General features: G+C 72.3%; 52 protein-coding genes, 1 tRNA gene and 3 pseudogenes (1 of these 56 cut by a window edge). 30 read left to right on the forward strand and 26 right to left on the reverse strand.

Translation table 11 applies throughout. The features are described 5' to 3' along the window. The first annotated feature begins 296 nt into the window (after positions 1-296). Both F5972_RS34205 and F5972_RS34210 read left to right on the forward strand, forming a co-directional pair. Entirely contained in the window at positions 297-1,091 is a 795-nt protein-coding gene (locus tag F5972_RS34205) for a hypothetical protein (protein WP_150939852.1), read from the forward strand. Beyond that, positions 1,088-2,164 carry a glycosyltransferase gene (locus F5972_RS34210; protein WP_150939854.1) on the forward strand — a complete coding sequence of 359 codons (1,077 nt, stop codon included), beginning with the start codon at positions 1,088-1,090 and terminating at the stop codon, positions 2,162-2,164. Before F5972_RS34205 ends, F5972_RS34210 begins: the two co-directional genes overlap by 4 nt. Before the next feature lie 24 nt (positions 2,165-2,188). Here F5972_RS34210 and F5972_RS34215 read toward each other — a convergent pair whose 3' ends face one another. Further along, on the reverse strand, positions 2,189-2,572 hold the full coding sequence (locus F5972_RS34215; protein WP_150939856.1) for an anti-sigma factor antagonist: 384 nt from the start codon (positions 2,570-2,572) through the stop codon (positions 2,189-2,191). Between the two features lie 171 nt (positions 2,573-2,743). Between F5972_RS34215 and F5972_RS34220 the strand changes: the two genes are divergently transcribed. After that, positions 2,744-3,025 carry a metal-sensitive transcriptional regulator gene (locus F5972_RS34220; protein ID WP_150939858.1) on the forward strand — a complete coding sequence of 94 codons (282 nt, stop codon included), beginning with the start codon at positions 2,744-2,746 and terminating at the stop codon, positions 3,023-3,025. Positions 3,026-3,113: 88 nt separating this feature from the next. On the opposite strand, the gene F5972_RS37645 is transcribed toward F5972_RS34220, so the two are convergent. After that, on the reverse strand, positions 3,114-3,275 hold the full coding sequence (locus tag F5972_RS37645) for a hypothetical protein (RefSeq protein ID WP_165900712.1): 162 nt from the start codon (positions 3,273-3,275) through the stop codon (positions 3,114-3,116). 175 nt (positions 3,276-3,450) lie between these two features. Then, on the reverse strand, positions 3,451-4,893 hold the full coding sequence (locus tag F5972_RS34225) for a hypothetical protein (RefSeq protein ID WP_191910456.1): 1,443 nt from the start codon (positions 4,891-4,893) through the stop codon (positions 3,451-3,453). Between the two features lie 183 nt (positions 4,894-5,076). Here F5972_RS34225 and F5972_RS34230 point away from each other — a divergent pair, with 183 nt between their 5' ends. Both F5972_RS34230 and F5972_RS34235 read left to right on the forward strand, forming a co-directional pair. Further along, positions 5,077-6,321, forward strand: a complete 1,245-nt coding sequence (locus F5972_RS34230) for a mannosyltransferase family protein (RefSeq protein WP_150939860.1) — start codon at positions 5,077-5,079, stop codon at positions 6,319-6,321. A gap of 68 nt (positions 6,322-6,389) precedes the next feature. Continuing rightward, positions 6,390-7,322 (forward strand): endonuclease/exonuclease/phosphatase family protein, encoded by a 933-nt coding sequence (locus F5972_RS34235; protein ID WP_191910457.1) that lies wholly within the window; start codon positions 6,390-6,392, stop codon positions 7,320-7,322. On the opposite strand, the gene F5972_RS34240 is transcribed toward F5972_RS34235, so the two are convergent. Then, positions 7,228-7,758, reverse strand: a complete 531-nt coding sequence (locus F5972_RS34240) for a gamma carbonic anhydrase family protein (RefSeq protein WP_150939864.1) — start codon at positions 7,756-7,758, stop codon at positions 7,228-7,230. The genes F5972_RS34235 and F5972_RS34240 overlap by 95 nt on opposite strands. Before the next feature lie 157 nt (positions 7,759-7,915). Here F5972_RS34240 and F5972_RS34245 point away from each other — a divergent pair, with 157 nt between their 5' ends. Continuing rightward, positions 7,916-9,010: a hypothetical protein gene (locus F5972_RS34245; protein ID WP_150939866.1), complete on the forward strand. Its 1,095-nt coding sequence runs from the start codon at positions 7,916-7,918 to the stop codon at positions 9,008-9,010. 74 nt (positions 9,011-9,084) lie between these two features. On the opposite strand, the gene F5972_RS34250 is transcribed toward F5972_RS34245, so the two are convergent. Both F5972_RS34250 and F5972_RS34255 read right to left on the reverse strand, forming a co-directional pair. Beyond that, positions 9,085-9,303, reverse strand: a complete 219-nt coding sequence (locus F5972_RS34250; protein WP_150939868.1) for a hypothetical protein — start codon at positions 9,301-9,303, stop codon at positions 9,085-9,087. Positions 9,304-9,430: 127 nt separating this feature from the next. Beyond that, a complete protein-coding gene (locus F5972_RS34255) occupies positions 9,431-10,168 on the reverse strand; it encodes a GntR family transcriptional regulator (RefSeq protein ID WP_225312153.1) in 738 nt (245 codons plus the stop codon). Between the two features lie 277 nt (positions 10,169-10,445). On the opposite strand from F5972_RS34255, the gene kynU reads away from it, so the two are divergent. After that, positions 10,446-11,684 (forward strand): kynureninase, encoded by a 1,239-nt coding sequence (gene kynU / locus F5972_RS34260; protein WP_150939872.1) that lies wholly within the window; start codon positions 10,446-10,448, stop codon positions 11,682-11,684. 64 nt (positions 11,685-11,748) lie between these two features. Here the strand turns inward: kynU and F5972_RS34265 are convergent, their stop codons facing one another. Beyond that, a complete protein-coding gene (locus tag F5972_RS34265; protein WP_150939873.1) occupies positions 11,749-12,153 on the reverse strand; it encodes a ClpX C4-type zinc finger protein in 405 nt (134 codons plus the stop codon). A gap of 76 nt (positions 12,154-12,229) precedes the next feature. Between F5972_RS34265 and F5972_RS34270 the strand changes: the two genes are divergently transcribed. After that, positions 12,230-12,667 (forward strand): TIGR03668 family PPOX class F420-dependent oxidoreductase, encoded by a 438-nt coding sequence (locus F5972_RS34270; protein WP_150939993.1) that lies wholly within the window; start codon positions 12,230-12,232, stop codon positions 12,665-12,667. 29 nt (positions 12,668-12,696) lie between these two features. Here F5972_RS34270 and F5972_RS34275 read toward each other — a convergent pair whose 3' ends face one another. Then, complete coding sequence (locus F5972_RS34275) at positions 12,697-13,509, reverse strand: isocitrate lyase/PEP mutase family protein (RefSeq protein ID WP_150939875.1); 813 nt, start codon at positions 13,507-13,509, stop codon at positions 12,697-12,699. Positions 13,510-13,710: 201 nt separating this feature from the next. On the opposite strand from F5972_RS34275, the gene F5972_RS34280 reads away from it, so the two are divergent. From F5972_RS34280 to F5972_RS34295, 4 genes are all read left to right on the forward strand, one after another. Continuing rightward, the gene (locus F5972_RS34280; RefSeq protein ID WP_150939877.1) at positions 13,711-14,346 is read left to right on the forward strand and encodes a mycothiol-dependent nitroreductase Rv2466c family protein; all 636 of its coding nucleotides are present in this window, start codon (positions 13,711-13,713) and stop codon (positions 14,344-14,346) included. A gap of 205 nt (positions 14,347-14,551) precedes the next feature. After that, entirely contained in the window at positions 14,552-15,736 is a 1,185-nt protein-coding gene (locus F5972_RS34285) for an ROK family protein (RefSeq protein ID WP_150939879.1), read from the forward strand. Positions 15,737-15,895: 159 nt separating this feature from the next. Then, positions 15,896-18,094, forward strand: coding sequence for a discoidin domain-containing protein (locus F5972_RS34290; protein ID WP_150939881.1), 2,199 nt, complete (start codon positions 15,896-15,898; stop codon positions 18,092-18,094). 153 nt (positions 18,095-18,247) lie between these two features. Beyond that, complete coding sequence (locus tag F5972_RS34295; RefSeq protein ID WP_150939884.1) at positions 18,248-18,970, forward strand: phosphatase PAP2 family protein; 723 nt, start codon at positions 18,248-18,250, stop codon at positions 18,968-18,970. Here the strand turns inward: F5972_RS34295 and F5972_RS34300 are convergent. The 5 genes and pseudogenes from F5972_RS34300 to F5972_RS34320 form a co-directional block, all read right to left on the reverse strand. Continuing rightward, the gene (locus F5972_RS34300; RefSeq protein ID WP_150939886.1) at positions 18,933-19,595 is read right to left on the reverse strand and encodes a response regulator transcription factor; all 663 of its coding nucleotides are present in this window, start codon (positions 19,593-19,595) and stop codon (positions 18,933-18,935) included. The two genes, F5972_RS34295 and F5972_RS34300, sit on opposite strands and share 38 nt — an antisense overlap. Positions 19,596-19,650: 55 nt before the next feature. Next, positions 19,651-21,234, reverse strand: a complete 1,584-nt coding sequence (locus tag F5972_RS34305; RefSeq protein WP_150939888.1) for a sensor histidine kinase — start codon at positions 21,232-21,234, stop codon at positions 19,651-19,653. 88 nt (positions 21,235-21,322) lie between these two features. Next, entirely contained in the window at positions 21,323-22,621 is a 1,299-nt protein-coding gene (locus F5972_RS39545; RefSeq protein WP_404803099.1) for a tyrosine-type recombinase/integrase, read from the reverse strand. Then, positions 22,598-23,887, reverse strand: a pseudogene (locus tag F5972_RS39550) (RNA polymerase sigma factor); the annotation flags it as partial. The pseudogene F5972_RS39550 and the gene F5972_RS39545, both read right to left, overlap by 24 nt. 45 nt (positions 23,888-23,932) lie before the next feature. Then, positions 23,933-24,271 carry a YciI family protein gene (locus F5972_RS34320; protein WP_150939890.1) on the reverse strand — a complete coding sequence of 113 codons (339 nt, stop codon included), beginning with the start codon at positions 24,269-24,271 and terminating at the stop codon, positions 23,933-23,935. Positions 24,272-24,590: 319 nt separating this feature from the next. Here F5972_RS34320 and F5972_RS34325 point away from each other — a divergent pair, with 319 nt between their 5' ends. Beyond that, positions 24,591-25,322: a DUF998 domain-containing protein gene (locus tag F5972_RS34325; RefSeq protein WP_150939892.1), complete on the forward strand. Its 732-nt coding sequence runs from the start codon at positions 24,591-24,593 to the stop codon at positions 25,320-25,322. 70 nt (positions 25,323-25,392) lie between these two features. On the opposite strand, the gene F5972_RS38590 is transcribed toward F5972_RS34325, so the two are convergent. Beyond that, positions 25,393-26,073 (reverse strand): hypothetical protein, encoded by a 681-nt coding sequence (locus F5972_RS38590; RefSeq protein ID WP_225312155.1) that lies wholly within the window; start codon positions 26,071-26,073, stop codon positions 25,393-25,395. Between the two features lie 61 nt (positions 26,074-26,134). After that, positions 26,135-26,362: pseudogene (locus F5972_RS39555) on the reverse strand (transposase); the annotation flags it as partial. Positions 26,363-26,365: 3 nt separating this feature from the next. Here F5972_RS39555 and F5972_RS34335 point away from each other — a divergent pair. Both F5972_RS34335 and F5972_RS34340 read left to right on the forward strand, forming a co-directional pair. Further along, complete coding sequence (locus F5972_RS34335; RefSeq protein ID WP_150939894.1) at positions 26,366-27,562, forward strand: RNA-guided endonuclease InsQ/TnpB family protein; 1,197 nt, start codon at positions 26,366-26,368, stop codon at positions 27,560-27,562. Positions 27,563-27,668: 106 nt separating this feature from the next. After that, positions 27,669-28,403, forward strand: a complete 735-nt coding sequence (locus F5972_RS34340; protein WP_150939896.1) for an alpha/beta fold hydrolase — start codon at positions 27,669-27,671, stop codon at positions 28,401-28,403. Positions 28,404-28,466: 63 nt separating this feature from the next. Here the strand turns inward: F5972_RS34340 and F5972_RS34345 are convergent, their stop codons facing one another. Next, the gene (locus F5972_RS34345; RefSeq protein WP_150939898.1) at positions 28,467-28,769 is read right to left on the reverse strand and encodes a hypothetical protein; all 303 of its coding nucleotides are present in this window, start codon (positions 28,767-28,769) and stop codon (positions 28,467-28,469) included. Between the two features lie 176 nt (positions 28,770-28,945). On the opposite strand from F5972_RS34345, the gene fdh reads away from it, so the two are divergent. The 3 genes from fdh to nrfD are packed head-to-tail and all read left to right on the forward strand — an operon-like array spanning position 28,946 to position 33,849. Next, positions 28,946-32,119, forward strand: a complete 3,174-nt coding sequence (fdh, locus tag F5972_RS34355; protein ID WP_225312156.1) for a formate dehydrogenase — start codon at positions 28,946-28,948, stop codon at positions 32,117-32,119. After that, the gene (locus tag F5972_RS34360; RefSeq protein WP_150939902.1) at positions 32,112-32,864 is read left to right on the forward strand and encodes a 4Fe-4S dicluster domain-containing protein; all 753 of its coding nucleotides are present in this window, start codon (positions 32,112-32,114) and stop codon (positions 32,862-32,864) included. Before fdh ends, F5972_RS34360 begins: the two co-directional genes overlap by 8 nt. Positions 32,865-32,913: 49 nt before the next feature. Further along, a complete protein-coding gene (nrfD, locus tag F5972_RS34365) occupies positions 32,914-33,849 on the forward strand; it encodes an NrfD/PsrC family molybdoenzyme membrane anchor subunit (RefSeq protein WP_191910458.1) in 936 nt (311 codons plus the stop codon). A gap of 165 nt (positions 33,850-34,014) precedes the next feature. Here nrfD and F5972_RS34370 read toward each other — a convergent pair whose 3' ends face one another. After that, positions 34,015-34,620 (reverse strand): hypothetical protein, encoded by a 606-nt coding sequence (locus tag F5972_RS34370; RefSeq protein ID WP_150939904.1) that lies wholly within the window; start codon positions 34,618-34,620, stop codon positions 34,015-34,017. Positions 34,621-34,729: 109 nt separating this feature from the next. On the opposite strand from F5972_RS34370, the gene F5972_RS34375 reads away from it, so the two are divergent. Both F5972_RS34375 and F5972_RS34380 read left to right on the forward strand, forming a co-directional pair. Beyond that, complete coding sequence (locus F5972_RS34375; protein WP_318527653.1) at positions 34,730-35,443, forward strand: response regulator transcription factor; 714 nt, start codon at positions 34,730-34,732, stop codon at positions 35,441-35,443. A gap of 1 nt (position 35,444) precedes the next feature. Next, positions 35,445-36,770 (forward strand): sensor histidine kinase, encoded by a 1,326-nt coding sequence (locus F5972_RS34380; RefSeq protein WP_150939906.1) that lies wholly within the window; start codon positions 35,445-35,447, stop codon positions 36,768-36,770. Positions 36,771-36,890: 120 nt separating this feature from the next. Here the strand turns inward: F5972_RS34380 and selD are convergent, their stop codons facing one another. After that, on the reverse strand, positions 36,891-37,904 hold the full coding sequence (gene selD / locus F5972_RS34385) for a selenide, water dikinase SelD (protein WP_150939908.1): 1,014 nt from the start codon (positions 37,902-37,904) through the stop codon (positions 36,891-36,893). Positions 37,905-37,997: 93 nt separating this feature from the next. On the opposite strand from selD, the gene F5972_RS34390 reads away from it, so the two are divergent. The 3 genes from F5972_RS34390 to F5972_RS38600 all read left to right on the forward strand — a co-directional run bounded on the left by F5972_RS34390 (position 37,998) and on the right by F5972_RS38600 (position 39,316). Beyond that, positions 37,998-38,091 (forward strand) — tRNA-Sec (locus tag F5972_RS34390). 320 nt (positions 38,092-38,411) lie between these two features. Continuing rightward, positions 38,412-39,170, forward strand: a complete 759-nt coding sequence (locus F5972_RS34395) for a hypothetical protein (protein WP_225312157.1) — start codon at positions 38,412-38,414, stop codon at positions 39,168-39,170. Continuing rightward, positions 39,164-39,316, forward strand: coding sequence for a hypothetical protein (locus tag F5972_RS38600; RefSeq protein WP_225312158.1), 153 nt, complete (start codon positions 39,164-39,166; stop codon positions 39,314-39,316). Before F5972_RS34395 ends, F5972_RS38600 begins: the two co-directional genes overlap by 7 nt. 52 nt (positions 39,317-39,368) lie before the next feature. On the opposite strand, the gene F5972_RS34400 is transcribed toward F5972_RS38600, so the two are convergent. Then, positions 39,369-41,945 (reverse strand): caspase family protein, encoded by a 2,577-nt coding sequence (locus F5972_RS34400; RefSeq protein ID WP_150939910.1) that lies wholly within the window; start codon positions 41,943-41,945, stop codon positions 39,369-39,371. A 165-nt stretch (positions 41,946-42,110) separates the two neighbouring features. Beyond that, entirely contained in the window at positions 42,111-42,890 is a 780-nt protein-coding gene (locus F5972_RS34405; protein WP_150939912.1) for an IclR family transcriptional regulator, read from the reverse strand. A gap of 146 nt (positions 42,891-43,036) precedes the next feature. Between F5972_RS34405 and selA the strand changes: the two genes are divergently transcribed. Both selA and F5972_RS34415 read left to right on the forward strand, forming a co-directional pair. Then, positions 43,037-44,320, forward strand: a complete 1,284-nt coding sequence (selA, locus tag F5972_RS34410) for an L-seryl-tRNA(Sec) selenium transferase (protein WP_225312159.1) — start codon at positions 43,037-43,039, stop codon at positions 44,318-44,320. 51 nt (positions 44,321-44,371) lie between these two features. Beyond that, positions 44,372-46,153 (forward strand): selenocysteine-specific translation elongation factor, encoded by a 1,782-nt coding sequence (locus F5972_RS34415; RefSeq protein ID WP_150939916.1) that lies wholly within the window; start codon positions 44,372-44,374, stop codon positions 46,151-46,153. Here the strand turns inward: F5972_RS34415 and F5972_RS34420 are convergent. Then, the gene (locus F5972_RS34420; RefSeq protein ID WP_150939918.1) at positions 46,145-46,552 is read right to left on the reverse strand and encodes a PPOX class F420-dependent oxidoreductase; all 408 of its coding nucleotides are present in this window, start codon (positions 46,550-46,552) and stop codon (positions 46,145-46,147) included. The two genes, F5972_RS34415 and F5972_RS34420, sit on opposite strands and share 9 nt — an antisense overlap. Before the next feature lie 68 nt (positions 46,553-46,620). On the opposite strand from F5972_RS34420, the gene F5972_RS34425 reads away from it, so the two are divergent. Beyond that, a complete protein-coding gene (locus tag F5972_RS34425) occupies positions 46,621-47,256 on the forward strand; it encodes a TetR/AcrR family transcriptional regulator (protein WP_225312160.1) in 636 nt (211 codons plus the stop codon). After that, a complete protein-coding gene (locus tag F5972_RS34430) occupies positions 47,253-48,167 on the forward strand; it encodes an NADP-dependent oxidoreductase (protein WP_150939922.1) in 915 nt (304 codons plus the stop codon). Before F5972_RS34425 ends, F5972_RS34430 begins: the two co-directional genes overlap by 4 nt. A gap of 4 nt (positions 48,168-48,171) precedes the next feature. Here the strand turns inward: F5972_RS34430 and F5972_RS34435 are convergent, their stop codons facing one another. The 5 genes and pseudogenes from F5972_RS34435 to F5972_RS39565 all read right to left on the reverse strand — a co-directional run. Next, positions 48,172-49,467, reverse strand: coding sequence for a cryptochrome/photolyase family protein (locus tag F5972_RS34435; protein WP_150939924.1), 1,296 nt, complete (start codon positions 49,465-49,467; stop codon positions 48,172-48,174). A 69-nt stretch (positions 49,468-49,536) separates the two neighbouring features. Next, complete coding sequence (locus F5972_RS37650; RefSeq protein ID WP_191910459.1) at positions 49,537-49,686, reverse strand: hypothetical protein; 150 nt, start codon at positions 49,684-49,686, stop codon at positions 49,537-49,539. 65 nt (positions 49,687-49,751) lie between these two features. Further along, entirely contained in the window at positions 49,752-51,017 is a 1,266-nt protein-coding gene (locus F5972_RS34440; RefSeq protein WP_225312161.1) for an RNA-guided endonuclease InsQ/TnpB family protein, read from the reverse strand. Positions 51,018-51,255: 238 nt separating this feature from the next. Further along, entirely contained in the window at positions 51,256-51,546 is a 291-nt protein-coding gene (locus tag F5972_RS39560; protein WP_404803100.1) for a DUF998 domain-containing protein, read from the reverse strand. 55 nt (positions 51,547-51,601) lie between these two features. Then, positions 51,602-51,850 (reverse strand): annotated as a pseudogene (locus tag F5972_RS39565) (DUF998 domain-containing protein); the annotation flags it as partial. Between the two features lie 621 nt (positions 51,851-52,471). On the opposite strand from F5972_RS39565, the gene F5972_RS34450 reads away from it, so the two are divergent. The 3 genes from F5972_RS34450 to F5972_RS34460 form a co-directional block, all read left to right on the forward strand. Then, the gene (locus F5972_RS34450) at positions 52,472-54,919 is read left to right on the forward strand and encodes a hypothetical protein (protein WP_150939928.1); all 2,448 of its coding nucleotides are present in this window, start codon (positions 52,472-52,474) and stop codon (positions 54,917-54,919) included. Positions 54,920-54,980: 61 nt separating this feature from the next. After that, complete coding sequence (locus F5972_RS34455) at positions 54,981-55,961, forward strand: MinD/ParA family ATP-binding protein (RefSeq protein ID WP_150939930.1); 981 nt, start codon at positions 54,981-54,983, stop codon at positions 55,959-55,961. Beyond that, positions 55,961-56,461, forward strand: the 5' portion of a protein-coding gene (locus tag F5972_RS34460; protein WP_150939932.1) for a hypothetical protein. Its footprint extends 252 nt past the window's final position; the window shows 501 of its 753 coding nt (coding positions 1-501); its start codon is at positions 55,961-55,963; its stop codon lies off the right edge, out of view. The genes F5972_RS34455 and F5972_RS34460 overlap by 1 nt, the downstream gene beginning before the upstream one ends.

Raw genomic sequence — 56,461 nt, forward strand, 5'->3', positions numbered from 1 at the left:
CTCCACCGCATGCCCGTTCTGCCTCGTCATGCTCGGCGACGCGATCAACGAGAAGAAGAACGCCGGCCAGGCCAAGGACTCCATCGAGGTCGTCGACGTCGCCCAACTCCTCATCAAATCCGTCAAGCAGGGGTAAACCATTCTTTGCTGACGAATCGCACAATTTGTGGAGCCTCGTCGTCAAGACGAGCGATACAAACATGTTTCAGTGAAGAGCCGGCAAACGCTTTCTCCACATAACAGGAGAATCACGGTAACCTCAACGTTGGCTCAATCGACGGGGAGGGGGCGGCACGGTGGGCGTTGTCGTCAGCGACGCGGAGGTCACCCTGGCCGATGTCCTCTCCCTGCGGCTGGCCATCGAGGAACCGCTCGTCGACGGTGCCCGGCTCGTCCTGCGGCAGCGGGGCACCGGCCAGGAACGGCACGTCACGCTGGGTGCCTCCGGCAGCAGGACGAGGGACGCCAGCGTCGCGGTCTCACTCACGCCGCTGGATCTCGGGCCGGGCCGCTGGGACGCCTACCTCGAACAGGACGGCCCCCGCACCCGGATCCAGAGCGTCGATCCCGGCTTCTCGCTCGACCGCCTCGACGCGTACGCGCTCGGGCGGCGCACCCTCGCGTACCGCGCCTACCGCACACGTAACGGATATCTGGCGCTGAAGATAGACCAGGCGGAGCCGGCCGCCGACGTCCGGGCGGTGTGGTTCCGTGAGGGACGCTTCGAGGTGACGGGCCTGCTGGCCTACACGGGTTTCGTCGACGACGACCAGCACCATCCGGCCACGCTCGCCCTGCGGCAGGGCGACCCGGGGGCGACCGTGCGGTCCTCCGCGACCGTCCAGGGCGTCCGCTTCCACGCCGCGCTCTCGCTGTGCGACGTAGTGGCCGCCACCCCCGGCGCGCAGGGCACGTGGCAGCCGTACCTGGAGGTCGACGGCCTCGAACGGGTGCTGTCGCTGAGCGCCCGGCTGGACGACGTCGAGGGCAAGCGCCGCCGCGTCCACTATCCGCGTGCCCTCGTGGACGGCGTCCCGATCAGGCCCAGCTTCACCTCCGGCGACGATCTGCTCCTGGAGGTGGGGGTGTGAGAGTCGCCTTCGTGCTCCCGTCGGCGTACGGCATGCGCGGCGACGTGCGAGCGGTCCTGAACCTCGCGGGAGGACTGGCCGCACGGCACGAGGTGGAGGTGGTGAGCGTCCGGCGGACCAGGGAGACGCCGTTCTTCCCGGTCGACCGCCGGGTGGCGCTGCGCTGGCTCGTGGACGCCCGGCCCGGCGTCCACCACCTGCTGCCGCGGGGACAGGTGCGCACCGAGGTGGCCCTGTGGCGGATGCTGCGCGGGTTGCGCGCCGACGTCGTCGTCACCACCCGGCCGTCTCTCGGGGTGCAGGCCGCCAGGCACGCGCCGCGCGGAGTCGTCCGCATCGCGCGGGAATGGACCAGACCCTCGGTCCTCGGCCCGATCCGCCGCTTCTATCCCCGGCTGGACGCGGTGGTCACCACCACCCCCGGCCGCCGGGACGAGTGGGTGCGCCTGCTCGACGACGACCTGTCGGTCCACGTCATCCCGGACGCCCTGCCGCAGGGGCCGTGGCCGCGGTCGCGCATGGACAACCGGATCGTCAGCGCGGGCGGCAGGCTCGTGGCCGGCAAGTCGTACGACCAGCTGGTGCGGGCCTTCGCGATCGTCGCGGACAAACGGCCCGACTGGCGGCTGCGGTTGTACGGCGGAGGCCCGGAGGAGCGGCGGCTGCGCGCCCTCGTCCGCGACCTCGCCCTGCACAACCACGTGTACTTCATGGGCACCACCCCCGACCTGCCGGGAGAGTTCGCCAAGGCGTCGGTCGTCGTGGCACCGTCCCGGCAGGAGGCCCAGGGGATGGCCGTCATCGAGGCGTTGAGCTGCGGGGTGCCGGTCGTCGGCTACGCCGGGCCACGCGGCCCGGCCGAGTTCCTCCGCCCCGGGCTCGACAGTGTGCTGGTGGCCGAGGGCGAGGACGACGTCGAGCCGCTCGCCGGCGCGCTGCTCACCCTCGTCGACGACGAGCGCCGCAGGATGGCGCTCGCGGCGGGCGCGCTGGAAAGCGCCTCCGGCCACGCCGCGTCCGGTGTCGCCGCCCGCTGGGAGGATCTCATGTACGGCCTGCGTTCCCGCGACTGACGAACGTTCTCCGGCCGCGCGGTCCTAGGCTCCGTGGGTGGTGAGGAAGGCGGCGGCCGAGGCGACGGACTCGTAGGCCGGGAGCACCGAGTCGAGGCCGGTGATCCTGAGCATCCGCGCGAAGCGGCCGTGCGCGTTGCTGAGCGCCAGGTCCCCGCCGACCGCCCGGACGGCGGGCAGCGCCCCCATGAGGACGCTCAGCCCGGTCGAATCGCAGAACGTGAGGCCCTCCGCGTCGACCACGATGCGGGGCGGGGTGCGCAGCCCGACCGCCTCGGCGAGGCAGGCGCGCAGGGCGGGAGCCGCGATCAGGTCGAGGTCGCCGTACATGTGGATGACGACGACATGGTCTTGGAGGACGGTGAGCATCGAGAAGGTCTCGGGCTCTCCGTACCGTCCCCGTTCCACTCGCGCTCGCCTCTGTTCGCCTCGTCCCGTCCGGTCGAGCCCGGGAGCCGCCGGAACCCGTCCGTCAATGATTGCACATGACAAACGATGCCCCTGACAGGCGATCGCGCAGGTCCCGGCGGCTCTCGGCGCAGCGCGCCGGTCGATACCCGCGCCGGGTATCGTTGAAGAATGCACGGGTACAGCGGGGACAAACAGGCTTACCTCACCCGCCTGCGCCGGATCGAGGGACAGATCCGGGGGCTGCAGCGGATGGTGGACGAAGAGGCCTACTGCATCGACATCCTCACCCAGGTCTCGGCGGCCACCCGCGCCCTTCAGGCGGTGGCCCTCGGCCTGCTGGAGGATCACATCGGCCACTGTGTCGCCGACGCCGTCAAGAGCGGCGGCCCCGAGGCCGACGAGAAGATCAAGGAGGCTTCGGCCGCCATCGCCCGCCTCGTACGGTCCTGATCGGGCCGGGCGCGGCCACCAGCGGCACGCCGGAGCAAGCCGCCCCGGGCGCATCAGGACGCCCGGGACGGACCATGCTCTCAGTTCTTCAATGGCTCGCCGAAGTCCGCAATCCGAGCGCGTTGTCGAGCTCTTCCAAGGTCAGCCGGTTCTCCGTGATGTTCACGGCCTCCAGTACCTCCGCGTAGAGCGCGATCTCGTCCAACGCGACACGGTCGTGGACCCGGGAGTCCAGATCGTCGTGCCCCACCGCGTCGTCCTTCCTTCCGCAGCCCACACCCATCACGAGGTTACGTCCGGGTAGTCCGCCGCGACATGGCCCATCGTGACCATTCCCGACCCGCACCTCGTGTCCCTCGGTGACCATTTCCCCGATTGCGAGATCACGATTCGATGAAAGGGGCGGTGATGGAGGGAAGGGATTGCTAAAGCGGAGGTAAGGGTGAAATATCCGAATTTGACGTTTCGAACAGCCAGGCTCCGGACTCCTCCAGGTCAGGCCGGTGATCCGCCCGCGGCTCCTGCGGGCGCGGGTCGTCCCGCTGGTGGATCAGGCACTGGACGACCGCGGCGGGCACCGAGAAGCCCTCGGACGGCGCGGGCGTGCCGGTCAGCGCGCACCACGCCAGGCCCGTCGCGTACGCGGACCCGAGCAGGGCCGCGGCCGTCGTCCGGTCGGGCGGCAGCAGCGCGGCCGGCAGCACTCCGCCCGCCGGCCAGCACCCCCGCAGCGGATGGGCGGGGTCGGCCAGCGCGAGATAGAGGGCCTGCCGCAGTTCGTCGTCCATCCAGGGATACAGCGCGTTGACCACCCGCGCGGTGCCGGAGGACCCGGGAGCCCAGGCGGGCTCCGAGACGCCGCAGACGCCCGCGACGTCCGCGGCGAGCAGGGCGGCCGCCACGGCCCGGGGGTCCATCCCGCGCGAGGCGGTGTAGGCGAGCGCCTCGACCAGGTCGTACAACGTGTGCCGGAAGTGCTCGCCGGGCGCCCACTCGGGGAGCGTCGCGGAGACGAGGTGCGGCGGGCAGCGCGCCAGCCAGGCCTGTCGTACGGCGCCGCCGGGAAGGGCGTGGTGGTCCAGCCACGGACTGGCGAGCAGTGGCTCGGCCATCGCGATCAGCGCCTCGGCGCGCGGTCGGAACCGGGCGTCGGCGCGCAGCACGGTGGCGGTCTCGGCCATCAGCCCGGCCAGTCGCAGGCCCGCCTGCTGGGCGCCGGAGCGCATCCGCTCGGCGTAGAGGGCTACGAGCGCGTCGAGCGAGCCCAGGGGCAGCCAGCGCACCCAGTCGTCACCCGGCAGCGGACGGGCCAGGAACTCGCCGAACATCGAGAGCATGACCTCGTTGCCGTCGAACGCCGGCGCGTACGCGCACCACATGATCGTGCCCCACACGGCGGCCACCGTGCTCGCGACGTCACCGGCGAAGATCTCCCGGTAGGCGCCGCCCAGCGGGAAGTCCTCCCGGCGCAGCCCCCGGTGGGCGAGCAGCAGCGCCCGCAGCCGTTCGGTGATCTCGTGCGGCACATCCGGGCCGACGAACGCCTGCGTGGACCCGCGGTCGTAGGCGAAGTCGGGCCCGGCCGGGATCAGCGTCGGCGGGACCGCCACGCCCGGCGGGTGCGGCCGGGCGCCCGACCGGACCGCCGGGTGCAGCGGGGGAGCCGAGAGGTGCCAGCGGCCGTCCACGCGGTCGAGCCGGTACCAGCGTGCGTGCGCGCCGAAGAGCCAGCGGGAGCCGTCCGGGGTCAGCAGCGCGCGCTGCGCGAGCGTGTGCGCCCGCGTGAGCGGGGGAAGAAGCGTCCAGCGGGGATCGCCGACGACGGCGCGCACGTCCTGTTCCATCGCCGTGAACCCGTCCCAGTACACCCGGTAATGGTAAATCGCCGGTAAGGGCGCGTGCCGGAGCACGGGCCCGTCCGGCGCCGCCGGTGAAAGTTTCACCGGCCACCGCCCGTCTGACCGGGTCCGACGACTTTTTTGGCCGTCAGCCGACAAAACCCGGCATGCTTACCTTGGCAGGGACTTCCATGACGTATTGCATAGGTGCTCGTGACTGAGATCCAGCAGGCGGGGGCCGACCGGGAGCAGGGCGTGGCCGGGGAACCGGCCAAGGAAACGCCCGTGGACGCTCCGGACGGCGCCGCGACCGGTGAGCAGACGGAGAGGCCGCGCCCGGAGCGGGAGAGCCGCGGATGGCGGTGGCCGGGTCGTCCAGGTGACCGTACGGCGCTGCTGATCTGGTTCTTCTGGCACGTCGCGACCTACATCTACATGGTTCTCGCGGCTCCGGGACGCACCGAGGCGCCGATGCTCGACCGGCTCACGCCGTGGGACGCCGAGAACTTCATCGCCATCGCGCAGTACGGCTACGACGGCACGCCGGGCATGCCGGACGCGCCGAAGCTGGTGGCGTTCTTCCCCGGCCTGCCGATGTTCCTGCGGTCGCTGCACCTGTTCATCTCGAACTGGGACCTGGCCATCGTGCTGGTATCGTTCGTCGCGAGCGCCGTCGTCGCGGTGGCCCTGCACCGGCTGGGCGAGTCCTACCGCGAGGGCAGCGGCACCTGGGTGGTGCTGGCCTTCTTCCTCAGCCCGTTCGCCACGTTCCTGCTGGCCGGATACTCCGAGGCGCCCTTCCTCGCGCTGGCCGTCCCGGCCTGGCTGCTGGCCCGCCACGGCAGGTGGGAGTCGGCGGCCCTGTGCGCCGCCTTCGCCGCGTCGGTGCGCATCTCCGGTCTCTTCCTGGCCGCGGGCCTCGCGGTGATGTTCCTCGTCTCCGCGAACGGCCTGCGCTCGACCGGGTGGCGGACGGCTCCCTGGCTGGTCGTGCCGGGCCTGCCGGTGCTGGCCTACATGGTCTATCTGTGGCACCGTACGGGCGACCTGATGGCCTGGAAGGCGGCGGAGGCGCAGTACTGGGGGCGGTTCCCGGAGAAGCCGTGGATCGCGTTCATCAACACCTGGAACAGGTCGATCGACGAGCCCATCCTCACCACGTCGTACCGCGAGGATATCCTCGCCGGGCTCGTGCTGGTCGTGCTGATCCTCGTGATGCTGGTCCGGCGGAAGTGGGCCGACGTCGCCTATCTGGCGCCACAGGCGGTGGCCCTGCTGGCCATGTCGTCGTTCTACATGTCGATCGGGCGGGCCTCGCTGCTGTGGTGGCCGCTCTACGTCGCGGTGGGCGTCGCCGGGAGCCGGAAACCGTGGGTGATGATGGCCTATCTCGCGATTGCCGCACCAGTCATGGCAATCAATGTCGGGAATTTCACCACAGGTGCGTGGACGGGTTAATCCGCTTCTGAGTAGCTTCCTGCCGTATGGGGGCGTTTGTGGCAGGAGTAGCAATTGTCGGAGTTGTGGTGGCCGGTCTCCCGGCACCCGGCGACACCTACCGGGTGAACGTCCTCACCTACAACGTCTGCGCGGCGGGCAACCGGGCCGGCACCTGCGTCCGTGACCTGACGCCGCAGCGCCGCCGGACCTGGGCCGGCCAGGTCTCGGCGCTGATCCGTTCGAGAGACGTGGACGTCGCCTCCTTCACCGAGATGTGCTACGCCCAGGTCGGCCTCCTGCGTCGTGAGCTGCCCGGATATCACCTCGTCTGGTACGGCTACGCCAGGGGCGGCGGGCCGGGCCGCGAGGACCGGTGCAGGACGCTCTGGCGCGACCTCACGCCACACACGGCCCCGCCCGACGGCAGGACCTTCGGCATGGCGCTGGCGCTGAGGAACGGCACGCAGGGCCCGCCGCTGCGGCGGCTGCTGCGCGCCGACGCCCCGGCCGCGCCCGGCGAGACGGTCCACCCGCGCGGCCTGCTGTGCGCCAGGGGCGACGTCGGCCCGCGCCGTTCGGTCTGCTGCGTGACGCACATCTCCGGCACCGAGACGCCGCGGCAGGTCACCGGGCTGGTGGAGAGGTACGCCGGCGGCGCCCCGGTGATCCTCACCGGCGACTTCAACCGCGAGCCCGGCGACGCCCAGCTCACGGGCGTGTACGGCATGGGCCTGGGCGACGGCGGCTACACCGAGGCGGACGCCCCGGGGTGCGGGTCCGTACACCGGGGCGGCGACTCCACGACGCGTGGCGGCCGGAAGATCGACTACATCTTCGCCAGCGAGGCCGACTACCGCCCGGGCGGCGCCGAGGCCGTCAGGACCGACCCCGAGCTTTCCGACCACCTGGCGCTGGCCGGCACGCTCATCGGGACCGAACCGAGGCCGCGGCGTGACGGCGGGCCTTGGCGAGGTAGTTGTCCGGCGTCCCCGCGAAGGAGGCGCGGTCGTCGTCGGTGAGCTCGCGGACCACCCGCCCCGGCACACCCGCGACCAGCACGCCGGCCGGGATCCGCCGTCCGGGCGGCACCACGGTCCCGGCGGCGACCAGCGACCCGGCCCCGACGACCGCTCCGCCGAGCACGACCGCGCCGATGCCCACCAGCGCCCCCGCCTCCACGTGCGCGCCGTGCACCATCGCCCGGTGGCCGAGGCTCACCCGGTCGTCCAGGATCACCGGTTCGCCGGGATCGGCGTGCAGGCAGCACAGGTCCTGGACGTTGACCTCGTCGCCGACCTCGATCCGCTCGTCGTCGCCGCGCAGCACCGATCCGTACCAGACGTTGGCGCCGCGTCCGAGCCGCACCCTCCCGACGACCACCGCCCCCGGGGCCACCCACGCCTCCGGGTGGATGATCGGCGTCGCGTCGTCGTCCAGGTCCGCTACGTACGGCATTCCACGATGATCCCATGAGCCCTCCGGCAGGCGTGCCGGGGCGCCCCGCGGGATTTCCCGTCCGGCTGCCCCGTTCAGGTTGCGATGTGCGGCGGATAGCAGGAAAGTCGTGTCCTGGCGTGCGTTACCGTCGTTATCTCCGACCCCAGGGCTTCTTATGACGAACCAGACCGACAACTTCCCCGACCTGATGAGTGACGACTCGTTCGAAGTCGTGATGCGTGGATACAGCCGCAGGCAGGTCCACGACTACATGGTCCGCACCCGCAACCAGATCCGGGACCTGGAGGAACGGCTCGCTCGTACGATCGACCAGGCCGAGCAGAGCCGGCTCGAACTGGCCGAGGCGCGGCGCAAGATGACCGAGTCGCCGCAGAACCCCGACGAGCTGGGCGAGCGGCTGAGCCAGATCCTCAAGCTGGCGCAGGAGGAGGCGACGGCCAACAAGGAGGCGTCCGAGGCCGAGGCCAGAAGGCTGCGCGACGGCGCGGCGGCGGAGGCCGAGCGGCTGGTGACGTCCGCGCGCGAGCAGGCCGACGCGATCAGGTCCGCCGCCCAGGACGAGGCCGAGCGCCGGGTCGCCGACGCCACCGCGACGTCGGAGCGGCTGCTGGCGCAGGCGGGCGCGGACGCCGACGAGACGGTGGCCACGGCCCGCGCCGAGGCCGACGAGACCCTCAGCTCCGCCCGCGCCGAGTCGGAGCGCCTGCTCACGGACGCCCGGACGGAGTCGGAGCGGCTGCTCGTCGAGGCGCGCGGTCAGGCCGAGGCCATGCTGGCGGCGGCGCAGCAGCGGGTGAACGCGCTGGACGAGCACACCGGCCGCCGGGTGGCCTACCTGACCGACACCCACACGGAGGTCGTGCGCCGCCTCAACGAGATCGGCTCGGTGCTCGGCGACCTGATGCACCGCGAGTCGATGGCCGGGGCGCTGGTCGACGAGGCCACCGTGCTGCCGCCCGCGCCGCAGATCCAGGCTCTCGGCGCGGGTGACTTCACGCCGCAGCCCCGGGAGATCGCCGCGCCGTCCGGTGAGGAGCCGCCCGGCGCGTCCGAGACCGGCATCCACGCGACCGAGGGCGACGAGGAGGAGGCCGTCCTGGTCGTGGACGCCGGGCGCACCGAGCAGCAGGACCACGCCGACTCCACGGAGATCGGGCCCGACCTGGCGGCGTCGCCCGAGGACACCGACGTCGACCTCGGCCGCGTACGCCGCACCACCCCCGACGGAGAGCCGGTCGCCGGCAAGTGAGCCGCGGGCACGCGCGCTGAGTGATCTTTGGTAGCGGAAGCCCCCGCCCCCGATCGGGTCGGGGGCTTCCGCGCTCATGGATCGGCGGCGGCGTCGCACTCCTCCTGCTCGCGCAACTGCTCGCGCAGCCCGTCGGGCTCGTCGGCGTCGATGGTCATCGCGCAGCCGGCCGCCCGCTGGGCCGAGGTGAGCGGGCGGTGCCGGGTGGCCCACCACCGGCCCGCGTCACTCCGCCAGATCGTCCACTCCGGAAACTCCCGAGCGATCTCGGCAAGGCGTCGGTCAAAGGACACCCGTCCACCTTCCCTCGCCGTAGGCCCGGTGTTCTTGACGTCTCTTTCTTCACGGTGCGGGACTTCTCTAGAGAAATCAATGATCGGGATGGACAGGTCAACCTATCGGCGGACTTGTCCACTTGACCTACGCGTCGAAGTCGTACTGGAGTACATACGACGCCGCGTCGAGCGTCATCTCGTTGACTTCCACCGCCACCCCTCCCTCCGCGAGGGCCACCCGGGTCACGGAGATCACCGGCGTGCCGGCCGGGAGGTTCAGCAGCTCGGTCTCCCCGGGCAGCGGCATCCGCGCCCGCACCTCCTCACTGAAGTGGACCGGGGCGTGGCCGAGTTCGCCCAGGCGGGCGTACACCCCTCCGGGCCCGGTGTCGGGCAGGACGACCGCCGTGCCCTCCACGAGATCGGCGGGAAAGAAGGACGCCGCGAGCTGCACCGGACGGCCGTCCACCGAGTAACGGCGGCGCCGCACCCAGACCTCCTCCGTGCCGAGCACGCGGCCGACGTGCTCGCTCGCGGCCTCGCGCGCGATCCGCACCTCGTCCACCGCGTACGAACGGCCACGCGTGTCGGAGTCCCAGATGGCCAGGCCCTGGGCCCACTGCTCGCGCGAGAGCCGGCGGGACCCGTGGCGGCGGATCGGGCGGAACAGGCGCACGTAGACGCCCGATCCTCGTTTCGGCACGGCGAGCCCTTCGTTGATCAGCACGGCGAGTGCCTGCCGCGCCGTGGCCCGTGCGATGCCGTACTCGTTCATGAGCGCGTTCTCGCCCGGTAGCCGGTCCCCGTCACCGAGCGCGCCGGACAGGATCTGATCGCGCAGCCTGTCGGCGATGCGGCGATAAATCGGGGACTCATGATGCACCGGGGACTCCGTCACGTTTGATCACCCTCTGTCACCAACGGGGGATTGGCGTCTCCAGAGAACTTGCCCCGTCTTGTCCACGATCGCACAGAGTCTTGGGTGCGTCTTGTGCTTACTTTGGGCTGATAGTGCCGCTGTGGTGATCTCTGGGGTTTATAGCCGTCCGCATTCGGTGGAACGGTCCTCACCGGTATTGCTCTGCCGTCCACGCTGCGTCATCACATGCTCCACAAGATCGTATATTTCGGGACATAATGCGGAGAAGGAGGAGGTGCCGATGGGTGTCAGCCGTGCCGAATGCCAGGAACTCGACGCCAGGGACCCGCTGCGAGGTTTCCGGGAGGAGTTCTCGCTTCCTCCCGGGGTCGTCTACCTGCTGGGCAACTCGCTGGGCGCGCTGCCCCGGCACACGCCGGAACGGGTGGCCCGCACCGTCGAGACCGAGTGGGGCAGGCACCTCGGGGCCAGCTGGAACACGGCCGGCTGGTGGGACATGCCGCAGAGCACCGGCGACCGGATCGCGCCCCTGATCGGGGCGGGCCCCGGCGAGGTGCTGGCGGGCGACTCCACCTCGGTGAACATCTTCAAGGTGGTCACGGCCGCCCTGCCGCTGCGGGCGGACCGCCGCGTGATCGTCTCCGATCTCGACAACTTCCCCACCGACCGGTACGTCGTGGAGGGCGCTGCCCGGGCGCTCGGCTCGTACGAGATCCGTGACATCGGGGAGCGGGGGCCGTCGCTCGCGGACGCCCTCGACGACGGCGTGGCGCTCGTGCTGCTCTCGCAGGTCGATTACCGCACCGGCGCGGCCCGCGACATGGCGGCGGTGACGGAACAGGTCCAGGCGGCCGGCGCGCTGATGGTCTGGGACCTGTGCCACAGCGCCGGGGCGATGCCGGTGCGGGTGGGCGAGGCGGACTTCGCGGTCGGCTGCACCTACAAGTACCTCAACGGCGGGCCGGGCGCGCCCGCCTACCTCTACGTCGCGCCGCGCCACCAGGAGGCCGTCCGCAACCCGCTGTCGGGCTGGCACGGCCACGCCGCGCCGTTCGACTTCGAGCCGCACTACCGTCCCGCCCCCGGCGTGCGCAGGTTCGCCACCGGCAGCCCGCCGATCCTCTCGTACGCCGCGCTGAACGCGTCGCTCGACATCTGGGAGCGGGTGGACCTGTCGGAGGTGAGGGCCAAGAGCCTGGCCCTCACCTCGCTGTTCATCGACCTGCTCGACGACCTGGTCCCCCCGGGGCTCGGGCTGACCCTGGCCACTCCACGCGAGCCGGAGCGGCGGGGCAGCCAGGTCAGCTACCGCCATCCCCAGGGCTACCCGGTGGTGCGCGCGCTCGCCGACCGGGGCGTGATCGGCGACTACCGCGAGCCCGACTTCGTCCGCTTCGGCTTCGCCCCGCTGTACCTGCGCCACGTGGACGTGTTCGACGCGGCGACCGCGCTGGCGGAGGTGCTCGGCGAGGAACTGTGGCGGGACGAGCGCTACGCCCGGCGGCTCACCGTCACCTGACGGGGAACTCGCCCGGTGGCGGCCCGCGCGCCCGCGCGTCCGGCGGGGGCGCCGGGCGGCGGCGTCAGCGGCGGCGGGCCAGCCCGGCGACGATGTCGCCCGCCAGGGCCACGCACTTGTCGCAGATGCGCCCGCCCTCGCCGTGGACCATGTGGACCCGTGGCCCCGGCGGCCTCCGGCAGAAGGAGCAGGCGACCTCGCGCTTCATGCGGCGGTTGACCAGGTGCCGGTGGGCGAAGGCGGGGGTGAAGCGCCTGCGCGCGGGCCGGCGGACGTAGCCCAGCCGCTCGCCGATGGCGGTCCAGGACGCGCCGGCCTCCCGGGCCCGGCGTACGGCGAGGTCGAGCAGGGCGTCGGCCTCGCCGCCCGGTTCGCCGCACAGCGCGATCGCGGCGGACAGCACTTCCAGGGGATCTTCGGGGTCGGTAGCGCGCGAGCGGGCCCGCTCGAGTAACTCAGATGCCTCCATGGCGCACACCATAAGCCGCCTCCCACAGACGATCAACCGCGTCCACGCGGCGGCGCCGTAGCCTGGACGGGTGAGGATGCCCGAGGGCCGGGCCCGCGAGTTGTTCGCGGCGGCCAGGGTGGCCCGCCTCGCGACCGCCGGGGCCGAGGGGGCGCCGCGCCTCGTCCCGGTGACGTTCGCCACGGCGTACGCCTCCGAGGTGACCGGTTCCCGGGATGTGGTGGTGACGGCCGTGGACCACAAGCCGAAGAGCACGGCGGACCTGCGGCGCCTGCGCGACATCCGCGACGATCCCCGTGTCTGCCTGCTCGCCGACCACTACGAGGAGGACTGGGAGCGGCTGTGGTGGGTGCGGGCCGACGGGCGGGCACGCGTCGTCGAGAGCGGACCCGCCCGCGACCGGGCCGTGGCGTGGCTCGCCGCGAAGTACGCCCAGTATCGCGAACGCCCTCCGGCCGGGCCCGCGATCCTCGTCGAGATCGACCGCTGGTCGGGCTGGTCGTACGCCGGGTGACCGAAACCGCCGGGGTGAGATGGGCCGGATCAGCCGGACGGGAACGGGTCGTCGCCCCGCGCGATCGCGCCGAGCATCCGGGCCGTGAACTCCTGGGCCGCGCTGTGGAGGCCCGGCCCGAAGCTGATCCGGGCGACACCGAGGGCCGCGAGGTCGCGGACGGCGGGCATGCCCGGCTGGAAGTACACGTTGACGGGCCCCCCGATCTCCCGCACCAGCGCGCGGATCACCTCGGGGTCGCTCGCGAGGATCGGGTAGACGCAGTCGGCGCCGGCCTCCAGGTAGCGGCGGCCGCGGGCGACCGCCTCGGCCAGCCTCTCCTCCGGCGACCCGTAACCGTGGATGAAGGCGTCGACCCGGGCGTTGATCACGAGGTCGACGCCGGCCTCGGCCGCCGCCGCGCGTACGGCGGCCAGGAACCCGGCCTGCTCGGCCGCGCCGAGCAGGGAGCCGGTCGCGGGGTCGGAGTCCTCCAGGTTGCAGCCCACGGCGCCCGCCTCGGCCAGCCGCCGGACCAGCAGGGCCGGGTCGAGGCCGTAGCCGCGCTCGACGTCGGCGGTGACGGGGACGGACACGACCCGGCTGATGCGGGCCACGGCGGCGAGCATCTCGTCGACCGGGGTGTCCTGCCCGTCCTCGTAGCCCAGGGCGGCGGCGACCGCCGCGCTGCCGGTGGCGACGGCGGGGAACCCGGCCGCCGCGACGGCCCGCGCCGAGGCGGCGTCCCAGGCGTTGGGCAGGACGACGGGGTCGCCGGGCACGTGAAGCGCCCGCAGGGCCGCCGCCTTCTCGTTGATCGCCGCTTTCTCGTGCGTCCCCGGCTTCTCGTGGATCTCAGCCATGGGGACACCTTAGAGACCCCGGCCGACGCTTCCGGGCGGCCCCGGGGCGCGTGCCCGCCGGATCTCCGCAATGTCTGCCGGGAATGAGGGCGGACGCCCGGAGGTTTCAGGGGTCGGGGCGCGTGTCCGTGTCCGTCCCACCTGTGGATACGCTCGCGGAGCCCCCCGATCCTCCGTCAACCTCTTCAGGGGAGTCCGTCCATGAGCGCAACCGGCCAGGCAGGCACCGACAGCCGTCCCAAGGTGGATTTCTACTTCGACCCCATCTGCCCGTTCGCGTGGATCACGTCGCGGTGGATCCTGGAGGTCGAGCAGCACCGGGACATCGACCTGCGGTTCCGGGTGATGAGCCTCTCGGTGCTGAACGAGGGCAGGGACGAACTGTCCGAGAGCTACCGCGAGCTGCTCGGCCGCGGATGGGGCCCGGTGCGGGTGTGCATCGCCGCCGCCGAGCGGCACGGCGAGGGCGTGCTGCGCGACCTCTACACCGCGATGGGCACCCGCATCCACAACCAGGGCAACAAGGACTACGAGCTGGTCGCCAAGGAGGCGCTCGCCGAAGTCGGGCTGCCCGCCGAGTTGGCCGAGGCCGCCGCGACCGACGAGTACGACGAGGCGCTGCGGCGCAGCCACCACGAGGGCATGGACCCGGTCGGCGACGAGGTGGGCACCCCCACGATCCACATCGACGGCGTGGCGTTCTTCGGCCCGGTGATGACCCGCATCCCGCGTGGCGAGGAGGCTCTGCGCGTCTTCGACGGCGCCCACGACATGGCGCGGTTCCCGTACTTCTACGAGCTGAAGCGCAGCCGTAACACCGAGCCGCAGTTCGACTGACCCGGGACGGTGCCCCCGGCGACCCGTGCCAGGCCGCCGGGGCCGTTCCGATCTTCTTTGTTCAGGGCGCGAACAAACCTGGTGGTGACACGCCGTCGTAACGGCCGGGAAACCGGCGGCTGCCACGGTGATGAGGCGTGACAGGACGAAGCCGCTTGTTTTCGCTCCTGAACTAAGATGACCCGTGACGACGGGGAGGTCGGTCATGGCGAGGCCCGAGCGCAGGACGGTGCGGGACATCCGCAGGGGCAACCGGGCCGTGCTGCTGCACACGCTCTACTTCTCCGGGCCCACCAGCCGCAACGACCTCACGGCGCGCACGGGTCTGAGCGCCGCGACGGTCAGCACGATGACCGCCGGCCTGCTGGGCGAGAACATCGTGGTCGAGGCGGGCCAGGTGGAGTCCGACGGCGGCCGTCCCCGCGTCCTGCTGCGGGTCAACCCGGAGTACGGCTTCGCCGTGGGCGTCGACATGGCCGAGAACCACGTCCGGGTGGGGTTGTTCGACCTGGAGATGACCGAGCGGGCCAAGGTCGACTACGTGCTGCGGCCGGTCAGGCACGACCCCGAACTGGTCGCCCGGCACATCCTGGCGGGCGTCGAGGTCGTGCTCTCCGACGCGGGCGTCCCCCCCGAGCAGGTGCTCGGCATCGGCGTGGGCGTCCCCGGCATCGTCGAGCCCGGCCCCGACGGGGTCATCCACGCCAAGCCCTTCGGCTGGGACGGCGTTCCGCTCGGCGCGCTCCTGCGCCGCGGCACCTCCCTCCCGCTGTACGTGGACAACGGCGCCAAGACGCTGGGCCAGGCCGAGTTGTGGTTCGGCTCCGGCCGGGGGTCCTCGGAGGCGGTGATCGTGCTGCTCGGGGTGGGGGTAGGCGCGACGATCGTGGCCGACGGCACCACCTTCAGAGGGGCCAGCAACAGCGCGGGGGAGTGGGGGCACACCAAGATCGTGGCGGGCGGCCGGCCCTGCCGCTGCGGCGGGCGCGGGTGTCTTGAGGCGTACGTCGGGATCGAGGCGATCCTCGACCGGGCCGGCGTCGACTCCCAGGGCGACTGGGAGGAGGACCTCGACCGTCTGCTCGCCTCGGAGTCCCCGGTGATCCAGGAGACGGTCACGTACCTCGGTGTGGGCCTGGCCAACCTGGTCAACCTGGTCAACCCCGAGAAGATCGTGATCGGCGGCTGGGTCGGCGCCCGGCTCGGCGAGCGCCTGCTGCCCGAGATCCGCCGCGCCACGGCCGCGAACTCCCTGGCCGAGCCGTACGCCGCGACGTCGATCGTCCTCGGCCGCCTCGGCCCCGACGCCGTCGCGCTCGGCGCCGCCACGCTCGTGCTGGAGGAGTTCCTCAACACGCCCCAGGTCGCCAGGATCACCGCCGCGGGCTGACATGCCGTGGAGAGTGCCACCGCCGCGTGACGGCCGTGGCCCACATATTTCTAATTCTGAAATAAGTCTTGACATAAGCAGCGTGCGGACGGACGCTCATGCCGCCGACCTCTCCACCCCCCAGGATCCCCGCCGAGGGGCTCCGCCCAAGGAGACCGCATGCCTCCCTCCTCCCGTCTTCGGCCGCGCACCCGGCGCCGGCGTGCCGGACTCATAACCGCCGGTCTCGCCGCGCTGTCCACGTTCGCGGCGGTGACCGGCGTCCTCCCGGTCTCCTACGGCGCCGCGGCGGCCGTGTGCGGCACGGCGAACGCGGCCCAGGGCCGGCCGTCGTCGGCCTCCTCGACGGAGAACGCGGGGACACCCGCCTCGGCCGCCTTCGACGGCAACACCGGCACCCGCTGGTCGAGCGCGTTCAGCGACCCCCAGTGGGTCCAGGTCGACCTCGGCAGCTCCCAGCAGATCTGCCGGGTGGCCCTGAACTGGGAGACCGCCCGCGCCCAGACCTTCAAGATCCAGGTCTCGGCCGACGGTTCGTCGTGGACGGACGCCACCTCGACCGTCACCGGCGTGTCCGGCACGCAGACGCTCGACCTCGCGGCGACGGGCCGCTACATCCGCATGTACGGCCTCACCCGCGCCACCCAGTACGGCTACTCGCTCTGGGAGTTCGGCGTCAACGTCGTCACCGACGGCGGCACCCTCCCCGGGGGCGGCGACCTCGGGCCGAACGTGCGGATCTTCGACCCGTCGATGTCCGGTGCGAGCATCCAGAGCACGCTCGACACGATCTTCAAGCAGCAGGAGTCGAACCAGTTCGGCAGCCAGCGGTACGCCTTACTGTTCAAGCCCGGCACCTACAGCGGCCTCAACGCCCAGATCGGCTTCTACACCTCCATCGCCGGTCTCGGCCAGTCGCCCGACAACGTCACGATCAACGGGGACATCACCGTCGACGCGGGCTGGTTCAACGGCAACGCCACCCAGAACTTCTGGCGCTCGGCCGAGAACCTCGCCGTCGTCCCGGTGAACGGCACCGACCGCTGGGCCGTCGCGCAGGCCGCGCCGTTCCGGCGGATCCACGTCCGCGGCGGGCTGAACCTCGCGCCCAACGGGTACGGCTGGGCCAGCGGCGGCTACATCGCCGACAGCAAGATCGACGGAACGGTCGGGCCGTACTCCCAGCAGCAGTGGTTCACCCGTGACAGCAGCGTCGGCGGCTGGACCAACGGCGTGTGGAACATGGTGTTCTCCGGCGTCGTCGGCGCTCCCGCCCAGAGTTTCCCGAACCCGCCGTACACCACGCTGGCGCAGAGCCCGGTGACGCGCGAGAAGCCGTACCTGTACGTCGACTCGAGCGGCGCCTACCGGGTGTTCGTCCCGTCTCTGCGCACCAACTCCAGCGGCGCGAGCTGGGCGAATGGCGCGACCCCCGGCACGTCGATCCCGCTCACGCAGTTCTACGTCGCCAAGCCGTCCGACGGCGCGGCCACGCTCAACCAGGCGCTGGCCCAGGGCCTCAACCTGCTGTTCACGCCGGGTGTCTACCACCTGAACCAGACGATCAACGTGACCCGGCCGGACACGGTGGTGCTGGGGCTCGGCTACGCGACCCTGATCCCGGACGGCGGCGTCGTCGCGATGAACGTCGCGGACGTCGACGGCGTGAAGCTCGCCGGGCTGCTCTTCGACGCCGGAACGGTCAACTCGCCGGTGCTGCTGCGGGTCGGCCCCGACGGCGCCTCGGCGGGCCACGCGGCCAACCCCACCTCGATCCAGGACGTGTTCTTCCGCATCGGCGGCGCGGGCCCCGGATCGGCCACGACCAGCCTCGTCGTGAACAACCACAACACGATCATCGATCACATCTGGGCGTGGCGGGCCGACCACGGCGCGGGCGTCGGCTGGAACAGCAACCCGGCCGACACCGGGCTGATCGTCAACGGCGACAACGTCACGGCGTACGGCCTGTTCGTCGAGCACTACAAGAAGTACGAGGTGATCTGGAACGGTCAGGGCGGCCGGACCATCTTCTTCCAGAACGAACTGCCGTACGACCCGCCGAACCAGGCGTCCTGGATGAACGGCTCGACCCGCGGCTACGCCGCCTACAAGGTGGCCGACTCGGTGACCACCCACGAGGCCTGGGGCCTGGGCAGCTACTGCAACTTCAGCACCGATCCCACGGTCGTGGCCGAGCGCGGCTTCGAGGCGCCGACGAGGTCGACCGTGAAGTTCCACGACCTGCTCACGGTGTCGCTGGGCGGTGTGGGGACGATCGCCCATGTGATCAACAACACGGGCGGCGCGGCCCAGGGCACGGCCACCGTGCCAGTCAACGTGGTCAGCTACCCCTGATCGTCCGCGCCCGAGCCAGACGCGGCGGGAGGCTCACGGCCTCCCGCCGTCCGCCGCGCCCGGACATTGACGAAAGTGGAGGGTGACCGGCGACTTTCCGCCAGTGCCCGCCGTCACGGCCGTCCCTAGCGTCGAAGGGCCGGACGGACCGGCGTGCACGACGGAGGGAAGACGGTGGGCGTCGAGGTCGAGGACGTGCCGGACATCAGCGCCGAGTGGTACCGGGAGGTCGTCGCGTTCGCCGCGGACACTCCCGCCTGGGTGCGGCATGCGATGGAGATCGCGACGGACGTGGTTCCCGCGCTCGTCGTCGTGTTCCTCGCGGTGGGCTGGTGGCGGGCCCGGCGGGAGGACGACCGGCGGATGGCGCTGGCGCTGCTCGCCCCGGTCGCCGTCCTGGTGCCGTATCTCGCCAGCGAGGGGATCAAGAGCCTGCTGCGGCTGCGCCGCCCCTGCTGGGACCTGGCCGGGGTCGTCACGGTGGCGCCCTGCCCTCCGTACGGCGACTGGTCGCTGCCGAGCAACCACGCGACCTTCGCCGCCGCCGGGGCCGTCGCGCTGGCCGTCCTGTGGCGCAGGACGGCGCCGGCGGCCGGGCTGCTCGCGGTCGCCGAGGCCTTCTCCAGGGTCTTCGTGGGGGTCCACTACCCCCACGACGTGGTGGCGGGGTCGCTGCTCGGCGCGGTGACCGCGCCGCTGGTCCTGCTGGTCCTGCGGGGCCCGGCGACCGCGCTGGTGGTCACCCTGCGGCGGCGGCCGGTTCTCGCGCCGGTGCTGACCACCCGCGCCGGCCGGCTCCGCGTCACCCGCGCTGAGCCCGGCTTGGGAGCCGGGCCCGCTATCCCGCGCCGGAAAGCCCCGCCTCATGCGCGATGACCGCCGCCCGCACCCGGTTGGGCACGCCCAGCTTGGCCATGATCGTGCTCATGTAGGTCTTCACGCTGCCCTCGGCGAGGTGCAGTCTCGCGGCGATGCCCGCGTTGGACATGCCCTCGCCCACCAGGGCGAGCATCTCCCGCTCCCGGTTCGTCAGCACGGCGATCCGTTCGCGTGCCGCGGCCGAGCGCGACAGCCGATCGCCCGCGAACTCCCGGATGACACGCGCGGCCACGGGCGGCGACAGGTACGCCCCGCCCTCCGCCACCGCGCGCACCCCCAGGAAGAACTCCCGGGGATCACCTGTCTTGAGCAGGAACCCCGCCGCGCCGTCGCCGAGCGCCCGGGCCACGTATTCGTCCGCACCGAAGGACGTCATGATCAGTACGGCGGTGCCGGGGGCGATCCGGCGCAGCTCCGACGCGGCGGCGAGCCCGTCCAGCCCCGGCATACGGATGTCGACGAGGGCGACCTCGGGCCGGTGCGCCCGTACGGCCTCCACCAGAGCGCGACCGTCGGCGGCCTCGGCGACCACGTCGATCCCAGAGTCCGACGCGAGGATCGCCCGGACCCCCGCGCGGATCAACGGCTCGTCGTCGGCCAGAACCACCCGGATCGCGCGCATCAGTCGATGGTAGGGAACCGCCGCGGGTTCCAGGCACGGTCGGTGCCGGGCACGGTCACCGCGGCAGGAAGTCCTTGGCGACCAGGCGGCCCTCCGCGAAGCAAAGCCGGTGGAGCCGCAGTTCGCCGAACGGGTCGGGGTCAACGCCGTAGTAACGGCACCGGGAACCGGGAGGGATCGGCGGCTCGGGCCACGACGGATCGTCGATCCTGGTCCGGGGCGGCAGCACCGCCGCGACCTCCGACTCGGCCAGCCCGACCCGCAGCCCGGCGAACTCGGCCGGCGGCAGCACCGAGGTCGTCGCGTCGTAGACCATGAACCCCAGCACGAACGCGGACGCTCCGGTGAACGCCGCGGCGGACACCAGCAGCGCGGCCAGGCGCGTACGGCGTGCCCGCCGCCGGGCCAGCGCCAGATCGAGCGCGACCGGGCGAGGGCCGGGAACGTCCGTCGCCGGCGGTGTGACGTGCGGCAGCCGGACGGCCAGCGTGAAGCCCTCGTCCGAGGGCCCGGCGTGCAGGATGCCGCCGTGAAGCCGCACCCGCCCGGCCAGTTCCCGCAGCCCGTATCCGCCTGCCACACCTCGGCCCGGGCGGTCCGGTGCCGAAGCGGTGACGGTCACCTCGGTCTCGTCCGGCCCGGCCGCGAGCCGCACTCGCACCTCCGAGCCGGGGGCGTGCTTCGCGGCGTTGGTCAGCCCCTCCCGCACCACCCGTCGTACGATGGCGCGCGCGGGCCCGGGAATCCGCTCCTCCTCCTGCGCGCCGTGCACCACGACGGACATTCCGGCGGCCGCGGCACGCCGGACCAGTTCGCCGACGCTTTCGCCGGTCGGGTCGTCGTCCACGTGACCCGCGTCGCCGTCGCCGAGCACGGCGACGATGTCGCGTAGGCGCTCGGCGGCGCCGGTGACCGCCCTGCGCGCCTCTCCGGCGGCCTCGCGGTGGTCTCCGGGCAGATCGGGGGCGACCTCGAGGGCGCCGATTCGCAGCGCCACCAGGCTCAGATCATGGCCGAGCAGGTCGTGCATCTCTCGTGCGATGGCGCTTCGCTCCCGCATCCTGGCCTGCTCGGCGAGCATCCGGCGTTCCCGTTCCAACCGCTCCGCGCGTTCCCAGCCCGCGTGGATCAGGGCAAGGCTCTGGTGTCGCGCGTGGCCCGCCAGCCACGGCACGAGGCCGAACAACCCGATCCCGGTGACGGCGAAGAACCACGCGCCGAGGTCCCAGGGGACAAAGCCCCCTGAAGTGGGGTCCCAGCGGACCAGCGGAACCACGGCGGCGGCGGCCACAGCCACTGCCGACAGCCCGGTCAGGGCCGGTCGGGCCCGGGACATCCGCGTCCCCGCGAGACAGCTCATCACCGTCAGGGCCAGGAAGAAGACGGTGGGGTCCCCCCGGACGGCGACCGAGAGCGCCCACAGCGCGGCGGCGACGAGCATGGCCGCCAGCGGCCTGGACCGGCCGAGCGCGACGGCCACGCCGATCGCCGCGAGTCCGGCGGTCACCTCGGGCCAGGTGTAGGAGTCGGCCAGGGTTCGCGTCAGGCCTGCCCAGACCGCCGGAAGTCCGAGAAGCGCCCAGAGCAGGACGTCCTTCAGGCATGCCTGGTATGACTGGTTTGCCGCTTTCCTCGACACTCGGGCAACGGTATCCGCCGATCGCACGGCCCCAGCGACTCCCCACGGAGGTCGGAGCGCGGGGACACCGGGGCGAGAAGGCGCGAGGTCACGCGGTGGGCCGGGTGGGCGTGCGTGGACGCTCCGCCGGCGGGCAGGGCGGGCCGGCGGTCACCTCCGCCGGCTGGCCGGCCCGGACGAACTCGCGCAGGGTGCGCGCGCTGGTGTGGCCGGACAGGGACATCAGCATCGGCGCCGTCCAGCCGTCCTCGGCGAGGTGGGCCAAGCGCGAGTGACGCAGGCGGTGCAGCGTGTATCCCTCGCCCAGGGGGTCGAGGTCCCGGGTAGCCCGCTTGAACAGGTGCTCGGCCCGCTCGTACGACAGGCGGCTCCGGCCGGTGTGCGGGCACAGGCCGGCCGCGGCAGGTGCGCGGCCGGGGCCCGGCCGTCGGTCGGTGAGGAAGAGCGGGCCGCGACGCCGGTCGCCGACGAGCGGGGGCAGCAGCGCGGCTGTTCCCGCCTCCCAGCGGATCCGGCGCCGCCTGCCGCGCACCACGGCGCTCATGCCGGGCAGATCGAGGTCCTGCACGTCGAGCGAGAGCGCCCATTCCGCCGGGGCCGCGCTCTCGTAGAGCAGCAGCCACAGGGCGCGCTCGCGCGGGGCGATATCCGGCCGCGCCCACAGGTCCTCCAGGTGCGGCCGGGCGATGGGACGGACCCGCCCGCGGGGCTCGGGCCGCCGGTCGAGCGCGGCGGCCAGATCCGCGCCCCAATCGGCGCCCAGGCCGGCGACACGAGCGCCCGTAGCAGCGGCCCGGTCCGCGTCTGGAACAACCGCCCGATCAGCGCCCAGGCCGGCGTCACGAGCGCCCGTAGCAGCGGCCCGATCGACGGCCCTGCTGGCGGTCGGGTCGGCGGTCTGACCAGTGTTCGGCTCATCGGCCGCGTCGGCGGACTTCAGTCCGTGCCCGGCTGCCCAGGCGGCGAACGACCGTAGCGCGGCGCGGTGCCGGTTCCAGGTCGCGCCCGCCGCCGTGCCCCACTCCGCCGCGAAGACCTCGGCCACCCGCTGGGGGGTCGCCTCCTCCAGGGGAAGGTCCGCGCCGAGGCGCAGGCACAGCCGCGAGAGGGTCTGGCCGTACGACCGCAGGGTGCCGGCCGTCAGGCCGGGACGGGCGAGGAAGGCCCGAACGGCCTCGCCGAACGCGATACCCCCGACATCCCGGACGCCTCCGACACCCCCAACGCCCCGGACTCCGTCGACACCCCCAACGCCCCCGACACCCCCAACGCCCCCGACGCCGTCGACGCCCGCGACGCGTCCGACGCCCTCGACGCTTCCGATGCCTCCGATATCCGCAATGCCTTCGACATCGTCGGCGGCGCAGGTCGCGGCGCGCCGAAGCAGGACGTCGCGTTCCGGGGCGTTGCGGGTGAGGGACGCCGCGCGCTCGAACTCCGCGCGGGCCTCTTCGCGCCGGCCGAGCCGGGCCAGCAGGTCGCCGCGTACGGCGGGCAGCAGGTGATAGCCCGCCAGGGCCGGTTCGCCGGTCAGCGTGTCGGCCAGCGCGAGGCCGGCGTCCGGCCCGTACGCCATGGCGAGCGCGACCGCGCGATTGAGCTGGACGACCGGTGTGGGCAGCACCTGGACCAGCGCGTCGTAGAGGGACGCGATCCGCGGCCAGTCCGTCTCCTCCGCCGTGGCCGCTCCCGCGTGGCAGGCCGCGACGGCCGCCTGCAGCACGTACGGCCCGAGCGGCCCGCCGGCCTGCCGCGCCCGCAGCAACGCGGCGAAGCCGCGCCGGATGAGCAGCCGGTCCCAGCGTCCCCGGTTCTGCTCGTGCAGCACGACCGGTTCCCCGGACGGCCCGGTCCGGGCGCCCGAGCGCGACTGCTGGAGCTCCATCAACGCGACCAGGCCGTGCGCCTCGGCCTCGCCGGGGACGAGCCCGGCCAGCAGACGGCCGAGACGCAGGGCCTCCAGGCAGAGGGACGGCCGCATCAGGTCGTCGCCGGCCGTGGCCGAATAGCCCTCGTTGAACACGAGGTAGACGACCTCCAGCACGGACGCCAGCCGGGCCGTCCGATCCGGCCCCGACGGCACCTCGAACGGCACCCCCGCGTCGGCGAGCGCGCGCTTGGCCCGGACGATCCGCTGGGCCACGGCGGTCTCGGTGACGAGGAAGGCACGCGCGATCTCGTCGGTGCGCAGGCCGCCGACGAGCCGCAGCGTGAGCGCCACCCGGGACTCGGCCGGCAGCACCGGATGGCAGGAGACGAACATCAGCCGCAGGACGTCGTCGCCCACCTCTCCGTCGACCGCGACCAGAACGTCGTCCATCTCACGGGCGTCGTCGCCGGGACGCGTGGCGAGGTCGTGGGCGAGCCGCTCCTGCCCGCGGCCGTGCCGGCCCTCCCTGCGCAGGTGGTCGACGGCACGTCGCTTGGCGACGGCCATCAGCCAGGCGCCGGGGTTGTCCGGGATGCCCGACGCGGGCCACTGCTCCAGCGCGGCGAGGACCGCCTCCTGCGCCAGTTCCTCCGCGAGGCCGACGTCGCCGACCAACCGCAGCAGGCCGGCGACGATCCTCGCGGACTCCAGCTTCCAGACCGCGTCGATCACACCGCGTTCGTCGCGGGGAGGGTCGTCGCGGGAAGTCACCCGGCCGATCAGAGCATCCGTGCCGCTCACCGCGCAACCCGGGCCCGGCGGCCGGCCTCAGCGGGGCGCGTCCTCCGGGCCGAAGACCTGCTGAACGGCACCCTGGCCGTCACCGACGATCTTCCAGAAGCGGCGGGCCAGTTCGATCGCCTCCTCACGGGAACGGGTCTCGACCAGCGCGAAGCTGACGATGGCCTCCTTCGACTCGGCGAACGGCCCGTCGGTCACGGTGACCTCGCCCCCTCGGCTGGTCATCCGCACGCCGCCCGGCTCGAGCCCGCCCGTGGCCAGCAGCACGCCGGACCTCGTCATCTCCTCGATGAAGGCGCCCATCTCGGCCATCATCGCCTCGTCGGGGGCGGAGGAATCGCCGTTGGTGGTCATCAGGAAGCGCATCGTGGTGTCTCCTTCGTTCATTGTGCGGGCCGATCGCCGGTCCGCCCTGTCTCACCTACACGTCGTACGGACGCGGGCGAAACAGACACCACCCTATTTCTCCCCCTGACCTGGCCTTCTGCTGTCGATGTGACAGGGAATGCGCATGTGACAGGGAATGCGCATGTGACAGGGAATGCGCTCACGACGTAATTGCAGGTGAGCAGGGATCGGCCTGCCGGCACCACGGCGGTGTCGATCCGGCCCCTGGCCGTTCGACGCGTGAGCGAGGCCGGCGGAACGGACCGGCCGCGGAGCACCCGACGAAGGGAACACCCCGATGACCTCCACGCGCGTCACCACTCCCGACTCCGGTTCGCGTACCGCCGGAACCATCCCGGCGTCCGCCTCCTCCGGCCGCGCCACGCGGACCGGCGCGGCCGCGCCGGCATCGACAAGGACGCTGCTGGCCTGTGGTGTGGCCGCGGCCCCGGTGTTCGGGATCGTGTCCCTCGCCCAGGCCTTCACCCGGGCCGGCTTCGATCTGCTGCGCCATCCGTTGAGCATGCTGAGCACCGGGGACCTCGGCTGGCTGCAGATCTCCAACTTCCTGGTCACGGCCGCGCTGACGGTCGCCGGCGCCGTCGGGCTGCGGCGTGTCATGCGCGGCCTGCAGGGAGGGACCTGGGCGCCGCGGCTGATCCTGGTGCAGGGCCTCATGATGGCCGCGTCCGGGGTCTTCGTCCTGGACCCGGGAGACGGCTTCCCGGCCGGGACCCCCGCCGGTCCCGGCACCATGAGCTGGCACGGCCTGCTGCACCTGGCAAGTGGCTCTGTGGCCTTCGCCGCGCTGGCCGCGGCCTGCTTCGTCCTGGGCCGCCACTACTCCCGCGCCGGCCGGTCCGGCCACGCGTTCACCTCACGGCTCGGCGGTCTGGCAGTGGTGCTGGGCAACGGCTGGGCCATGTCCGGCGGATGGGCCGGTTCCCTCGCCCTCTGCGTCGGCGTACTCACCGCGATGGCCTGGCTCTCGGTGGTCGCCGCGACCAAGCGTGCCGCCCTCGCCGGGTGACGGGACACGCGACCGGGCGTGATTTGTCCAGTTGCTCTTATGTAGACGTCGGGATGGGAAAAGCGTCAGGTCACGCGGGCGGCTGGGCGGGCATGACGACGGTGGAGTGGATCCTGCGGACGCGGCCGGGGGCGGGCTGGTTGGCGAGCCGGGGACGCAGGACCGCGGCCAGGTCCTGGAGGAACTCCCGGAACTCCTCGTCGCTCAGATACATCGCCACCTGCCGGTAGCCCACCCCGTCCCGGCCGAGGTCGAAGTCGTCGCGGTCGAGATATCGGTCGAAGTCGGCGAGCAGCGACGCGACGAACGTCATGAACGCCTGCCGGTGGTCGTCCGCGCCGAGCCCGGCCGCGTCCTCCGCGGTTACCGTCGCGTTCGCCGTACGCAGCCGGTAGGACCGCTCGAACGTGCCCCTGACCTTGCGTTCCGCCACGATCTCGATGATCTCGCCCTCCACGAGCACCGCCGAGAAGGCCGGCGCGCTGCGCGGGGACCTCCGCGTGCCCTGCTCTGCGGTCCGGTCCGTCGAGATCGTCGAGGGCGCGCCGCTGCGGGCCGTCCGCGGGCTGCGCACCGGCCTCGCGATCCCGGGCGCGCGTACGCTCGGCACCTGGCACCGGCCGGCACCAGGGAGTTCGTGGACGTGCGCGTCGACGCTCCTGGCGAAGTGGGAGCCCGGCCACAGCTTGTTCGCCCGGTAGTAGTGGCGGGCCAGCTCGGGGAACTCGGTACGCGTCCTGCGGGAGGACACCCCCTTTGAGGGAGTTGACGAGCCGGGACAGGGTGACCGTGGGCGGGATGTTCACCAGCAGATGTACATGGTTGGCCTCGCCGTTGGACTTCGCCGGCTCCGTCTCGAAGTCGGCGCAGACGTCCCGCTTGATCTGTTCCATGCGCTCTATGGGTTCCAGGTGGGCGCCGGTGAACACCTGATGCCGGAATGTGGTCACGACAACCAGATGGGCGCGCAGGATGAAAACGTAGTGCCTGCCCGTTCGCATATCTCCCTGTAATCGGCCATGTGCCGTCGGTAAAATCATGGTGTGCGGCTCCGGTACAACTTCCGCCTCTACCCGACGCCGGGTCAGCGTCAAGCGCTGGCCCGGGCGTTCGGGTGCGCGCGAGTGGTGTTCAACGACGCGCTGCGCGCACGACAGGACGCCCGGGAACGCGGCTTGCCGTACATCTCGGATGGCGAGTTGTCCAAGCGGGTCATCACCGAGGCGAAGAAGACCCCGGAACGCTCCTGGCTGGGCGAGGTCTCCGCCGTGGTCCTGCAGCAGGCGCTGGCGGACCTGAACACCGCCTACCGCAACTTCTTCCACTCGATCACCGGTAGACGCACGGGGCCGAACGTGGCCCCGCCCCGGTTCCGGTCCCGCAAAGACAACCGGCAGGCGATCCGCTTCACCCGCAACGCCCGCTTCGCCATCACGGCAGGCGGGAGGCTGCGCCTGCCGAAGATCGGAGACGTTGCGGTGCGCTGGTCACGGGACCTGCCCGCCGAACCGTCCTCGGTCACGGTGGTCAAGGACGCGGCCGACAGGTACTTCGCCTCGTTCGTCGTCGACGTCGCCGAACAGCCCTTACCGCCCGTTGAGCGCGAGACGGGGATCGACCTCGGGCTGGGGCACTTCGCCGTGTTGTCGAACGGGCGGAAGATCGACGCCCCGCGTTTCCTGCGCCGGGCCGAGTGGAAACTCCACACGCTCCAGCGGGCGCTGTCCCGCAAGCAGAAGGGGTCGAGCAACCGGGCCAAAGCCCGGCAGAAGGTTGCCCGCCAGCATGCGAAGGTCGCCGATGCGCGCCGCGAGTTCCACCACCGGGAATCTACAAAGATCATTCGCGAGAATCAAACGGTGATCGTGGAAGACCTGGCCGTGAAGGGACTGGCGCGCACGAGGCTGGCCAAGAGCGTGCACGACGCGGGCTGGTCGGCGTTTGTCGGCATGCTGGAGTACAAGGCCGCCCTGTACGGGCGGACGTTCCACCGGATCAACCGGTGGTTCCCCAGTTCGAAGCTGTGCTCTGCGTGCGGGACCGTCACCGCCACGATGCCGCTTTCCGTCCGGGAGTGGACCTGCCCCTGCGGGGCGGTCCACGATCGGGACATCAACGCCGCACGTAACATCCTGGCCGCCGGACGGGCGGACAGGCTAAACGCCTGTCGAGGGCCGGTAAGACCACCGTCCGCGGTGGCACAGCCCGCTGAAGCAGGAAGCCACAGAGGCGCCGCATGACGCGGCACGGACTGATCCCCGGCCTCCAGGCCGGGGAGCGCGTCAAGACAAGAGGGGCGTCGGCGCCAGCACCGGCGAGTTCCTCGCGACGGGCTTCCTGGAGGGCATGACCGACGCCGCCGCGGCGTTCGCCGCGCTGCGCGCACATCCCGAGATCGATCCTTCCCGGGTCGCGGTGGCCGGGCACAGCGAGGGCGCACTGATCGCGGCGAACCTCGCCGCGACCGCCGAGCCGGCCCCCGAGCCGGCCCATGAGCCGGCCGGAGAGCCCGGCGGGTCCGAGGAAGGGGCCGGAACCGCCGCCCGGCCGGTCGTGGCGGCGGTGGTGCTGCTGTCGCCGTCCGCCAAGCCGGGCGCGGAGACACTGCGGTGGCAGGCGGAGCGCCTGGCGCCCTCGATGCCGGCGGCCGTCCGGTGGCTGCTGCGGCTGACCCGCACCGACCTGGTCACGAAGGTGCTGAAGAACCACGAGCGGATCCGCCGTACGACCACGGACGTCGCCCGGATCGGCGGGGTGCGGGTCAACGCGCGCTGGACCCGTGAGTTCCTCGACCACGACCCCGCCGCCGACCTCAAGGGGATCCACGCTCCGGTCCTGGCCGTCACCGGGGAGAAGGACCTCCAGGTGGATCCCGCCGACCTCGCCCGGGTCGCCGAGTCGGTCCCGGGGCCGGTGGAGACCCACGTGATCCGCGACCTCGACCACATCCTGCGCCGGCAGCCCGGCCCGCCGTCGCTGCGCGCCTACCGCCGTGAGGCGCGGGAGCCGGTCGACGCGCAGGTGAAGGACCTCGTCACGAACTGGCTCGCGGAACGCCTGGCCCCGGACGCCCGTCCCTGACATCCGCGCGCCGGGCCCCCTCGCCCTCCGCTTCGCCGGCGACGTCGGCGGGTGATCGCCGGGTCAGTCGGCGTCCTTCGGTGTCTGGGCCAGAACCTGGTCGGCGGTCGCCGCCACCACGGCCGCCGCCGTGGAGATCTCCCTTACCTGTTCGGGAGGCAGGGCGCGCAGCACCTTCTCCAGGGCTTCCAGATCGGCCTGGTAGGCCGCCGCCATCGCCGCCTGCGCCCTGGCGGTCCGCCCCGCCTGGTCGACCGCCCGGCCGAGAGCCCGGCCGGCCCGTTCGACGGCCGCCCCGAACTCCCGCGCCGCCTCGACGGCCACTTTCTCGATGTTTCTCGCCCATTCGGGCGGTTGGTCGCTCATCGCCGTCCTCTGCGTGGAGGTCTTTCCCGTGCGGTCTTCCCGTAGGCACAACTCGCCCCCGGAGTGTGCCGGATCAGGGCCTAATGCCCCCCGTACGCGCTCTACACCCGATCACTGCGCAACCTTTGGGAGTTCTTCGTGATTGAAACTGGAGCGACTGGGGCAATAGAGGCGTCATGGGTGCTGGATGGCTCTCCCGATGGCCGGTGATCCGGCAGCTCAAGGGAGAGGACGGCAGGGGGCGGGCGGCGCGCTCGCCACGTACGGACGCCCTTCGCCCCAGGGTGGAGGACGCCGACACGGTGGCGCGCTCCGTCTGCCCCTACTGCGCCGTGGGCTGCGGCCAGCTCGTCTACGTGAAGGACGGGAAGGTCACCCAGATCGAGGGCGACCCGGCCTCGCCGATCTCGCGCGGGCGGCTGTGCCCGAAGGGGTCGGCCAGCAAGCAGCTCGTCACCCACCCCGGCCGTCAGACGAAGGTCCTCTACCGCAGGCCGTACGGCACCGAGTGGGAGCCGCTCGACCTCGAGACCGCGATGGACATGATCGCCGACCGGGTCGTGCGGACCCGGCGCGAGACCTGGCAGCAGACACACGAGGGTGAAGAGGTCAGGAGGACTCTGGGCATCGCCAGCCTGGGCGGGGCGACGCTCGACAACGAAGAGAACTACCTGATGAAGAAGCTGTACACCGCCCTCGGCGCGATCCAGGTGGAGAACCAGGCGCGCATTTGACACTCCTCCACCGTCCCCGGTCTGGGGACCAGCTTCGGGCGCGGCGGCGCGACCCAGTCCCAGCAGGACCTCGCGAACGCCGACTGCATCGTCATCCAGGGCTCCAACATGGCCGAATGCCATCCGGTGGGGTTCCAGTGGGTGATGGAGGCACGTCAGCGCGGCACGAAGGTCTTCCACATCGACCCGCGGTTCAGCCGGACCAGCGCGTCGGTGGACCGGTATCTGCCGATCCGCGCCGGAAGCGACATCGTGCTGCTCGGCGCGCTCATCAACCACGTGCTGTCGAACGGGCTCGACTTCCGCGAGTACGTCCTCGCGTACACGAACGCGGCGACCCTGGTGAACAAGGAGTTCCGCGACACCGAGGACCTCGACGGCCTGTTCTCCGGCTATGACGAGGAGACCGGCAGGTACGACCCGTCCACCTGGGCGTACGAGGGCGACATGCCCGAGGAGGAGGAGCTCACCGAGGGCGGGAGGCACCACGCGGAGGCGGCGGGGTCCGACTCCTACGGCGCGCGCGGCGCGGGCGCGAGCGCGACGCCGCCGTCGGACCCGACGCTGACGAACCCGCGCTGCGTGTACCAGATCCTCAAGAGGCACTACTCCCGCTACACGCCGGAGATGGTCGAGGAGCTGTGCGGCATCCCGCCGGAGCGGTTCCGGGAACTGGCCGAGGCGGTCACCGCCAACTCGGGCCGGGAGCGGACCACCGCCTGGGTCTACTCGGTGGGCTGGACACAGCACTCGGTGGGCGTGCAGTACATCAGGGCCGCCTCGATCCTGCAGCTGCTGCTCGGCAACATGGGCCGTCCGGGCGGCGGGATCATGGCGCTGCGAGGCCACGCCAGCATCCAGGGCTCGACGGACATCCCGACGCTGTTCAACCTGCTGCCGGGATACATCGCGATGCCGCACGCGCACCGCCACGACGGCCTCGACGACTACCTGGAGCGGGAGGGCTCCGACACCGGCTGGTGGGGCAACCGGCGGGCGTACGTCGTCAGCCTGCTCAAGGCGTGGTGGGGCGACGCGGCGACCGAGGAGAACGACTACCACTTCGACTACCTGCCGCGGCTCACCGGCGACCACGGCCACTACTCGACGGTCATGGGCCAGATCGACGGGAAGGTCAAGGGCTACTTCGTCGTGGGGGAGAACCCCGCGGTGGGGTCGGCGAACGGCAAGGCGCAGCGGCTCGGCCTGGCCAACCTCGACTGGCTGGTGGTCCGCGACCTCGTGACGGTCGAGACCGCGACGTTCTGGAAGGACGCGCCCGAGATCGAGACCGGGGAGCTGCGGACCGAGGAGATCGGCACCGAGGTCTTCTTCATGCCGGCCGCGACCCACGTGGAGAAAGAGGGCACCTTCACCAACACCCAGCGCCTGCTGCAGTGGCGCGAGAAGGCGCTCGACCCGCCGGGGGACTGCCGCAGCGACCTGTGGTTCTACCACCACCTCGGCAAGCGGATCAGGCAGCGGCTCGGCGACGACGCGATCGATCGCCCGGTGACGGAGCTGACCTGGGACTACCCCGAGATCGGCGAGAGGCGCGAGCCCGACGCCGAGGCCGTGCTGCGGGAGATCAACGGCTCGGACGCCGACGGCCGTCCGCTGGCGTCGCTGCGCGAGCTGAAGCCGGACGGCTCGACGAGCTGCGGCTGCTGGATCTACTGCGGGGTGTACGCCGACGGGGTCAACCAGGCCGCCCGGCGCAAGCCGCACACCGAGCAGGGCCCGGCCGCCCTCGAATGGGGCTGGGCCTGGCCGGCCAACCGGCGCATCCTCTACAACCGCGCCTCGGCCGACCCCGACGGGCGCCCGTGGAGCGAGCGGAAGAAGTACGTCTACTGGGACGCCGAGCAGGGCAGATGGGTCGGCCCCGACGTGCCGGACTTCGAGGAGGACAAGGCGCCCGGCTACGTGCCGCCGGAGGGGGCCAAGGCGCAGCACGCGCTGGCCGGCACCGACCCGTTTATCATGCAGTCGGACGGCAGGGGCTGGCTGTACGTGCCGTCGGGCCTGGCGGACGGTCCCCTGCCCACGCACTACGAGCCGCACGAGTCGGCGGTGCGCAACACGTTGTACGGGCAGCAGTCCAACCCGGCCCGCCGGACCATCGACCGGGCGGAGAACCCGTACAACCCGGCGCTGTCGCCCCGGTTCCCGTACGTCTACACGACCAGCCGGTTGACCGAGCACCACACGACCGGCGCGATGAGCCGCCCTCTGCCGTACCTGGCGGAGCTCCAGCCCGAGGCGTTCTGCGAGGTGTCCCGGGAGATGGCCGAGGAGCTCGGCCTGGAGAACGGCGGCTGGGCGACGATCGTCACCGCCCGCACCGCGATCGAGCTACGCGTGCTGGTGACCGGGCGGGTGCGGCCGCTGCGCGTCAACCGCAGGACCGTCCACCAGGTGATCATGCCCTACCACTGGGGCTACGGCGGGGGCGGCGTGATCACCGGGGACGTCGTCAACGACCTGGGGTCGGTCGTGCTCGACCCGAACGTCTACATCCAGGAGAGCAAGGCCGGCACCTGCGACGTCCTGCCGGGACGGCGCCCGCGCGGCCGGGCGCTGCTCGACCTGGTCGAGAGGTATCGCCATGGCTGAGCAGCGGATGGGCTTCTTCACCGACACGACCGTCTGCATCGGCTGCAAGGCGTGCGAGGTGGCCTGCAAGGAGTGGAACGACGTGCCCGACGACGGGTTCGTGTTCCGCGCCACCTCCTACGACAACACCGGTTCGCTCGGGGCGAGCACCTGGCGGCACGTCGCGTTCGTCGAGCAGGACGGCCGCTGGCTGATGATGTCGGACGTGTGCAAGCACTGCACCCACGCCGCCTGCCTCGACGTCTGCCCGACCGGGGCCTTGTTCCGCACCGAGTTCGACACCGTCGTCGTCCAGTCGGACGTGTGCAACGGCTGCGGTTACTGCGTGCCCGCCTGCCCGTACGGCGTGATCGATCGCCGGGAGGACGACGGCCGGGCCTGGAAGTGCACGCTCTGCTACGACCGGCTGCGCGGCGGCATGGAACCGGCCTGCGCCAAGGCGTGCCCGACCAAGTCCATCCAGTTCGGGCCGCTGGACGAACTGCGGGAGCGGGCCCAGGAACGCGTTGAACGGCTGCACGCCGAGGGCATGACCGACGCCCGGTTGTACGGCGAGAGCCCGGACAACGGCGTCGGCGGCACGGGCGCGTTCTTCCTGCTGATGGACGAGCCGGAGACGTACGGCCTGCCGCCGGACCCGGTGGTGACCACCCGCGACCTGCCCGCGATGTGGCGCTGGGCGGGCGGCGCCGCGCTCGCCCTCGCCGCCGGCGTGGCCGTGTGCTTCGCCGGGAGAAAGCCGTGATCGTTTCGGTGGGTTCCGTGGCTTTCGTGGGTTCGGTGGGGAGGGTCTGATGCCGAAAGGCCAGGGCGAGGTGGTGCCGGAGGCGCCGTTCCGGTCGTACTACGGCCAGCCGGTCGTCAAACAGCCCATCTGGCACGAGCCGCACATGCCGACGTACCTGTATCTCGGCGGGATGTCCGGTGCGGCGTCCGCGATGGCGGCCGCCGCTCGCCTGACCGGCCACGAACGGCTCGAACTCGCCGCCCGGACGGCCGCCTTCGCGGGGGGAACCGCCGGCGCGGCCTTCCTCGTGGCCGAACTGGGCCGGCCGATGCGCTTCCTCAACATGCTGCGGGTGTTCAAGCCGAGCTCGCCGATGAGCGTCGGGTCCTGGACGCTCGCCGCACAGGGCGGGCTGACCTCGGTGGCGATGGGCTCGGCGGTGACCGGTGTGCTGCCCGTGGTGGGTGACGCCGCGACGCTCGCGAGCGGCCTGAGCGGGGTCGCGATGGCCACCTACACGGCCGTCCTGCTGGCCGACACCGCGGTTCCGGCCTGGCACGAGGCGATGCGGGAACTGCCGTTCCTGTTCGCCGGGAGCGCCCTCGCCTCTGCGGGCGCGGCCGTCATGCTGACCACGCCCAGAGCGCTGGCGGGGCCCGCCCGCGCCGCGGCGGTCGCCGGCGCCGTGACCGAGGTCGTCGCCGGCGAGGTGATGGAGCGTCGTCTGGGCATGCTCGGCGAGCCGTACCGGAAGGGCAGGGCGGGCACGCTCATGCGGGCCTCGCGCGCGCTCACCCTCGGCGGCGGCCTGCTCGCCACGGTCGCCGGGCGCAGCCGGACCCTCACCGCGCTGTCCGGGCTCGCGATCACCGCCGGTGCCCTGTGCACCCGGTTCGGCGTGCTGGAGGCGGGCCGCGTCTCGGCCAAGGACCCCAAATACACCGTCGTCCCCCAGCGAGACCGCCTCGACGCCGGCCACCCCGCCGCCGTCCCCGGCCGCTAGTGCTGTGACTGGAAACGATCAACGGGTTCACGCGTAGACCTTCGATGAAGCCCAGTGCGGTGCAGGCGGATGCTCGCACGCGGCTGACCGGCGGAGACGTCCCACCGGCGAGGTGGCCGGCGGGACGTTCGCATGGAGGGGTCAGCGCCTGCGGCGAGTCGTGGGTCAGTTCGGCGTGACGGCCACCGGGGCGTCGTCCCCGGCGTCCACGTCGTCCATGCCCTCACCGGGCTTCCCGGGCGGGGGGCACTTGGCGTGCGCCCGCTTGCCGTCGACGTGGCTCTTCTCGGCGCTCGTGCCGAACTCGCCGCTCTCGTCGCCCTTGGCGTGCACGATGCAGTCGGCGCCCTTGCCGGGCAGCGGGGGCTCCTTGCAGAGGATACGCAGCTTGCTCTCCGGGGCCTCCTTGCCGTCCACGAACACCTTGCCGTCCCTGGACGTGTCCGTTCCGAAGGTCTCCCCCTTGAACTTGCCGCCCTTGTCGGCCTTCTTCACGATGCAGACGACGCCCTTGCCGGGCAGCGGAGGCTGCTTGCAGCGGGTGCGCAGCTTGCTCTTCGGGACCTCCTTGCCGTCCACGAAGACCTTGCCGTCCTGGTCGACCTTGACGGTGGTCTTGCCCACCCCCATGGCCGCCGGCCCGCCCTTCACGGCGCAGCCGAACACCGGCTTCGGGGCGCCGGTGGAGGTCGCCGACGCGCCCGTGGCGCCGCCGACGCCGAGGCCCACCGTCATGACGACCGCCGTGAGGATCCTGCTCCTCTTCTTCATGCTCTGGACACTCCCTGGATCGGCTGCCCGTGAGGGCTGCCCGTGATCGGTGACGGAACGCTCAGCAGTTTGGGCCCCTGCACCTGAAGCGATCCTGAAGAAGTAAACAATGATCTTCATGTTCGCCTTAGGTACGCACCTCCACCCTGTCGACGTGCGCCTACTTCTGGTGGAAGACGAACGCAGGCTGACCGAGCTGCTCAAAGACGGCCTGACCAAAGAGGGCTTCGCGGTCGATCTCGCCTACGACGGTTGCGAGGGCCTGTGGATGGCGACCGAGCATTCGTACGACGTGATCGTGCTGGATGTGATGCTGCCGTCGCTGCACGGCTATGGGGTCTGCGCGAAGCTGCGCGAGGCCGGAAACTGGACGCCGATCCTCATGCTGACCGCGAAGGACGGAGAGTACGACGAGGCGGAGGCGCTGGACACCGGCGCGGACGATTATCTGACCAAGCCGTTCTCGTACGTCGTACTGCTGGCCCGACTGAGAGCACTGGCTCGGCGCAAGGTGCGGGAGCGGCCGACGGTGCTGACCGCCGGGGATCTCCGGGTCGATCCCGCGGGGCTGAAGTGCAGTCGCGGGGACGTACAGATCGCGTTGACACCCAAGGAGTTCGCGATCCTGCACTGCCTGACGCGGCACGCGGGCGAGGTGGTGACCAAGGCCGAGCTGCTCGCCCAGGCTTGGGACTTCGCGTACGACGGCGATTCGAACGTCGTCGAGGTCTACATCAGCGCGCTGCGCCGCAAGATCGACAAACCGTTCGGACGGACGACGCTGAAGACCGTGCGGGGCGTGGGCTACCGGCTGGAGGGCTGACATGGGAGTACGTCTACGCACGACGCTGACGGCCACCGCCGCGGTGGCGGCGGCGCTCTGCCTGGCCTCCATCGCGCTTTTCGCCGCGCTGGACTCGAGCCTGTCGGCCTCCACCAAGGAGTTGGCGGCGAACGACGCCAAGGAACAGATGCGAGTTCTGAAGGCGGAGTCGGGGCCGGGTATCGCGGGGGACGAAAGGGGAATGGCGCCACCGCTCGAAAAGGGAGCGGTGCCGCAGGGCGGGAAGGGGCCGCTGCCGGGCTCGGCCGCCATCGGCGAAGACGACGGCCATCCGGTGCCCGATGAGGCCGTTCTCGTGGTCAGACGGACGTTCGAGACCGAGGACGGCCCGGTCACCGTCGTGGGAAAAGCCTCCAAGGCACCCGCCCTGGCGGCCATGACCACGCTGAGGAACCTGCTGATCCCGGGGGTTCCGGCGCTCCTCGCGGTGGTCGCACTGTTCACCTGGCTGGCGGTCGGCCGAGTGCTACGCCCGGTCTCCGCGATCAGGGCGAAGGTCGCCGACATCACCGCGCACGGCCTGCACGAACGCGTGCCGGAGCCGGACACCCGAGACGAGATCGCGGCACTGGCCCGTACCGTCAACGCGACCCTCGACCGGCTGCAGACCTCCGTCGACGCGCAGCGGCAGTTCGTCGCCGACGCCGCACACGAACTCCGCAGCCCACTGGCGATCCTGCGAACCCGGCTGGAGCTGGCCAGGCCTGCCGAGAAGCCGCTGGCGACCGCGGCACTGGACGACGTCGCACGCCTCCAGTCCCTTTCCGCCGATCTCCTCCTGCTGGCCAGGCTCGACGCCGGCGAACCCCTGTCGCGGGCCGAGGAACTGGACCTGGCCCAGGTCGTCGCCGAGGAGGCCGTCCGCAAACGCCCTCGTCCGGACGTCCACGTGTACCTCGACCTCACCCCCGACCTGCTCCTCAACGGCTCCGCCGAGCAACTCCGCCGCCTCGTCGCGAACCTCGTCGACAACGCGGTCCGCCACGCCTCCACGTCAGTCCACGTCACCCTCACGTCTCCGGGCGACCACGCCGTCCTCGACGTCGTGGACGACGGCCCCGGCATCCCCCCGGAACACCACACCATCGTCTTCGACCGGTTCGCGCGCCTGGACCACGCCCGCACCCGGGACACCGGAGGCTCAGGGTTGGGGCTGCCGATCGCCCGGGATATCGCGCGGGCGCACGGGGGGACCCTCCAGGTGGTGCCGCACAGCTCGGGCGCGAGGCTACGCGCGGTCTTCCCGTTGTCCGGGCGGTCTGTCGCGTACCCGTCGAACGACCTTGCCGTCCGGGCCCGCGTGTAGGAGGCGCAGAGCCGAAGGTCCGGAAGGCCACCGTACGCGCTCGTCCGCGAACAGGGCCACCGCCGCCCGCCTGGGACGCGATCACATTCACGCCGTCACACATCGGCGGTTGACCCGGCCTCAGGCGAGTCGTATGGCGGCGGCCTCGCGGGGGACGAGCTCGCCGACGACCGGCGCGCCGGGGACCTCGCCCGCGACCAGGAGGCCGCCGGAGGTCTGCGCGTCGGCGAGCAGGAGCAGGTCCTCCTCGCCGAGGCCGCCCGGGTCGAGATGCGGGCGCACCCAGTCGAGGTTGCGGCGCGTGCCGCCGCTGACATAACCGTCGCGTACGGCCTGCCGCGCGCCCTCCAGGTAGGGCACGGCCGCCGCGTCGACCACCGCCGTGACGCCGCTCGCCCTGGCCAGCTTGTAGAGGTGGCCGAGCAGCCCGAAGCCGGTCACGTCGGTCGCGCAGCGGGCTCCGGCGGCCAGCGCCGCCCGTGAGGCGTCCCGGTTGAGCGTCGTCATCACCTCGACCGCCTGCGCGAACACCTCGCCGGTCGCCTTGTGCCTGGTGTTGAGCACGCCCACGCCGAGCGGCTTGGTGAGCGAGATCGGAGTCCCCGCCCGGCCCGCGTCGATGCGCAGCAGCCGCTCGGGGTCGGCCAGGCCGGTGACCGCCATGCCGTACTTCGGCTCGGGGTCGTCCACGCTGTGCCCGCCCGCGACGTGACAGCCCGCCGCCCGCGCCACGTCGAGGCCGCCGCGCAGCACCTCCCGGGCGAGGTCCATGGACAGGGTCTCCCTCGGCCAGCCCAGCAGGTTCACCGCGACGATCGGTTCTCCGCCCACGGCGTACACGTCGGAGAGCGCGTTGGTCGCCGCGATCCGCCCCCAGTCGTACGGATCGTCCACGACAGGGGTGAAGAAGTCGGCGGTGGCGACGACCGCCCTGCCCCCCTCGATCCTGACCACGGCCGCGTCGTCGCCGTCGTCCAGCCCGATCACCAGTTCGTTCGCGTACGCCGACGGATCCGGGGCCACGAGCCCGGCCACGATGCTCTCCAGCTCACCCGGGGGGATCTTGCAGGCACAGCCGCCGCCGTGCGCCTGCTGGGTCAGCCGCAACCCGGCCCGTTCCGTCGTCTCGGTCATGCCGCCCCCGTCCGGGTCGTCTTTCACGTACGCCGCGCCGCCGCCGTGGGGGCGCCGCCGGGTCCCTACCCTGTTCGGGCTAGGTTTCTGCCTGGAGGTGTGTGGGTGCCTGGTGGCCCCCGCGGTCTTCAAAACCGACGAGGCCGAGGTCCTCGGCCTGGCGGGTTCGATTCCCGTCCACCTCCGCTCACATCATGTTCCTTCGTACGTCACGCGTCCGCCTGCAAGCGCGGTGCTGGAGCCCTCGCGACTTGGCGCGACGTGCGGACCGCCCGAGAGGCAATGAACGCCCAACTCAGACCAGGTGCTTGGTCCATGTCGTGGTGGATCTGCCGCTTGGTTGGTGGCGAATCTGCCGGACCCTGTGTGGTGGTTCCGCCGGTCCGGGCAACCTCCGTCAGACAAGCCCAGCGCCAGCCAGGGACGGCGCCTCGCTCTCCGGCACTCGCTGGCGCGATTGTCGCTCAGGGTAGTTCTGTTATAACTTTCCGTGTCATGCCGTCCCCTTTGCACGACCCGCTGAACGTGCCGTTCCGGCACAGGCCGCAGTTCGCTGTGGAGATACTGCGAGACCGGCTGGGCTTGGGTCTGCCCGACGGGCTGCCGGTCCAGCTGGTGGGCAACGAGCTCAACGATCGCCCATCGATCGATCTCTATCCCGATACGGTGATCACGGTCGGCCCCCAGCATGCTCCTCTGCACGCCATCATCGTGGAGATCCAGCAGCGCGAGGAATCGAGCAAGCAGCAGGCGTTGCCTCGGTATGCCGCCGCTTTGTGGCTGCAACTGGCTTGCCCCGTCACGGTGTTGGTGATCTGCCCTACGGCCCGGACCGCCATCTGGGCCGCCAAGCCGATCGACACGAGCCTGTCCGGCTACACGCTGACATGCCAGGTCATCGGGCCGGACCATATCCCTATCGTCACCGATCCGGCAGAGGCGGCAGCCTGCCCTGAGCTGGCCGCGATGTCGGTGATGGCCCATGGCGAGCACGCTCCTGTGTTGGAGGCGTTCGTGGCCGCGCTTGGACGCCTCCCCGGCGAACACGCTCCGCAATACTATGAATACGCGTATCGACTGGCGTCGCAGGCCTCCGACACCTTTTGGAGGAGATCGTGGAGTCCACCACCTGGCCGGTATACAGCCCCTTCGCTCGGCAGCACTACGGCAAGGGCCTCCAAGCCGGTCGCGCGGCAGGTCGCGAAGAGGGGCGCGAGGAAGGTCGTAGAAAGGGCTGTTCGGAGGGTGAGGCACGGGCGGTGCTGACCATCCTGGAGGTTCGGGGCATCTCCGTCTCCGATTCCGACCGCGCCTTCATCAAAGCCTGCACGGATCTGGGCCTGCTCGATGAATGGGTGCGGCGTGCTGCCACCGCGACCTCGGTCGCGGATCTGTTCGCCGAAGAATCCTGATCGCGCGACGTACGGGGGACGTGTCCGCCGTACCGCTGGTGCGGTGGCGCCTTCAGTCGTGTGATGAGCGGGTTCTTCTCCCCGCCGTGTAGGCGGCGATCGCGACCAGGAGGGCCGCGACGAGCTGGATGATCAGGTGGCCCGTCGTGTAGGTGGCGAAGGGCGGGTTGGCGCGGTTCGCCAGACCGTGGTCGGCGACTCCCTGGAGGACGCCCGCGACGAGGGAGAGCCTGGCGGCGGCGAGGAACTCCGGTCGCCCGCTCGCGGGGCGGACGCCGAGCAGCAGCATGACGAGCAGAGTGGGCAGGTAGACGCGGATCACCTCCTCCCTGCCGAGATCCGTCACCACGAGCACGGTCGCGGCGGCGCCAAGGACGAACGCGATGAGGGCGCGGCTGTCCCGTCGCTGCTCGACGACGCGGACGACGAACAGGCAGAGGCAGACGGCCGACACCACCATCGCTCCCCACCACTGCGGCGTCTCGCCGGCGCCGCGGGTGATGCGTTCGGGAGAGACGAAGTGGGCCACGACCACCGCCACGGCGATCAGGCCGACAGCGCGTTCCCCGAACCATGACCACCGCGTCGTTTCCGGCGCGCCCTCCAGCATGACGGCCGCGAGGATGAGCAGGGTTCCCGTCGCCACGATCCACATGCTCGAACTGCTGCCGTACTCGGCCGTGAAGAACGCGAGCAGAGCCAGCATGACCGCGCCGAGACCGGTGACGAGCCCACAGGCGACCTCTCGGACCTTTCCGTTCGGAGGAAGAAGGCCTGTCCCGAGCGTGGCAGCCACCAGGAGCCATTGCCAGATCGCGGCGACCGGGGTCAGCCAGGAGAGCGGCGCGCTCGCCAGCAGGAAGGCCGCCGGTAGGGCGACGGCCCGGGGATTGAAGGCTCGGCCATGCGGCCGGAGTGCTCGGAGGAGGCGGTTCCCGGGGCCGGCCGCACCACCGGACGGCTCCGTCGGCTCCGGCGGCTCCGCCTCGGCGACAGATGACGCGGACGGGCCCGAGGAGAGCGGCTTCGTCGCCGCCGATGCCCGTACGGGGGGCGCGGGCTGTGTCTCTGATGCCGGGGTGGGAAGTCCGGGCGACGGCGCGGGGGGTGTGGCCGACGGTGGTGCGGAGGGCGTGGGCTGCGGTGCGGGTGCGGACGCCGGTGCTGGTGCCGGTGCGGGTTCGGGGGCCGGGCGGGGTTTGCTGGTGGTGAGGGCTTCGGCGGCGGCCTTGGACACCATGCGGCTGTCGTCGTCGGCGAGTTCCTCCAAGGTCAGCCGTGCCGCCAGGGCGAGGCCCTCGTGCCTGCTCCGCAGCAGGCGCCGCAGCTCCTCGACCGCCCCGGCGCGAACCCTGGGGATGGAGTTGTCGACGACCGCCTGGAGCTCCGCCGGCAGGGGAGAGGGCACGGTGACCGGGCGGGCGCGCCGCGCGACGTGGAGATCGCCCTGCAGGTCGAACGTCCACTTTCCGGGGGTCTGGCCCGGTGTCGTCTGCCGGACCTTGTCGTAGACGTAGTCGTACAACTCGTCGATGTCGACGTAGCCGTCCTGGTCGCGGTCGGCGTCTCCCGACTCCAGCCCTTCCACGAGGGCACGGGTGAACACCGACGGCGCCTGCTCCTGCGCGTCGGCGAGTTCCGTGCCGTCGAAGGCGTACTCCATCGCGTTCGACGCGGTGATCACGACGCGGCCGCTGCCGCCGAACTGCTCCTCCACGTGTACGCCCGTGCCGGCGCGGGGCAGCGCGCCCCGTGCCCACGCCCCCGCGTAACAGCAGTCGAGCAGCAGGATCATGCGCCTCGACCGGCTGCGGCTCATTCTGCGGTTGACGAACTCGGCCGAGACCGCGGTCGCGCCCAGGCGGTTGAGCTTGGTGGTGGGGGTGGCGAAGTACAGCTCTCCGTTGTCGTCCTTCACGCCGTGACAGGAGAAGTGCAGCAGCAGCACGTCGTCCGGGGCGCGGTCGGTGAAGAACTCCTCGACCATCTCGCTGACCACGTGCGTGGGCTCGTTGAGCAGCGTCCGTACGTCGAAGCCGCCGATCGCGGGGTCGCCGAGCACGCGGGCCAGTGCCTCCGCGTCGCGTGCGGGTGCGCGCAACCGGCGCAGCCCGGGATCGCGGTAGTCGTCACCGGCCACGATGAGGGCGGTCCGCCTGCCTGCGGGGGCGCCGGCACCGATGAGAGCGGTCCGTGCTCCGGCGGGGGCACCGGCGTCCCCCTGCCGTACGCCCTCGTGCCGCCGCACCCACAGATCGGTCAGCCGGCGTTGCTCGCCGGACGGCACACCGGTCAGCTCGATCGCGTCGCCGTCGATGGTCAGCTTGGCCGACCGGTGCTGGTCGCGGGTCAGCCAGGCCGTCACCGCGCTCACGACCGCGGCGAGCAGGTCCGTACGCGCGAGGGAGACCACCAGGCCACCGAGGGCGAACGACAGGACGGCCCTGGTTCCGGGTGGTGGCGGCGCCCCCGCCTCGTTCTGGGCCGCCAGCACGTCGATCTCCAGCAACTCCGCACGGAGCCGCGCCGTCAGGTCCTCCAGTTCGCGGGGGTCCGCGTTCTCCCCGGTGTTCCCATGAGCGTCCGCTCCGGTGAGCCGGATGGTCAGCCGGGTCGTCTCAGCGGCCATCGCGGTTCCCCCTTACGGTTTCGGGCACGCGGACGGTGCCCGTACGGGGGCCGGTGCGCCGGTTGGTCCCGGCACCCGCACCCCGGCCCCCGACCGGGCCGGCCGCACGTGGTGCCGGCTCGATGCAGTGTCGGCCGGGGGACCCGGCGGAGGGAACAGCGCGGTTCACTCAGCGGACCGCGCGTCGGCCCGGCCGAGGTTGCGGGTGATCTCCCTCGACGCGCGCAGCACGAGTTCGGAGAGCCCGGCCGGCACCGCCGGCCGTATCGCGAGCGCGCTCACCGACGCGACGACCTCGCCGTCCGGCCCCCGGACGGGTACGGCCACGCAGCAGATCCCGGGAAGGACGTCCTGGTGATCGGCGGCGATCGACCCCGCCCGCCGGAAGGACGTCCGGGCCCGCCGCCATTCGGCCAGAGTGAACCCCGGCGGCGCCTCGTCGTCGTCCGGCCGGTGCATGAGGAGCACCCGGCCCGCGGCGGTCGCCCCGGCCAGTTCGGAGCCCGGCAGGACCGGCGGCACCTCCGTGATGTCTCCCCGCGTGGCCGTGATGACCCTGATCCGGTCGTCTTCCAGCACGGTGAGGAACGTGACCGTCGTGGTCAGCGAGGACAGCAGGCGTACGGGTTCGCGGGCGGCGGCCTGCAGCCGCGGGTCGGGCTGCCAGGCGTCGCCCAGGCGGGCGAGCCGCCGGCCCACGAGGTAACGCTGCCCGTGCCGCTGCACCGCGCCGAGGCTCGCGAGCTGCCGGAGCAGCCGATAGGTGGTCGCCTTCGGCATGCCGGCGTCGCGGGCGAGCTCGGACAGCCCGGCTCCCCCCTCGGCCGCCGACAGGACGTCGAGCAGGTGGAACGCCCCTTCGAGCACGCCGCGTCCGGGCGGCGCCCCGGCCCGGTCGGCCGTCTCCCGGCCGGGACCGGCGCCGGCGTGGTCTCGCACTTCCATCGGGCTCCCTCCCGAGACGTCATCAGGAACTCGCCGACGACGACCGCGCCGTTACCGTCCGTACGGGGAGAAGAGCGTGACCGGCGGGCCCCGGGGAGCCCGCGCAGGTGGGCGCAGTAAGTTGAGGTGTGGATCCACGGAGGCGGGTGCCGCGTACGGACGCCGTGCTGGCGGACCCCCGGCTGGCCGAGGCGGCCGTGCGGCTCGGCCGTCCGGTGGTCAAGGACGCGGTCGTGCGAGCGCAGCAGCGGGTGCGGCAGGGCGAGATCGAGCCGGGGGACGTCGCGGAGGCGGCGCTGGCGGCGCTGCCGAGACACGCGACGAGCCTTCGTCCGGTCCTCAACATGACCGGCGTGCTGCTCCACACGAACCTGGGCCGGGCCCCGCTGTCCCCGGCCGCCGTCGAGGCGGTGACGGTGGCGGCGGGGGCGACGGACGTCGAGTTCGACCTCGTCACCGGAGCGCGGGCCCGCCGCGGGCGCGGCGCGGCCGAGGCGCTCGCGCGTGCCGTGCCGGGCGCCGAGCACGTGCACGTGGTCAACAACAACGCCGCGGCCCTGGTCCTCGCCGCGACCGCGCTCGCCGCCGGACGCGAGATCGTGATCAGCCGCGGTGAGCTGGTGGAGATCGGCGACGGCTTCCGCATCCCCGACCTGCTCGTCTCCACCGGCGCGCGGCTGCGTGAGGTGGGCACGACCAACCGCACCACCCTGGCCGACTACCGGGAGGTGGTCGGCCCGCAGACGGGGTTCGTGCTCAAGGTCCACCCGTCGAACTTCCGGGTCGAGGGCTTCACCGGCGCCGTGGAGGTGGGGGAGCTGACCGGGCTGGGCGTGCCGGTGGTCGTCGACATCGGCTCCGGCCTGCTGGAACGCGATCCGCTGCTGCCCGAGGAGCCCGACGCGGCGAGCGTGCTGCGGGCCGGCGCCGACCTGGTCACCGCGAGCGGCGACAAGCTGCTCGGCGGCCCGCAGGCGGGCCTGCTGCTCGGCCGCCGCGACCTCGTCGAACGGCTCAGGCGGCATCCGCTCGCCCGCGCGCTCCGGGTGGACAAGCTGACGCTGGCCGCGCTGGAGGCGACGCTGCGCGGCCCCGAGACACCCGTACGGCAGGCCTTGCACGCCGACCCCCTCGTGTTGCGCGAGCGGGCCGAGGCGCTGGCGAAGGCGATGTGCCAGGCAGGCCTCGACGCCGACGCGGTGCCCGCCGAGGCGACCGTGGGCGGGGGCGGCGCACCCGGCGTGCGGCTGCCGAGCGTGGCGGTGAGCCTGCCGGAACGGCTCGCCGTACCGCTGCGGCAGGGCGAGCCCCCGGTGGTGGGGCGGGTCGAAGGAGGCCGGCTGCTGCTCGACCTGCGTACCGTGCCGCCGGAACGGGACGCCGAGGTGATCGACGCCGTGCTCAGGGCTAACCACAGGACGGCGCGTTGACACACGGCCGGTCCGCGTACGAAAGCCGTCCGCGTGGTGAGGGAGGGACGAATGCACGTCGTGGCCACGGCGGGGCACGTCGACCACGGTAAGTCGACGCTGGTGCGGGCGCTGACCGGGATGGAGCCCGACCGTCTGGAGGAGGAACGGCGGCGCGGGCTGACGATCGAGCTCGGGTACGCCTGGACGGCCCTGCCCTCGGGAGATCGGGTCGCCTTCGTCGACGTGCCCGGCCACGAGCGGTTCCTCGGCACGATGCTCGCCGGGGTCGGCCCGGTGCCCGCCGTGATGTTCGTCGTCGCCGCCGACGAGGGGTGGATGCCCCAGTCGGAGGAGCACCTGGTCGCGCTGCGCACCCTCGGCGTACGGCACGGCCTGCTCGTCGTGACCCGGGCGGACCTCGCCGATCCCGGCCCGGCGGCGAAGGACGCGGGCGACCGCCTCACCGAGGCGGGTCTCCGTACGGGACCGTCGGGCGGAGCGGTCGAGACGCTGGCGGTGAGCGGGCGCACCGGCGAGGGCCTCGACGCGCTGCGCGCCGCCCTCGACCGGCTGGTGGCGGCGCTGCCCGCGCCCGATCCGGAGGCGCCGGTGCGGTTGTGGATCGACCGGGCGTTCAGCGTGCGCGGCAGCGGCACCGTCGTGACCGGCACGCTGCCCGCCGGTCGCGTCGAGGCCGGCGACGAGCTGGAGCTGGACGGCGAGCGGGTGCGGGTGCGCGGCCTGGAGTCGCTGAAGGAGCGGGCCGAGTCGGTCACCGGAGTGGCCAGGGTGGCGCTCAACCTGCGCGGGCGGGTCGCCGCGGACCGCGGGCACGCGCTCGTCACGCCCGGCGCCTGGACGGCGACCGGCCTGGCCGACGTGCGCGTGACGATGGCCGAGGGCGCGCGGGGGCCGCTGCCGGGACGGCTCACCGCCCACATCGGCTCCGCGTCGGTGCCGTGCGAGGTCCGGCCGCTCGGCGCGGAGGCGGCGCGGCTGCGCCTGGCCCGGCCGCTGCCGCTCCACCTGGGCGACGTGTTGCTGCTGCGGGACCCCGGCCGGGGACAGGGCGAGCTCCGGGTGCTGGCCCGGGCGACGGTCCTCGACGTGCGGCCGCCGGAGCTGCGGCGGCGGGGCGCGGCCCGGGAACGGGCGAGGGCGCTCGCGGAGGCGTCCGCCGATGCGGCGTCCCTCCTGCGCACGCATCTGCTGCTGCGCGAGGGCGACCTGGTCGCGATGGGCTGCCCGCCGCCGGGACGGCCGGTGACCGCGGACTGGCATGCCGACCCCGGCCACTGGACCGGCCTGCTCGCCCGGCTCCCCGAGGTCGTGCGGCGGTACGCCGAGGCGCATCCGCTGGAGCCCGCGATGCCGCTGGAGGCCGCCCGGCACGAACTCGGCCTGCCCGACCGCAGGCTCGTGACCGCCCTCGTACGGCCCCCGCTGACCGTGGCGGACGGCCGGATCACGACCGGCCGGACGGCGGCCGGGACGGCGGGGCTGCCCGCTCCCGTCGCCCGGGCGGTGCGGACGCTGCTGGACGGTCTCGCCGAGACGCCCTTCCAGGCGCCGGAGGCCGGGCGGCTGGCGGAGCTGGGCCTGGGGCCGCGCGAACTCGCCGCCGCCGTACGCGCCGGGGCGCTGCTGCGGGTGGCCGACGGGGTGGTCCTCGCACCGGGCGCCGACGCCCGGGCGGCGGCGGTGCTGGCCCGGCTGCCGCAGCCGTTCACGGTCAGCCAGGCCAGGAGCGCGCTCGGCACCAGCCGCCGGGTGGCCGTGCCCCTGCTGGAGCACCTCGACCGCCGGGGGTTCACCGAACGCGTGGACGACGTCCACCGCCGGTCAGTGTGAGGGGACGTCGCGGGCGCCGGACGCCGGGTTGCCGGGGTCGACGCCGAAGCTGATGACGCGCCGCGGGTGGAGGCGGATGATCGGGCCCGGGAGGGGCGCCGCCGAGTCCGCCGGTTCGGCCAGGGCCTCGCCGTACCCGCGGATCTCCAGGCAGCGCACCAGCCAGGGGTCGACGGACGGGACGTCGTCCACGACGAACGCGACCCTGCCGTTGGCCAGGACGTTGCGGAACTTGCGGCTCGCCGCCATGGCGCGACCGGCGATGTCGATGGCCTGGAGCCCGGGGTTGTAACGGAACCCGACCGGGCTCACCTGGAGCGTGCCGTTCGGCTGGAGCGTGGCCAGCCGGCCGATCCGCTGACCGCGGAGGTACTCGATCTCGCGCTCTGTGAAGATCATGGCGATATTTAATCATGTGTTTGATTGACAGTTGTCACTCAACCGAATGAATGGCTAGGGTGAGGCGCATGTCTTCAGCACGACGCGCACCTCAGGAGCGCGGACAGGCGGCCGAGCGGACCCGGGAGCGCATCCTGCGGGCGGCGGTCGAGGAGTTCGGCGCGAAGGGCTACGCCGGCGCTCGTACGGCGTCCATAGCCGAGCGGGCCGGGGTCAACCAGCAGCTCATCTCGTACTACTTCGGCGGCAAGCAGGGGCTCGTCGAAGAACTCCGCCGCAGGTGGGCGCGCGGGCAGGAGGGCGTGACGCCGCCCGGCGCGACGTACGCCGAGAGCGTGGCCGCCCACCTCGACGCGACCCTGGACAACCCGGACTGGTCGCGGCTGGTCATCTGGCAGGCGCTGGGGGACAGCCCGGCAGGCACGAGCGACAGTCCGGCAGGCGAGAACGACGACGAGTGGGCGGCGGCGCAGCGCGCCCGGCTGCGCGAGGCCGTGGAACGGACCCGCACACGGCAGGAGGAGGGGGAGATCACCGATGAGCTGGACGCCGAGTTCGTCCTGCTGGTCGCCTACGCCCTGACCTTCGCGCCGATCGCGCTGCCGCGGGTGGTCGAGGGGATCGTCGGCGCCGATCCGCTGTCGAAGGAGTACCGCGAGTGGGTCGTCGGACAGCTCGCGGCCATGACGAGGAGACGTTCATGAGCAGGACGGTCGTGTTCTCCGCCTACGGCGGCCCCGAGGTGTTGCGCGTCACCGACGTGGAGCCCGGCGAGCCGGGCCCGGGGGAGATCAGGGTCCACGTGCGGGCGGCCGGCGTGCAGCCGTTCGACGCGCTGTTCCGCAGCGGGCAGGCCCGCTCCTACCTCCCCGCGACCTTCCCGCAGCGGCTGGGCAACGAGTTCGCGGGCGTGGTCGACGCCGTCGGGCAGGGCGTCCGCGGCGTGGCGGCCGGTGACGAGGTCGTCGGCTGGGCCATGCTCGCGTCGTACGCCGAGCACGTCGTCGTCCCCGCGGACCAGGTGGCCGCGAAGCCGGCGGCCATGCCGTGGCCGGAGGCCGGAGTGCTGTCGGCGTCCGGGCAGACCGCGGCCACCGCGCTGGAGCGGCTGCGCGTCGGCGCGGGCGACACCCTGCTCGTGCACGCGGCGGCCGGCGGGGTCGGCACGTTCGCCGTGCAGATCGCCAGGGCCGCCGGGGCGACGGTCGTCGGCACCGCGAGCGAGCGCAACCACGCCTACCTGCGCGAGCTCGGCGTGATCCCGGTGACGTACGGCGACGGGCTGGCCGGGAGGGTGCGCGAGGCGGCCCCGGGCGGGGTGGACGCCGCGCTCGACGCGGCCGGGACCGTGGAGGCCCTGGAGGTATCGGCGGAGCTCGTGGCCGATCGCACCCGGGTGGGCACGATCGCCTACCAGCCGGCCGCCGACCGGATCGGCGTTCAGCGGCTGAGCACGGAGCGCTCCACGGCGCGGCTCGCCGGGCTCGTCGCCCTGTGGGAGAAGGGCGAGCTGCGGTTGCGCATCCAGGAGGCCGTTCCGGTCGAGGAGGCGGCGCGCGCGCACCGGCTGATCGAGTCCGGCCACGTCACCGGCAAGGTCGTCCTGGTCTTCTGAGTGGTCAGGAGGTGAGCTCGCCGCCCAGGGGAGAGGCGGGGTAGCCCGGCACTCCGCCGCGGACCTTCCACGGCTCGTGGACGAGGTTGTCCGGGAGGGACGCCAGCTCGGGGACGTACCGTCGCACGTACTCGCCGTCGGGGTCGAACTTCTTCGCCTGCCGCAGGGGGTTGAGCGTGCGGTAGGGCCGGGTGTCGTTGCCCGTCCCAGCGACCCACTGCCAGTTGCCGGAGTTGTTCGCCATGTCGCCGTCCACGAGCCACTCGCCGAAGTGCGCCAGGCCCGCCCGCCAGTCGATCCCGAGCCGCTTGGTCAGGTAGGAGCCGGTGATGAGCCGCACCCGGTTGTGCATCCACCCCTCGGCGCGTAGCTGCCGCATCCCCGCGTCGACGATCGGGACGCCCGTCATGCCCTCCCGCCAGGCCGCCTCCGCCTCCTCGTCGCGCCGCCACTCCACGTCCCTGTCCCGGTAGTCGCGCCGGCCCATCTCCGGGAAGTCGTTGACGACCTGGTAGTGGAAGTCGCGCCAGCACAACTGCCGGACGTACTCCTCGCCGCCCGGCCGTCCGGCCGCGCGGTCGACGACCTCCGAGGGCGACACGCAGCCGAAGTGGAGATAGGCGCTGAGCATCGAGGTGCGGCCCGCCATCCGGTCGCGGTCCTCGGCGTACGAGGCCAGCCCGTGGCGTATCCAGTGGTCGAGCCGCCGCCGTCCCTCGCTCTCCCCGCCCCGCACGACTCCGTACGGCTCCCGCGGCAGCTCGGGCAGCTCTCCGGGGTCGACGCCCGGCGGCAGGCGCAGCCGGTGGGGCGCGCCGAGCACCGGCCGGTGGGCCGTGGCCGACCAGGCCCGCCAGTACGGCGAGAACACCCGATAGTGGTTCGCCCCGGACGAGCCGGGGGTCAGCGCGCCGGGGGGCACCACGGTCACTCCGGGGAAGAGCCGGAACTCCAGCCGGTGGGTCTCGCACTCCGCCGCGAGGCGCCGTTCCCGCCGCCGGGCCAGCGAGCTGACGTCCTCACTCGCCCAGACCGCCGACGCGCCCGTCTCCTGCGCCAGCCGTACGGCCTGGGCCACCGGATCGCCGTGCCGTACGGCGAGGTTCCCGCCGAGCGCCAGGAGAGACGACCGCAGGTCGTGGAGGCAGGCGTGCAGGAAGTCGCGGCGGTGCCGGGCCTCGATCGCGGGGTCGAGCACGAACAGCGGCACGACGTGCCTCGCCGACGCGCAGGCCTCCGCCAGCGCGGGGTGGTCGTGGACCCGCAGATCCCGGTTGAACAGCACGACGACGGCCTCCACGCTCGTCTCTTCGTGGTCCCCGGCACCGGCGGTTGCGGGAGCGCCCGGAATCGATGGAGATCGCGAAGATCAGCCGTTCAGGGTGCGTACGGCGAGAACCACGAGCCAGGTCCAGCCGATGGTGACCGAGACGCGCTGGATCAGCCCGCCCAGATCGACGAGGCTCTCCTTCTGGGCGAAGGCGGCGCTCGCCAGGATCATCGTCGCGGCGAAGAGCACACCGCTCGCGACCGATTGAACTCCTCCCCGGCCTGAAGGCCGGAGACTCTCCCGTCGCGTCGCGGTTAAGCGGCGTGCGGGGGTTGACGCTTCGCGGACCGGGCAGCCCCGAGGTCTCCACGTCCTGACACCGCGGTTCCTGCGGCGTTGCGTATGTTGATCGCGGCGTTGGTGTCGGCGTGCCCGGCCCACCCGCAGGCGGCGTTGGCACAGGCGTACCTGATCCCGTTCCGGGCCGCCGGGTCGCGGTGGCCGCACCGGTGGCATGTCTGCGAGGTGCCCGGTGCGGGGACCTTCACCACCAGCCCGCCGCGATCACGGGTCTTGTATTCCAGCAGGGTGACGGTGCGGCCCCACGCCTGCCCGGCGATGGCGCGGTTCAGCCCGGCCTTCTGCCGCACGTTCCGGCCGGGCCGCTCGATCGTGCCGGTGGTGGAGCGGACCATGCTCGTGATCGTCAGGTCTTCCACCACGACCACGCTGAAGGTGCGCGCGAGTTCGGTGGTGGTCTGGTGCTGCCAGTCGACGGCCCGGCGCTTGGCTGTCGCGCGGAGCCGGGCGATCCGGTCGTAGGTGCGGGCCAGTCGACGCGAGGCCCGCTGCCCGGGGGGACGGGCGGCGCGCTGGCGGGCGGACTTCTTCTCCAGGCGGCGAAGGTGTTCCTTCTCACCGCTGGTGAGCCATTCCCCATGTTCACGCGTGGTGCCGTCCGACAGGGCCAGGGCGACGGTGATCCCCCGGTCGATCCCCACCACAGGGCCGGGGCGGGTGTCCGGGGCAGGCACCTGGCGTTCGGCCCGGAACACGATCTGCCACCCGAAGGCGTCCTTGACCAGCCGCGCGCCGGTGATCCGCCCGGCCGGGCCGCCCCTGGTGACGCCGGGCAGGTCCCTGGTCCACCGGAACCGCACCCGCCCGACCTTGGGCAGGTTGACCGCGCCCCACCGCCGATTCAGCCACGCGATGTTCAGGTCCCGCCCCTGGGGCACATCCACCGCCATCCGGGACCGGGACCGGCTCTTGAAGCCGGGCCGCCCGGCGGGGTGGCCGGGGTTGAAGAAGTTGGCCCACGCCTGCCGGTAGGTTCTCAGTACCGCTTGGGCCGCCTGGGCGGGCAGCCGGCCCATCCAGTCGATCTCGCGGCGGGCCTGCCGGATCGCGGTGTCGCAGTCCTTGACCGAGGCCAACCGGCCCTGCCGGAAGGTGCAGTACTCGTGCAGCAGGTTCCACAGCGCGCGGGCGGTGTGGGCCTGATCGTCCAGCACCGCCATGTGGGCGGCACTGAGGTCGAGCCGCGCCACATGCGCCCGCGCCTGCCTGACCACCTCCACACCCGGATCCTATCCCCCGGGTTTACACCACCGTGACGCAATCCACACCGTGAGTCACCCCTCGATCTGCGGCGCGGGCGGGCTGGGCGGCCAACCGCACTGAAGGGCGTCTCGGAGCCGATCCCAGCGAGATATACACCGCTCCCGCCCGCTGGTACCCCCGTGGAGCGAGCACCTCTGGGTGCGGCCGCCACCGTGCCGGAAGCGTGGGCAACACACCGCTCACGGTCCTCAAGCACTACATCGACCGTCTCTCCCGCCAGGGCTTGACCCATGAGCCGACCTGTTCACGGGCGGAGGGCCAGGGCACGCTCGCGCCCTGGTGGGCACTCCCGCGTGGGCCTTCACCCCCGGCGTGAACGCCGGAGCACTGGCCCACAGGTCGGTAGATCGCCCACCCGGGCGTGCCCGACCAAGCGAACACGACGCAGGCCGCGGCCAGCGCCACGAACCCGGCCAGGGAGAAGAGATCGTGGAGAAGCCCCTGCCGGGAGTTGGGCTGGGGCAGGTCGGGGGGTTCCGGGGGGATAACCGCTCACCGGATCCGTACGGAAGATCCCCGCACAGAGCAGGCCGATCGCCCATCCGCCGACCAGCGACGCGCCCCAGTGCGAGGGTCCGGCACGCCAGAGACCGACGGCGAAAGCCAGGGAGAGCAGGCCTCCGACGAGGAAGTTGACGGTCTGGATCCATCCGCGGTCGCCGATGGCGAGGGAGCTGACCGGATGGCGTAGTGACCTGTAGTGGGGGCGCAGGGCGCCCTCCGTGAGGTACGCGGCGGTGAAGAGGGGGCCCGCGACCAGCCCGCAGGTGAGCAGCAGTCGGTCAATCATGGCGTCAACGTAGACTGACAGCGAACGGGCTGTCAATCTGGACTGACAGGTTCCGGGCTGTCTTGTGCCGGGAAATCGCTGAGACCGCGTTTCCGGGAGCTTCGGTGGCCGTTCCGGGCGACCGGGGCGGGCGATGCCGGGCGGAGACGGTGCGGGTGCGGGCCGTAATACCGAGAAAGCATGAAAGGCGGGTTATTCCCCGGAAATATGAAGGTTATTCACATCGGATGTGGCGATCGGATGACGGACGGCGGACGGTGACGGAAACCATCCCCGGCGCGTGCGTGCGCGTGCGAAGAATGGGAAGGTACGTGCAGGTCATACAGGTCCTGCCGAGGGAAGGGGAGACGTGTCGCGACTTCTCCAGACAAGCTGGGAGATAATAACGGACATCCCTCCTGGGCCCCTTTCGGATAGCCATATCAGTGTTATTTGCGGCTTATCCTCAACTGTAGATTGCTCGGGTTCTTTTCCTTCCCAACACATCCGAGTCAGTCTAAGATCTCGTTCTATGTATCGGTATGCATCGGATTTTCCCGCCGCGCAAGTGGGGCGCCTTGGCCGCGGTGATGCTCTGGCCGAACATGACGCAGTCGCCGTCCTCCACCCGAACCGGTGCGCATGAGCCCGCCCACCGGGGATGTGACGCTCGACCCCGGCCGGGGGATGGCATGGGTCGACGAGCACGGCGCTCACCTCGTGGACTACGCGTCCTACCATCTTGAGTCGTCCGCCACCCTCACGGCGGTGACCGCCGCGATGCGGTCGTGCGCCGGCCGGGAGCGGCCTGGGAACGTGACAGACCGCGCCCTGCTTTTCTCCGCACTGCGCAGGGAGTGCGCCACCGGACCGGGGCGGGGGTTCCTGCCGGGTGCGGCTTCGGCAGGGCCGGACCCCCTCGCGGTGCGGCGCGCGTGGCGGCTGGCCGACCCTCTGGGCGCCGAGACGCTGCGGCTGCTCTACCGCCACGAACTCGGGTTACGCGATCTCGTGCACGTGCTCGCCCTGCCCTCCAAGGAGGCCGGCCGGCTCGTCGCGCGCACGCAGGACGTCGTGGAGATCCTGGTGAGCGGGCTGGACGGCCTCGCCAGGGGCCGTCCCATCTGCCCGGAACTCGCCCCGCTGGTCGCCGCCGTCTTTCCGGACGAGAACAGCGAGGCCGCCGACTTCGGCACCGCTCGTACGGCTCTGCTCACGCACATCGTGACCTGCGTGGTCTGCAAGAGGCCCATCAACATCCGGTACACCGTGCCGCAGGTGCTCTCCCGCCCGCCGGTGGCCGACCTCACCTCCGAGACTCGGCAGCGGCTCCTCGACGCGCTGAACCGCCCCGCCCCGATCGCTCCGGCCCCGGTCGTGCCCGTCCGGCGATCCCCTGTCCCCACCGCCCCCGCCCGGCCGTCGTCCGCTCAGCCGTCGTCCGCTCAGAGCGGGACCGCCCAGCCGGCCACGCCCGTTACGCCCGCCCGGCCGTCGTCCACCCGAAGCTCGCCCACGCGGTCGCCGTCTCAGTCGCCCCCGCAGGTCGCGTCCCCCCAATCGGCCGCGCAGAGCACGCCCGCCCGGTCCGTGTCCGCCGATGTCGCGCCGGCTCGGCCGGTGTCCGGCCAGGACGTGCCTGGCCAGGCTTCGCCTGATGAACCGGCGGAGGACCAGCCCGCGTCCGGGCAGGCGGCGTCGTCGTCGATGCGCCGTCCTCCGTCGTCCTTCGGGGTGCCGCTCACCGCGCCGGTGGGGACGGCCCCCGCCCCCGTCGCCCCCGCGACGTCCAAGGTGGTCCCGCCACAGGCCCCGGCGGCCCCGGCCACCCCGGACAGCCAGCCGGAGGGCGGCCGTGACTCCCGGCGCGACTCCCGGCCGGGACGGGGCGCCGAAGGGACGCCGGATCGACCGGTGCGGCCCTTCTCCCAGGAGGACACGCAGCCGAGCCTCGTACGGCCCCGAGGCACGTCACGGCCCTCCCGGCCGCCGGGCGCGGGACGGCCGCCGGGCCAGCCGGGCGGTTCCCGGTCCGGGACCTCCGCGCATGCCGCTCCTCCCGGAGCCGCCGGGACGCCGGGCTCTGCGGGGCCCGCCACGACCCCGGGCCTGGACACGCCCCTGTACGACGCCCTGCTCTCGCAGATCAGGGCCAGGGAGACGGCACCCGCCCACGCGCCCGAGACGGGCGCGGCCCTCGTCCCAGCCCTGGCTCCGGCTCCGGTGGACGACCTGGAGCGCTCCGCGCGTCCGTCGTCCGGCCTCCAGATCAGGATCGTCGCGATGTTCGCGCGGATCCTCACGCTGCTGCGCGCGACCGCCGTACGGATCGTCATCGTCGTGGTCGCGGGAGCGGCGGGGACGGTGACCGGAATCAACCTCTTCGCCCCGGCTCCCCAGCCCAAGGGCGGGCCTCTGGAGGCGGGGATCACGCAGACGACGGCCGGTTCCGGAGCGGCCGGGGCGGGCGCCCCTCTCGGCGCGGGGACGGCTGACACCCCCGCGAGCATCGCGGTGGAGACCCCGGCGGCCGGAACAGGCGCCGGCGGCGACACCCCGGCGGAGAAGGCGGCGGCAACGGACGGCACCGGCTCCGGCACCGGCTCCGGCGGTGACGTCTCGACGGACGGGGCGGCGGGAACCGACGGCGCCACGAACGGCGGCGCTTCGGACGGCGCTTCGGACGGAGCCTCCGGCGGGCCGGAGGCGACCGCGACCGCCTCTTCCGGAAACGGCTCGCAGGCGGGTGGCCAGCCCGCCCCCGCGGACACCCCGGCCTCCCCGGCCGCCGTGCTGATGGGCTCGTGGGGGATCCAGGCGCCGAACGTCATCACGCTCGACGCCTTCGGCAGAGGCACGATCTCTCTCTCGACGACCTCCGGCAAAGCGGTGAAATGGCGGATATCGGCTCCCGGCCTGTCGGTCGCGCCGTCCAGTGGAACGCTCAAGCCCCGGCACACCGCCGTGCTCACGGTGCGCGCGCTGAGGGTCCGTTACTGGTGCGGGGTCCCCGCGCCCACGACGACGCCGCTCGTTCTGCACGGCCCGAAGGGCGAACGCACCGCCACAGTGCGATGGAGCACCTGTTGACGACGGAACACCTGTTGACCGCCTCCCCGTTCCCCCTCGTCCTCGGTGAAAGGACCCGACCATGACCGAGATCCGCACCTCGGCGCCGACACCCCCCGAGCAGTTTCCGGACAGCGTGCCCCTCACGGCCGAGCACCTGCTCATCAACCGCCGGATCGAACCCACCGGCGGCTGGCGGCGGCTCGTCTACCAGATCTCCGGCGGCCGGATCAACCCGTCGGAGTCGGCGGCGGAGCTGGAGCGCCGCACACTGATCGCCCAGGCGCAGACTCCCGTGGCCAGCGGTCACCACCGGATCGCGGTGATGAGCCTCAAGGGCGGCGTGGGGAAGACCACGACGACGGCGGCGCTGGGCAACACGCTCGCCTCCCTGCGCGGCGACCGGGTGATCGCGATCGACGCCAACCCGGACCGTGGCACGCTCGGCATCAAGGTCAAGTCGGAGACCGCGGCGACGATAAGGACACTGCTGGCCGAGGCGCCGCACATCGTCCGGTACGCCGACGCCCGCGCGTTCACCTCGCAGTCGTCCGCCCGCCTGGAGGTCCTCGCCTCCGACACCGACCCGGCGGTGAGCGAGGCGTTCAACGCGGAGGACTACCGCACGGTCGCCAACCTGATCGAGCGTTACTACTCGATCTGCATCACCGACTGCGGCACCGGGCTCCTGCACGGGGCGATGGGGGCGACGCTGGAGCTCGCCGACCAGATCGTGCTGGTCACCATGGTGGCGGTGGACGGAGCGAGCTCGGCGGCGGCGACCCTCGACTGGCTCACCGCCCACGGCCACGGGCACCTCGTCAAGAACGCCATCGTGGTGCTGAACGCGGTCGAACCCAAGTCGCACGTCGACGTGGACCTGCTCGAACGCCACTTCTCCGGCCGGTGCCGCACGGTGGTGCGGGTGCCGTTCGACCCGCACCTCAAGGAGGGCGCGGAGGTCGACCTGACCCGGCTGCGCCCCACCACCCGAGGCGCCTACCTGCGCCTGGCCGCGGCGGCGGGGCAGGCGTTCGGACAGCGACCGGACCGGGGCAAATAGTGGGACAGATCTTCCCCGAGCCGGAGCTCGACTGGGATCTCGGACCACCCCGGCGGTGGGACCCCCGGAATCTGATCGTCGTGATCGCGGGGGTCGTCACCGTCGTCGCGGTGGCGGTGATCGTGCTGCAGACCCGGGACTCCGAGCCGCCGGCCCCGCCGGTGCGGGCGGTCGCCCCGGCCGTCGCCCTGGCGATGCCCACCGATCACGAAGGCGACGGAGGCTACCCGGTCGGCTTCCCCCGGACCGAGCTCGGCGCGGCGTCCGCCGCGGCGGCCGCCCTGGAGGCCGCCTGGACCCTCGACGTCGGCCAGGCCGAGCAGGCCGCCGCGCTCTACGCGCCGCCGGACCAGCAGAAGGCGGCGCGTGACGGCGCGCGCGAGGCCGTACGCGGCTGGCGCGAGACCCTCGGCCTTCCCGTCGAGGGCGACCTCCCCGCAGGGGCGGCCCTGCGGACGCAGACGATCGGCGTGCAGTGGAACGTCCGCTCCGACGACCAG

The sequence above is a fragment of the Microbispora cellulosiformans genome, from assembly GCF_008728085.1.
GTDB lineage: Bacteria > Actinomycetota > Actinomycetes > Streptosporangiales > Streptosporangiaceae > Microbispora > Microbispora amethystogenes.

What these genes read in the sequence shown, in the direction of transcription:
- F5972_RS34265 (WP_150939873.1), bottom strand. Translation starts at nt 12,153, where the DNA reads ATGGAGGCATCTGAGTTACTCGAGCGGGCCCGCTCGCGCGCTACCGAC.
- F5972_RS34380 (WP_150939906.1), top strand. Translation starts at nt 35,445, where the DNA reads ATGGGAGTACGTCTACGCACGACGCTGACGGCCACCGCCGCGGTGGCG.
- F5972_RS34325 (WP_150939892.1), top strand. Translation starts at nt 24,591, where the DNA reads ATGACCTCCACGCGCGTCACCACTCCCGACTCCGGTTCGCGTACCGCC.
- F5972_RS34420 (WP_150939918.1), bottom strand. Translation starts at nt 46,552, where the DNA reads ATGATCTTCACAGAGCGCGAGATCGAGTACCTCCGCGGTCAGCGGATC.
- kynU (WP_150939872.1), top strand. Translation starts at nt 10,446, where the DNA reads ATGGGTGTCAGCCGTGCCGAATGCCAGGAACTCGACGCCAGGGACCCG.
- F5972_RS34290 (WP_150939881.1), top strand. Translation starts at nt 15,896, where the DNA reads ATGCCTCCCTCCTCCCGTCTTCGGCCGCGCACCCGGCGCCGGCGTGCC.
- selD (WP_150939908.1), bottom strand. Translation starts at nt 37,904, where the DNA reads ATGACCGAGACGACGGAACGGGCCGGGTTGCGGCTGACCCAGCAGGCG.
- F5972_RS34280 (WP_150939877.1), top strand. Translation starts at nt 13,711, where the DNA reads ATGAGCGCAACCGGCCAGGCAGGCACCGACAGCCGTCCCAAGGTGGAT.
- F5972_RS34415 (WP_150939916.1), top strand. Translation starts at nt 44,372, where the DNA reads ATGCACGTCGTGGCCACGGCGGGGCACGTCGACCACGGTAAGTCGACG.
- F5972_RS34405 (WP_150939912.1), bottom strand. Translation starts at nt 42,890, where the DNA reads ATGGAAGTGCGAGACCACGCCGGCGCCGGTCCCGGCCGGGAGACGGCC.
- nrfD (WP_191910458.1), top strand. Translation starts at nt 32,914, where the DNA reads ATGCCGAAAGGCCAGGGCGAGGTGGTGCCGGAGGCGCCGTTCCGGTCG.
- F5972_RS34450 (WP_150939928.1), top strand. Translation starts at nt 52,472, where the DNA reads ATGAGCCCGCCCACCGGGGATGTGACGCTCGACCCCGGCCGGGGGATG.
- F5972_RS34220 (WP_150939858.1), top strand. Translation starts at nt 2,744, where the DNA reads ATGCACGGGTACAGCGGGGACAAACAGGCTTACCTCACCCGCCTGCGC.
- F5972_RS34245 (WP_150939866.1), top strand. Translation starts at nt 7,916, where the DNA reads ATGACGAACCAGACCGACAACTTCCCCGACCTGATGAGTGACGACTCG.
- F5972_RS34375 (WP_318527653.1), top strand. Translation starts at nt 34,730, where the DNA reads ATGATCTTCATGTTCGCCTTAGGTACGCACCTCCACCCTGTCGACGTG.
- F5972_RS34400 (WP_150939910.1), bottom strand. Translation starts at nt 41,945, where the DNA reads ATGGCCGCTGAGACGACCCGGCTGACCATCCGGCTCACCGGAGCGGAC.
- F5972_RS34275 (WP_150939875.1), bottom strand. Translation starts at nt 13,509, where the DNA reads ATGGCTGAGATCCACGAGAAGCCGGGGACGCACGAGAAAGCGGCGATC.
- F5972_RS34300 (WP_150939886.1), bottom strand. Translation starts at nt 19,595, where the DNA reads ATGCGCGCGATCCGGGTGGTTCTGGCCGACGACGAGCCGTTGATCCGC.
- F5972_RS34425 (WP_225312160.1), top strand. Translation starts at nt 46,621, where the DNA reads ATGTCTTCAGCACGACGCGCACCTCAGGAGCGCGGACAGGCGGCCGAG.
- F5972_RS34360 (WP_150939902.1), top strand. Translation starts at nt 32,112, where the DNA reads ATGGCTGAGCAGCGGATGGGCTTCTTCACCGACACGACCGTCTGCATC.
- F5972_RS34370 (WP_150939904.1), bottom strand. Translation starts at nt 34,620, where the DNA reads ATGAAGAAGAGGAGCAGGATCCTCACGGCGGTCGTCATGACGGTGGGC.
- F5972_RS34270 (WP_150939993.1), top strand. Translation starts at nt 12,230, where the DNA reads ATGCCCGAGGGCCGGGCCCGCGAGTTGTTCGCGGCGGCCAGGGTGGCC.
- F5972_RS34345 (WP_150939898.1), bottom strand. Translation starts at nt 28,769, where the DNA reads ATGAGCGACCAACCGCCCGAATGGGCGAGAAACATCGAGAAAGTGGCC.
- F5972_RS34240 (WP_150939864.1), bottom strand. Translation starts at nt 7,758, where the DNA reads ATGCCGTACGTAGCGGACCTGGACGACGACGCGACGCCGATCATCCAC.
- F5972_RS34455 (WP_150939930.1), top strand. Translation starts at nt 54,981, where the DNA reads ATGACCGAGATCCGCACCTCGGCGCCGACACCCCCCGAGCAGTTTCCG.
- F5972_RS34285 (WP_150939879.1), top strand. Translation starts at nt 14,552, where the DNA reads ATGGCGAGGCCCGAGCGCAGGACGGTGCGGGACATCCGCAGGGGCAAC.
- F5972_RS34340 (WP_150939896.1), top strand. Translation starts at nt 27,669, where the DNA reads ATGACCGACGCCGCCGCGGCGTTCGCCGCGCTGCGCGCACATCCCGAG.
- F5972_RS34320 (WP_150939890.1), bottom strand. Translation starts at nt 24,271, where the DNA reads ATGCGCTTCCTGATGACCACCAACGGCGATTCCTCCGCCCCCGACGAG.
- F5972_RS34430 (WP_150939922.1), top strand. Translation starts at nt 47,253, where the DNA reads ATGAGCAGGACGGTCGTGTTCTCCGCCTACGGCGGCCCCGAGGTGTTG.